Source organism: Streptomyces sp. OfavH-34-F (assembly GCF_022347745.1).
GTDB lineage: Bacteria > Actinomycetota > Actinomycetes > Streptomycetales > Streptomycetaceae > Streptomyces.
The window spans coordinates 1-50,826 of sequence record NZ_JAKRGC010000014.1; the positions used below are offsets into that span (position 1 = coordinate 1).

The 50,826-nt window shown below is 70.9% G+C and carries 39 protein-coding genes and 1 riboswitch; of the genes, 31 read left to right on the forward strand and 8 right to left on the reverse strand.

Going from position 1 to position 50,826, the window contains the following annotated elements; all coding sequences use genetic code 11:
- The 4 genes from MHW47_RS04890 to MHW47_RS04905 form a co-directional block, all read left to right on the forward strand.
- Nucleotides 1-1,647, forward strand: a 1,647-nt coding sequence (locus MHW47_RS04890; protein ID WP_239221373.1) for an IucA/IucC family siderophore biosynthesis protein, incomplete at its 5' end; no start/stop codon positions are given.
- A gap of 81 nt (nucleotides 1,648-1,728) precedes the next feature.
- Nucleotides 1,729-2,307 carry a GNAT family N-acetyltransferase gene (locus tag MHW47_RS04895; RefSeq protein WP_239221374.1) on the forward strand — a complete coding sequence of 193 codons (579 nt, stop codon included), beginning with the start codon at nucleotides 1,729-1,731 and terminating at the stop codon, nucleotides 2,305-2,307.
- 60 nt (nucleotides 2,308-2,367) lie between these two features.
- Nucleotides 2,368-4,215, forward strand: a complete 1,848-nt coding sequence (locus tag MHW47_RS04900; protein WP_239221375.1) for an IucA/IucC family siderophore biosynthesis protein — start codon at nucleotides 2,368-2,370, stop codon at nucleotides 4,213-4,215.
- A 38-nt stretch (nucleotides 4,216-4,253) separates the two neighbouring features.
- Entirely contained in the window at nucleotides 4,254-6,224 is a 1,971-nt protein-coding gene (locus MHW47_RS04905) for an ATP-dependent DNA helicase (protein ID WP_239221376.1), read from the forward strand.
- Between the two features lie 118 nt (nucleotides 6,225-6,342).
- Here the strand turns inward: MHW47_RS04905 and lexA are convergent, their stop codons facing one another.
- Nucleotides 6,343-7,137: a transcriptional repressor LexA gene (gene lexA, locus MHW47_RS04910; protein ID WP_239221377.1), complete on the reverse strand. Its 795-nt coding sequence runs from the start codon at nucleotides 7,135-7,137 to the stop codon at nucleotides 6,343-6,345.
- Nucleotides 7,138-7,642: 505 nt separating this feature from the next.
- Here lexA and nrdR point away from each other — a divergent pair.
- Nucleotides 7,643-8,155, forward strand: a complete 513-nt coding sequence (gene nrdR, locus MHW47_RS04915; RefSeq protein ID WP_239221378.1) for a transcriptional regulator NrdR — start codon at nucleotides 7,643-7,645, stop codon at nucleotides 8,153-8,155.
- 165 nt (nucleotides 8,156-8,320) lie between these two features.
- On the forward strand, nucleotides 8,321-11,227 hold the full coding sequence (locus tag MHW47_RS04920; RefSeq protein WP_239221379.1) for a vitamin B12-dependent ribonucleotide reductase: 2,907 nt from the start codon (nucleotides 8,321-8,323) through the stop codon (nucleotides 11,225-11,227).
- 153 nt (nucleotides 11,228-11,380) lie between these two features.
- Here the strand turns inward: MHW47_RS04920 and MHW47_RS04925 are convergent, their stop codons facing one another.
- On the reverse strand, nucleotides 11,381-11,917 hold the full coding sequence (locus tag MHW47_RS04925; RefSeq protein ID WP_239221380.1) for a TerD family protein: 537 nt from the start codon (nucleotides 11,915-11,917) through the stop codon (nucleotides 11,381-11,383).
- Nucleotides 11,918-12,108: 191 nt separating this feature from the next.
- On the opposite strand from MHW47_RS04925, the gene MHW47_RS04930 reads away from it, so the two are divergent.
- From MHW47_RS04930 to MHW47_RS04945, 4 genes are all read left to right on the forward strand, one after another.
- Nucleotides 12,109-12,714, forward strand: a complete 606-nt coding sequence (locus MHW47_RS04930) for a YdbC family protein (protein ID WP_239221381.1) — start codon at nucleotides 12,109-12,111, stop codon at nucleotides 12,712-12,714.
- 75 nt (nucleotides 12,715-12,789) lie between these two features.
- Nucleotides 12,790-13,449 (forward strand): histidine phosphatase family protein, encoded by a 660-nt coding sequence (locus MHW47_RS04935; protein ID WP_239221382.1) that lies wholly within the window; start codon nucleotides 12,790-12,792, stop codon nucleotides 13,447-13,449.
- 10 nt (nucleotides 13,450-13,459) lie between these two features.
- The gene (locus MHW47_RS04940; protein WP_239221383.1) at nucleotides 13,460-14,356 is read left to right on the forward strand and encodes an ADP-ribosylglycohydrolase family protein; all 897 of its coding nucleotides are present in this window, start codon (nucleotides 13,460-13,462) and stop codon (nucleotides 14,354-14,356) included.
- A 602-nt stretch (nucleotides 14,357-14,958) separates the two neighbouring features.
- Nucleotides 14,959-16,470, forward strand: coding sequence for a DUF4153 domain-containing protein (locus MHW47_RS04945; protein ID WP_239221384.1), 1,512 nt, complete (start codon nucleotides 14,959-14,961; stop codon nucleotides 16,468-16,470).
- A gap of 303 nt (nucleotides 16,471-16,773) precedes the next feature.
- Here the strand turns inward: MHW47_RS04945 and MHW47_RS04950 are convergent, their stop codons facing one another.
- A complete protein-coding gene (locus MHW47_RS04950; RefSeq protein WP_239221385.1) occupies nucleotides 16,774-18,327 on the reverse strand; it encodes an MFS transporter in 1,554 nt (517 codons plus the stop codon).
- Between the two features lie 237 nt (nucleotides 18,328-18,564).
- Between MHW47_RS04950 and MHW47_RS04955 the strand changes: the two genes are divergently transcribed.
- The 3 genes from MHW47_RS04955 (at nucleotide 18,565) to MHW47_RS04965 (ending at nucleotide 20,709) form a co-directional block, all read left to right on the forward strand.
- Nucleotides 18,565-19,191: a TetR/AcrR family transcriptional regulator gene (locus tag MHW47_RS04955; RefSeq protein WP_239221386.1), complete on the forward strand. Its 627-nt coding sequence runs from the start codon at nucleotides 18,565-18,567 to the stop codon at nucleotides 19,189-19,191.
- Nucleotides 19,192-19,320: 129 nt separating this feature from the next.
- Nucleotides 19,321-20,031, forward strand: a complete 711-nt coding sequence (locus tag MHW47_RS04960; protein WP_239221387.1) for a ribonuclease HII — start codon at nucleotides 19,321-19,323, stop codon at nucleotides 20,029-20,031.
- A 60-nt stretch (nucleotides 20,032-20,091) separates the two neighbouring features.
- Nucleotides 20,092-20,709, forward strand: a complete 618-nt coding sequence (locus MHW47_RS04965) for a hypothetical protein (protein WP_239221388.1) — start codon at nucleotides 20,092-20,094, stop codon at nucleotides 20,707-20,709.
- Between the two features lie 107 nt (nucleotides 20,710-20,816).
- Here the strand turns inward: MHW47_RS04965 and MHW47_RS04970 are convergent, their stop codons facing one another.
- The gene (locus MHW47_RS04970) at nucleotides 20,817-21,446 is read right to left on the reverse strand and encodes a hypothetical protein (protein WP_239221389.1); all 630 of its coding nucleotides are present in this window, start codon (nucleotides 21,444-21,446) and stop codon (nucleotides 20,817-20,819) included.
- A 218-nt stretch (nucleotides 21,447-21,664) separates the two neighbouring features.
- On the reverse strand, nucleotides 21,665-23,836 hold the full coding sequence (locus MHW47_RS04975) for a RecQ family ATP-dependent DNA helicase (RefSeq protein WP_239221390.1): 2,172 nt from the start codon (nucleotides 23,834-23,836) through the stop codon (nucleotides 21,665-21,667).
- Nucleotides 23,837-23,946: 110 nt separating this feature from the next.
- Between MHW47_RS04975 and MHW47_RS04980 the strand changes: the two genes are divergently transcribed.
- The 6 genes from MHW47_RS04980 to MHW47_RS05005 all read left to right on the forward strand — a co-directional run bounded on the left by MHW47_RS04980 (nucleotide 23,947) and on the right by MHW47_RS05005 (nucleotide 32,030).
- On the forward strand, nucleotides 23,947-25,251 hold the full coding sequence (locus MHW47_RS04980) for a DUF4192 domain-containing protein (RefSeq protein WP_239221391.1): 1,305 nt from the start codon (nucleotides 23,947-23,949) through the stop codon (nucleotides 25,249-25,251).
- A 150-nt stretch (nucleotides 25,252-25,401) separates the two neighbouring features.
- On the forward strand, nucleotides 25,402-26,166 hold the full coding sequence (locus tag MHW47_RS04985; RefSeq protein ID WP_239221392.1) for an NUDIX domain-containing protein: 765 nt from the start codon (nucleotides 25,402-25,404) through the stop codon (nucleotides 26,164-26,166).
- A 208-nt stretch (nucleotides 26,167-26,374) separates the two neighbouring features.
- Nucleotides 26,375-28,135, forward strand: coding sequence for an ATP-binding cassette domain-containing protein (locus tag MHW47_RS04990; RefSeq protein WP_239221393.1), 1,761 nt, complete (start codon nucleotides 26,375-26,377; stop codon nucleotides 28,133-28,135).
- A gap of 179 nt (nucleotides 28,136-28,314) precedes the next feature.
- Nucleotides 28,315-29,181 (forward strand): FadR/GntR family transcriptional regulator, encoded by an 867-nt coding sequence (locus MHW47_RS04995; RefSeq protein WP_275448867.1) that lies wholly within the window; start codon nucleotides 28,315-28,317, stop codon nucleotides 29,179-29,181.
- A 320-nt stretch (nucleotides 29,182-29,501) separates the two neighbouring features.
- A complete protein-coding gene (locus MHW47_RS05000) occupies nucleotides 29,502-31,049 on the forward strand; it encodes an RNA polymerase sigma factor (protein WP_239221395.1) in 1,548 nt (515 codons plus the stop codon).
- A 150-nt stretch (nucleotides 31,050-31,199) separates the two neighbouring features.
- Nucleotides 31,200-32,030 (forward strand): trypsin-like serine protease, encoded by an 831-nt coding sequence (locus MHW47_RS05005; RefSeq protein WP_239221396.1) that lies wholly within the window; start codon nucleotides 31,200-31,202, stop codon nucleotides 32,028-32,030.
- A gap of 106 nt (nucleotides 32,031-32,136) precedes the next feature.
- On the opposite strand, the gene MHW47_RS05010 is transcribed toward MHW47_RS05005, so the two are convergent.
- Nucleotides 32,137-32,367 (reverse strand): hypothetical protein, encoded by a 231-nt coding sequence (locus MHW47_RS05010; protein ID WP_018105354.1) that lies wholly within the window; start codon nucleotides 32,365-32,367, stop codon nucleotides 32,137-32,139.
- A gap of 434 nt (nucleotides 32,368-32,801) precedes the next feature.
- Between MHW47_RS05010 and MHW47_RS05015 the strand changes: the two genes are divergently transcribed.
- The 6 genes from MHW47_RS05015 to MHW47_RS05040 all read left to right on the forward strand — a co-directional run bounded on the left by MHW47_RS05015 (nucleotide 32,802) and on the right by MHW47_RS05040 (nucleotide 39,590).
- Nucleotides 32,802-34,922: a type IIA DNA topoisomerase subunit B gene (locus MHW47_RS05015; RefSeq protein ID WP_239221397.1), complete on the forward strand. Its 2,121-nt coding sequence runs from the start codon at nucleotides 32,802-32,804 to the stop codon at nucleotides 34,920-34,922.
- 136 nt (nucleotides 34,923-35,058) lie between these two features.
- Complete coding sequence (locus tag MHW47_RS05020; RefSeq protein ID WP_239221398.1) at nucleotides 35,059-35,577, forward strand: DUF1453 domain-containing protein; 519 nt, start codon at nucleotides 35,059-35,061, stop codon at nucleotides 35,575-35,577.
- Nucleotides 35,574-36,740 carry a sensor histidine kinase gene (locus tag MHW47_RS05025; protein ID WP_239221399.1) on the forward strand — a complete coding sequence of 389 codons (1,167 nt, stop codon included), beginning with the start codon at nucleotides 35,574-35,576 and terminating at the stop codon, nucleotides 36,738-36,740. The genes MHW47_RS05020 and MHW47_RS05025 overlap by 4 nt, the downstream gene beginning before the upstream one ends.
- Nucleotides 36,737-37,411 carry a response regulator transcription factor gene (locus MHW47_RS05030; protein ID WP_239221400.1) on the forward strand — a complete coding sequence of 225 codons (675 nt, stop codon included), beginning with the start codon at nucleotides 36,737-36,739 and terminating at the stop codon, nucleotides 37,409-37,411. The genes MHW47_RS05025 and MHW47_RS05030 overlap by 4 nt, the downstream gene beginning before the upstream one ends.
- A 131-nt stretch (nucleotides 37,412-37,542) precedes the next feature.
- Nucleotides 37,543-38,001, forward strand: coding sequence for a DUF485 domain-containing protein (locus MHW47_RS05035; RefSeq protein WP_239221409.1), 459 nt, complete (start codon nucleotides 37,543-37,545; stop codon nucleotides 37,999-38,001).
- Nucleotides 37,998-39,590, forward strand: a complete 1,593-nt coding sequence (locus MHW47_RS05040; protein ID WP_239221401.1) for a cation acetate symporter — start codon at nucleotides 37,998-38,000, stop codon at nucleotides 39,588-39,590. Before MHW47_RS05035 ends, MHW47_RS05040 begins: the two co-directional genes overlap by 4 nt.
- A gap of 13 nt (nucleotides 39,591-39,603) precedes the next feature.
- On the opposite strand, the gene MHW47_RS05045 is transcribed toward MHW47_RS05040, so the two are convergent.
- Entirely contained in the window at nucleotides 39,604-40,899 is a 1,296-nt protein-coding gene (locus MHW47_RS05045; protein WP_239221402.1) for a citrate synthase, read from the reverse strand.
- Nucleotides 40,900-41,032: 133 nt separating this feature from the next.
- Between MHW47_RS05045 and MHW47_RS05050 the strand changes: the two genes are divergently transcribed.
- Both MHW47_RS05050 and MHW47_RS05055 read left to right on the forward strand, forming a co-directional pair.
- The gene (locus MHW47_RS05050; RefSeq protein ID WP_239221403.1) at nucleotides 41,033-42,193 is read left to right on the forward strand and encodes a citrate synthase/methylcitrate synthase; all 1,161 of its coding nucleotides are present in this window, start codon (nucleotides 41,033-41,035) and stop codon (nucleotides 42,191-42,193) included.
- 19 nt (nucleotides 42,194-42,212) lie between these two features.
- Nucleotides 42,213-43,337: a GTP-binding protein gene (locus MHW47_RS05055; RefSeq protein WP_239221404.1), complete on the forward strand. Its 1,125-nt coding sequence runs from the start codon at nucleotides 42,213-42,215 to the stop codon at nucleotides 43,335-43,337.
- A 28-nt stretch (nucleotides 43,338-43,365) separates the two neighbouring features.
- Here the strand turns inward: MHW47_RS05055 and MHW47_RS05060 are convergent, their stop codons facing one another.
- Nucleotides 43,366-45,816, reverse strand: a complete 2,451-nt coding sequence (locus MHW47_RS05060; RefSeq protein ID WP_239221405.1) for a DNA topoisomerase (ATP-hydrolyzing) subunit A — start codon at nucleotides 45,814-45,816, stop codon at nucleotides 43,366-43,368.
- Nucleotides 45,817-46,129: 313 nt separating this feature from the next.
- Between MHW47_RS05060 and MHW47_RS05065 the strand changes: the two genes are divergently transcribed.
- The 4 genes from MHW47_RS05065 to MHW47_RS05080 form a co-directional block, all read left to right on the forward strand.
- Nucleotides 46,130-47,491 carry a pitrilysin family protein gene (locus MHW47_RS05065; protein ID WP_239221406.1) on the forward strand — a complete coding sequence of 454 codons (1,362 nt, stop codon included), beginning with the start codon at nucleotides 46,130-46,132 and terminating at the stop codon, nucleotides 47,489-47,491.
- Nucleotides 47,492-47,517: 26 nt separating this feature from the next.
- Nucleotides 47,518-48,900, forward strand: a complete 1,383-nt coding sequence (locus tag MHW47_RS05070) for a pitrilysin family protein (RefSeq protein WP_239221410.1) — start codon at nucleotides 47,518-47,520, stop codon at nucleotides 48,898-48,900.
- A 260-nt stretch (nucleotides 48,901-49,160) separates the two neighbouring features.
- A riboswitch (cyclic di-AMP (ydaO/yuaA leader) is annotated at nucleotides 49,161-49,329 on the forward strand.
- A gap of 13 nt (nucleotides 49,330-49,342) precedes the next feature.
- Nucleotides 49,343-50,194: a M23 family metallopeptidase gene (locus MHW47_RS05075; protein ID WP_239221407.1), complete on the forward strand. Its 852-nt coding sequence runs from the start codon at nucleotides 49,343-49,345 to the stop codon at nucleotides 50,192-50,194.
- Nucleotides 50,195-50,385: 191 nt separating this feature from the next.
- A partial coding sequence (locus tag MHW47_RS05080) for a GntR family transcriptional regulator (RefSeq protein WP_239221408.1) occupies nucleotides 50,386-50,826 on the forward strand: 441 nt, incomplete at its 3' end.

A 50,826-nucleotide genomic window follows, 5' to 3' on the forward strand; every position in this document is an offset into this window, starting at 1 on the left:
TGGGTCCGCGAAGGCGACCTGCCCCGGCCGGCCGGCGACACCCTGCGCATCCCGCTCCCCGCCAGCGGCACCGCGCTCCTCGTCCCCGTCCTCCACTGGTCCGCCACCGGCTGGCACCGCTTCGGACCGCCCGCCCTGGAGCAGGCACCCGCCACCGCCCCGCCCGCCGACGCCGTCACCGTCGCCGCCCTGCTCGGCCGGGAGGCCGACCACAACGACGGGACCGACATGGCCGGCCGGGTCGCCGACTCCGTACGGCGCACCGCCGCGTTCATCGAGGAGCGCCGACGCCGACCCGGCGCCCCCGCCGACGCCGACCTCTTCCTCACCGCGGAACAGTCCCTCCTGCTGGGCCACCCCCTGCACCCCTCGCCCAAGAGCCGGGAAGGGCTCACCGACGCCGAGTCCCGCCGCTACTCACCCGAACTCCACGGCTCCTTCCCGCTGCACTGGATGGCCGCCGACCGCTCCGTGCTCGCCCACGACTCGGCGTGGACGGACCAGGGCCGCCCGGTGTCCGCCGCCGACCTCGTCGCCCGGCACGCCGAGGGCCTGCCCTTCCCCGCGCACAGCTCGCTCATTCCGCTCCACCCCTGGCAGGCCCGCGAGCTGCGGAGCAGGCCCGAGGTGGCCGCCCTCCTCGACGCCGGACTCCTGCACGACCTCGGACCGTACGGCGCCCCCTGGCACCCCACCTCCTCCGTGCGCACCGTGCACCGGCCGGGCAGCGACCTGATGCTCAAGCTGTCCCTGGGCGTCCGCATCACCAACTCCCGCCGGGAGAACCTCCGCAAGGAACTGCACCGGGGCGTCGAGGTCCACCGGCTGCTCCGCACCGGCCTCGCCCGCGCCTGGCACGCCGCACACCCCGGCTTCGACATCGTGCGCGACCCCGCCTGGCTCGCCGTGGACACCCCGGACGGCACCCCCGTGCACGGCCTGGACGTCATGCTCCGGCACAACCCCTTCGACCGGCACGACGACGCCGTCTGCATCGCCGGACTCACCGCCCCGCGCCCCTGGCAGGGCCGCACCGGGACGCACTCCCGGCTCTCCGACATCGTCCACCGCCTCGCCCGGACCACGGGACGCGCCACGACCGCGGTCGCCGCCGAGTGGTTCCTGCGCTACCTCGAACGCGTCGTGCACCCGGTCCTCTGGCTCGACGCCCACGCGGGTGTCGCGCTCGAAGCCCACCAGCAGAACACCCTCGTCCTGCTCGACGCCGACGGCTGGCCCGCGGGCGGCCGTTACCGTGACAATCAGGGCTACTACTTCCGCTCCTCGCACCGCGCCGCACTCGAACGCAGGCTCCCCGGCATCGGAACGGTCAGCGACACCTTCGTCTCCGACGCCGTCACCGACGAACGCTTCGCCTACTACCTGGGGATCAACAACGTATTCGGACTGATCGGCGCCTTCGGCTCCCAGCGGCTCGCCGACGAGCAACTGCTCATCGACGCGTTCCGGCGCTTCCTGAAATCGGTGAGCGGACTGGGCTCGCCCTTCCCGGCCCATCTGCTGTCCAACCCCCGTCTGCGCTGCAAGGCCAACATGCTGACCCGTCTGCACGGACTCGACGAACTGGTCGGACCCGTGGACACCCAGTCCGTCTACGTCACCATCACCAACCCGCTGCACGGCTGAGACCCCGGGGCGGGGACCGGTCACCGCGCATCCGCGACGGGAAGCCGATCGCCGACAGCCGAGAGAGGAGCACCACCACCCGTGCCTCCCGCCGACGCGCACACCCGCCCCTGGGCCCCCGTGGACACCCCGGTCGGGCCGTTCCAGCTCGTGCCGGTCGACCCGGAGCGCGACCTCGCCACGCTCACCCGCTGGATGAACGATCCCGTCGTCGCCGCCTTCTGGGAACTCGCCGGCGACGAGAGCGTCACGGCCGCACACCTCGCCCCCCAGCTCGCCGACGGCAGCCACAGCACCCCGTGGATCGGGGTGCTGTCGGGCACCCCGGTCAGCTACTGGGAGCTCTACCGCGCCGACCTCGACCCGCTCGCCCGCCACTACCCGGCCCGGCCCCACGACATGGGCATCCACCTCCTCATCGGAGAGGAACGCCACCGGGGCCGCGGCACGGGTACGGCGCTGCTGCGCGCCGTGACCGCCCTGGTGCTCGACCACGTCCCCCGCTGCACCCGCGTGGTGGCCGAGCCCGACGTCCGCAACGCCCCCTCCGTCTCCGCGTTCCGGCGCGCCGGATTCCGCCTCTCCGCCGAACTCGACCTCCCGGAGAAGCGGGCCGCGCTGATGGTCCGCGACCGAACAACCCCCCACCCCCGCCCATGAACGAACCGCCCACCCGTCCGCACCGCTCGAACCCCATCGGTTCCCACCCGAGGAGTCCCCGTGCCCACATACCCAGCGCACCACGACGCGACGGAGCCGCCCGCCCCCCTGAGTACGCCCCCCCTGAACCGGGCGGGCTGGGAACGGGCCGCCTCCCGGATGCTCGCGAAGATGCTCGGTGAATTCGCCTACGAGGAGATCATCGAGCCGGCTCCGCGAACCGCCGGCGGCAGCACGTACACCCTCCCCCTGGACGACGACGGCAGCCTGACCTTCACCGCCCACCGCGGTGTGTACGGGAGCTGGCGCGTGGACCCCGCGTCGATCCGGGCCCAGGGCCCCGACCCCGCCACCGACGGCGCGCCCTTCCACGACCCGCTGGTGTTCCTCACCCGCGCCCGCCGCCTCCTCGACCTCGACGGCACCACGCTCGGCCACCTCATCCGCGAGCTGACCGTGACCCTCGCCGCCGACGCCCGCCTCGACCGCACCGCGCTCACCGCCGCGGAGCTGGCCGACCTCGGCTACGCCGAACTGGAGGGTCACCAGACCGGCCACCCCTGGATCGTCGCCAACAAGGGCCGCCTGGGCTTCTCCGCCACCGACGCCTCCCGCTACGCGCCCGAGGCCCGTGAACCGGTCCGGCTGCCCTGGCTCGCCGTCTCCCACCGCATCGCCGACTACCGCGGCGTCCCCGCGCTGGCCGATCCGGAGCACCTCTACGCGCAGGAGCTCGACCCGGCCGTCCGCGCGGCCTTCGCCGACGTGCTGCGCGCCCGCGGGCTCGACCCGGCCGGCTACCACTACCTGCCCGTCCACCCCTGGCAGTGGGACGAGTGGATCGTGCCGCTGTTCGCGCCGGCCATCGCCGCCGGCGACATCGTGCCGCTGCCGGCCGACCCGGACGTACGGCTGCCGCAGCAGTCGATCCGCACCTTCGCCAACATCACCCGCCCCGACCGGCACATGGTCAAGCTGCCGCTCTCGATCCTCAACACCCTCGTCTGGCGCGGCCTGCCCACCGAACGCACCCTCGCCGCACCCGCCGTCACCGGCTGGGTCCAGGGGCTGCGCGACAACGACCCGTTCCTGCGCGACACCTGCGGCGTGATCCTGCTCGGCGAGGTGGCCTCGGTCACCGTCGAACACCCCCTGTACGACCACCTCCCCGAAGCGCCCTACCAGTTCAAGGAGATCCTGGGGGCGATCTGGCGTGAACCCCTGCCGCCGCGCCTGGCGCCGGGGGAGCGGGCCCGCACCCTCGCCTCCCTCCTCCACACCGACCCGCACGGACGTGCCTTCACCGCCGAGCTGGTCGCCCGCTCCGGACTGACCCCGGCCGTCTGGCTGTCCCGCCTCTTCGCCGCCCTGCTGCCGCCGCTGCTGCACTTCCTCTACCGCTACGGCACCGTCTTCTCGCCGCACGGCGAGAACGCCATCGTGGTCTTCGACGAGAGCGATGTGCCGGTACGCCTCGCCATCAAGGACTTCGTGGACGACGTCAACGTCAGCGCGCAGCCGCTCCCCGAGCACGACACCATGCCGGCGGACGTGCGCCGCGTCCTGCTGACCGAGGAGCCGGCCTTCCTCACCCAGTTCATCCACTCCGGACTGTTCACCGGCGTGTTCCGCTTCCTCTCCCCGCTCTGCGAGGAGCAGCTGGGCGTCCCCGAGGGCGAATTCTGGTCACTCGTCCGGGCGGAGATCCTGCGCCACCAGGCCCGGTTCCCCGAGCTGAAGGAGCGGTTCGAGATGTTCGACATGCTGACCCCGCGCATCGAGCGCCTCTGTCTGAACCGCAACCGGCTGCATCTGGACGGCTATCGCGACCGGCCCGTGCGCCCGCACGCGGCGGTCCACGGCACGGTGGCCAACCCCCTCCACCTCTCGGCGTGGGGCCGGGAGTGACCGCCGATGTCAGTGGCGCCCCGTAGGCTGGTCCGGCTATGACGAAGCCATCCCTCCCCGAACTCCTGCACGCCGCCGTGACCGCCGTCGGCGGTACGGAGAGGCCCGGCCAGGCCGCGATGGCCGAGGCCGTCGCCGAGGCCGTGGACGACCAATCGCACCTGCTCGTCCAGGCCGGCACGGGGACGGGCAAGTCGCTCGGCTACCTGGTGCCGGCCCTGGCCCACGGCGAGCGGGTCGTCGTCGCCACGGCGACCCTGGCCCTCCAGCGCCAGCTCGTCGAGCGCGACCTGCCGCGCACGGTGGACGCGCTGCATCCGCTGCTGCGCCGCCGGCCCCAGTTCGCCATGCTCAAGGGCCGGTCGAACTACCTCTGTCTGCACCGGCTCCACGAGGGCGTCCCGCAGGACGAGGAGGAGGGCCTGTTCGACCAGTTCGAGGCGGCGGCCCCGTCCAGCAAGCTGGGTCAGGACCTGCTGCGCATGCGCGACTGGGCCGACGAGACGGAGACGGGCGACCGGGACGACCTCACGCCCGGCGTCTCGGACCGGGCATGGGCGCAGATCTCGGTCTCCTCGCGGGAGTGCCTGGGCGCGAGCAAGTGCGCGTACGGGGCGGAGTGCTTCGCCGAACAGGCGCGGGAGCGGGCGAAGCTCGCCGACGTGGTGGTCACCAACCACGCCCTCCTGGCGATCGACGCCATCGAGGGCGCCCCGGTCCTCCCGCAGCACGAGGTGCTGATCGTGGACGAGGCGCACGAGCTGGTCTCGCGGGTCACCGGTGTGGCCACCGGCGAGCTGACCCCCGGCCAGGTCAACCGCGCGGTCCGCCGCGCCGCGAAGCTGATCAACGAGAAGGCCGCCGACGCGCTCCAGACCGCGGCCGAGGGCTTCGAACGGGTCATGGAGCTGGCGCTGCCCGGCCGCCTGGAGGAGGTGCCGGAGGACCTGGGCTACGCGCTGCTGGCCCTGCGGGACGCCGCCCGCACGGTGATCTCCGCCATCGGCTCCACCCGCGACAAGTCCGTCCAGGACGAGGACGCGGTCCGCAAGCAGGCGCTGGCCTCCGTCGAGTCGGTGCACGCCGTCGCGGAGCGCATCACGCAGGGGTCCGAGTACGACGTCGTCTGGTACGAGCGCCACGACCGGTTCGGTGCCTCGGTCCGCGTCGCCCCGCTCTCCGTCTCGGGGCTGCTGCGCGAGAAGCTGTTCGCCGAGCGTTCCGTCGTCCTGACGTCGGCCACGCTCAAGCTCGGCGGTGACTTCAACGGCGTGGGCGCCTCCCTGGGGCTCGCCCCGGAGGGCACGGCGGGCGACGACGTGCCGCAGTGGAAGGGCCTGGACGTCGGCTCGCCGTTCGACTACCCGAAGCAGGGCATCCTGTACGTCGCGCGCCATCTGGCGACGCCGGGCCGGGAGGGCTCGCGCACGGACATGCTGGACGAGCTGTCCGAGCTTGTGGAGGCGGCCGGTGGGCGCACGCTGGGGCTGTTCTCCTCGATGCGGGCGGCCAAGGCGGCGGCCGAGGAGCTGCGCGGCCGGCTGGAGAAGCCGATCCTGCTCCAGGGTGAGGAGACCCTGGGCGAGCTGATCAAGAACTTCGCCGCCGATCCGGAGACCTGCCTCTTCGGCACGCTGTCGCTCTGGCAGGGCGTCGATGTGCCGGGGCCCAGCTGCCAGCTGGTGGTCATGGACCGCATCCCGTTCCCGCGCCCCGACGATCCGCTGATGAGCGCGCGCCAGAAGGCGGTCGAGGAGGGCGGGGGCAACGGCTTCATGGCAGTGGCGGCCACGCATGCCGCGCTGCTGATGGCGCAGGGCGCCGGCCGTCTCGTACGGGCCACGGGGGACAAGGGCGTCGTCGCGGTGCTCGACCCGCGCCTGGCCAACGCGCGGTACGGCAGCTATCTGCGCGCTTCGCTGCCCGACTTCTGGTACACCACCGACCGCAACCAGGCCCGCCGCTCGCTCGCCGCGATCGACGCGGCGGCCAAGGCGGACGGACGCTGACCGCTCGGAGCCGTACGCCTTCCGCCGGGCCGGAGCCCCGGACGACGGAAGGGCCCCGATCCCGGCACGAACCGGGATCGGGGCCCTTCCGCTCGGCCAGAGAGCGGGGGGGTGGGTCTCAGACCCTGCGCAGCACCGCGACGACCTTGCCCAGGATGGTCGCCTCGTCTCCGGGGATCGGCTGGTACGCGGCGTTGTGGGGGAGCAGCCAGACATGGCCGTCCTCGCGCTTGAAACGCTTCACCGTGGCCTCGCCGTCCAGCATGGCGGCCACGATGTCGCCGTTCTCCGCGACGGGCTGGCGCCGGACGGTGACCCAGTCGCCGTCACAGATGGCCGCCTCGATCATCGAGTCGCCGACGACCTTGAGCACGAACAGTTCGCCGTCGCCCACCAGCTGGCGGGGGAGCGGGAAGACGTCCTCCACGGACTCCTCGGCGAGGATCGGGCCACCGGCGGCGATCCGGCCCACCAGCGGTACGTACGAGGCGGCGGGCTTGCCCGTGGTGTCGGCGGGCTGGGTGCTCGGCTGGTCGGAGCCGCGGACCTCGTACGCGCGGGGGCGGTGCGGGTCGCGGCGCAGGAACCCCTTGCGCTCCAGGGCCATCAGCTGGTGGGCGACGGACGAGGTGCTGGAGAGGCCCACGGCCTGCCCGATCTCCCGCATCGACGGCGGATAGCCCCGCCGCTGGACGGAATCCCGGATGACCTCGATCACCCGCCGCTGCCGGTCCGTGAGCCCCGAGCTGTCCGCCCGGATGCCGGGAGGTCGTCCGGGGAGCGAACGCGCTGGGCGTCCGGGCTCCGGGCCCTCCGTGTTCGTGACTGAGTCATTCATGGCATGCACCGGCTCGAGTCGGCTCTGGGAGCGGTCCTGGGCAGTGATGATGGCACTGTCTGCGGTGGTGGTCACGTCGGCGGCCCCTCTCGAATGGTCTCCCTGGCTGGCACAACGGTAGTAGCTTTCGAAAGGTTGCGCCAAACACACGTTCGAGTGAAAAACGAATAAAAGGCTTCCCGGGCTTCGGCGCGAGGTGTATGAGGCCGCTTACGGAGCGCGACGCCACGGGGCCGGCGCATGCCGGACGGAAGGGTGTCGACGGTCAGCCGACCGTAACGCGCCGTGTGTGACCGGCCGCGCGCGGGGTACCCGCCCGGTCGTCCGTCGTCCGGGTGCTTCCCGTACCCTCTTGCTCGGCCTTACGCTGCCTTCCGGCCGGCCCCCGGCGCGACACGCGCCCAGGGCCGAATGCGCGGCCGAACCCAAGATCTAGTGGTTGGATTGCTCCGGCCGCCCAGAGGTTGTGGTCCCCGTCCATCGGGGGTGCGGCCATCGCCTATGCTTGAGACCGCTTCGAGGGCCCCGAACCGGGCCTGAAGAGGCTATTCAGTCGTGCTGTGAAGGAGGGTTGGGAGCCATGCACTGCCCCTTCTGCAGGCACCCCGACAGCCGGGTCGTCGACAGTCGCACCACCGACGACGGGACCTCGATCCGCCGGCGCCGCCAGTGCCCCGACTGTTCCCGCCGCTTCACCACGGTGGAGACCTGTTCACTCATGGTGGTCAAGCGGAGCGGCGTGACCGAACCCTTCAGCCGCACGAAGGTCATCTCCGGAGTGCGCAAGGCGTGCCAGGGGCGGCCCGTCACCGAGGACGCCCTCGCCAAGCTCGGCCAGCGGGTCGAGGAGGCGGTGCGTGCGACCGGCAGCGCGGAGCTGACCACCCACGACGTGGGACTGGCCATCCTCGGCCCCCTGCGGGAGCTCGACCTCGTGGCCTACCTTCGGTTCGCGTCCGTCTACCGGGCGTTCGACAGCCTCGAAGACTTCGAGGCCGCCATCGCGGAACTCCGTGAGCGGCGGCCCCTCGCGGAAGCGGGCGGGGGCGGCGAGACCCTTGAGGTCCCCGCGCCCGCCGTCGCCGCCGACTAGCGGCAGCAGCCGGCCGCGCCGATCCGGGGATCGGGCGCGGGGCCGGCACCCGGACCTTGCTCCGGGCGACGTATGACGAATACGGCGCCCGAAGCATCAGACACACACTGTGCTGGGGAAGTTCTCGGCACTTCAGGGCGTTTTTGCCCACATATGGGAGGCGGCATGACAGAGACGGCGAGCGGCCCGGCACGAGGTTCCCGCAGCAACAAGGGGACCAAGTCGACTGCGTCCAAGCAGGGCCTGCGTATCGAGCGCATCCACACCACCCCCGGCGTGCATCCGTACGACGAGGTGTCCTGGGAGCGCCGTGACGTCGTCATGACCAACTGGCGCGACGGCTCGATCAACTTCGAGCAGCGTGGCGTCGAGTTCCCCGACTTCTGGTCGGTGAACGCGGTCAACATCGTCACCAGCAAGTACTTCCGGGGCGCCGTCGGCACCCCGCAGCGCGAGACCGGTCTGCGGCAGCTGATCGACCGCATCGTCAAGACGTACCGGAAGGCCGGCGAGGACTACCAGTACTTCGCCTCCCCCGCCGACGCGGAGATCTTCGAGCACGAGCTGGCGTACGCCCTCCTGCACCAGATCTTCAGCTTCAACTCCCCGGTGTGGTTCAACGTCGGCACGCCCCAGCCGCAGCAGGTCTCCGCCTGCTTCATCCTGGCCGTCGACGACTCCATGGAGTCGATCCTCGACTGGTACAAGGAAGAGGGCATGATCTTCAAGGGCGGCTCCGGTGCCGGCCTGAACCTCTCCCGCATCCGCTCCTCCAAGGAGCTCCTCTCCTCCGGAGGCAACGCCTCCGGTCCCGTCTCCTTCATGCGGGGCGCCGACGCCTCCGCCGGAACGATCAAGTCCGGTGGCGCCACCCGCCGTGCGGCCAAGATGGTCATCCTCGACGTCGACCACCCCGACATCGAGAACTTCATCGAGACCAAGGTGAAGGAGGAGGAGAAGATCCGCGCCCTGCGCGACGCGGGCTTCGACATGGACCTGGGCGGGGACGACATCACCTCCGTCCAGTACCAGAACGCCAACAACTCGGTCCGGGTGAACGACGAGTTCATGAAGGCCGTCGAGTCCGGCGGCAAGTTCGGGCTGCGCGCCCGGATGACCGGTGACGTCATCGAGGAGGTCGAGGCCAAGGCCCTCTTCCGCAAGATGGCCGAGGCCGCCTGGGCCTGCGCCGACCCGGGCATCCAGTACGACGACACGATCAACCACTGGCACACCTGCCCCGAGTCCGGCCGGATCAACGGCTCGAACCCGTGCAGCGAGTACATGCACCTGGACAACACCTCGTGCAACCTCGCCTCGCTGAACCTGATGAAGTTCCTCAAGGACGACGGCAAGGGCAACCAGTCCTTCGAGTCCGAGCGCTTCGCCAAGGTCGTCGAGCTGGTCATCACCGCGATGGACATCTCCATCTGCTTCGCCGACTTCCCGACCGAGAAGATCGGCGAGAACACCCGCGCCTTCCGCCAGCTCGGCATCGGCTACGCCAACCTCGGCGCCCTGCTGATGGCGACCGGCCACGCGTACGACAGCGACGGCGGCCGCGCGCTCGCCGGCGCCATCACCTCGCTGATGACCGGCACCTCGTACAAGCGCTCCGCCGAGCTGGCCGCCGTCGTCGGCCCGTACGACGGCTACGCCCGCAACGCCGAGCCGCACCAGCGCGTCATGAAGCAGCACGCCGACGCCAACGCCGCGGCCGTCCACGCGGACGACCTGGACAACCCGATCTGGGCCGCCGCCACCGAGGCGTGGCAGGACGTGCTCCGGCTCGGCGCGAAGAACGGTTTCCGTAACGCGCAGGCGTCGGTCATCGCGCCCACCGGCACCATCGGTCTCGCGATGTCCTGCGACACCACCGGCCTGGAGCCCGACCTCGCCCTGGTCAAGTTCAAGAAGCTGGTCGGCGGCGGCTCGATGCAGATCGTCAACGGCACCGTCCCGCAGGCCCTGCGCCGCCTGGGCTACCAGGAGGAGCAGATCGAGGCGATCGTCGCCCACATCGCCGAGCACGGCAACGTGATCGACGCCCCCGGCCTCAAGACCGAGCACTACGAGGTCTTCGACTGCGCGATGGGCGAGCGGTCCATCTCCGCCATGGGCCACGTCCGCATGATGGCGGCCATCCAGCCGTGGATCTCCGGCGCCCTCTCCAAGACGGTGAACCTGCCCGAGTCGGCCACCGTCGAGGACGTCGAGGAGGTCTACTTCGAGGCGTGGAAGATGGGCGTCAAGGCGCTCGCGATCTACCGCGACAACTGCAAGGTCGGCCAGCCCCTCTCCGCCAAGACCAAGGAGAAGGAGAAGGAGGCCGTCGCGGCCAAGGCCGAGGACACCATCCGCACCGCGGTCGAGAAGGTCGTCGAGTACCGCCCCGTCCGCAAGCGCCTGCCCAAGGGCCGGCCCGGCATCACCACTTCGTTCACGGTGGGCGGCGCCGAGGGCTACATGACCGCCAACTCCTACCCGGACGACGGCCTGGGCGAGGTCTTCCTCAAGATGTCCAAGCAGGGCTCGACCCTCGCGGGCATGATGGACGCCTTCTCCATCGCGGTCTCGGTCGGCCTGCAGTACGGCGTCCCGCTGGAGACGTACGTCTCGAAGTTCACCAACATGCGCTTCGAGCCGGCCGGCATGACGGACGACCCGGACGTGCGGATGGCGCAGTCGATCGTCGACTACATCTTCCGCCGCCTGGCGCTGGACTTCCTGCCCTTCGAGACCCGCTCCGCCCTCGGCATCCACTCCGCCGAGGAGCGTCAGCGCCACCTCGACACCGGCTCCTACGAGCCCACGTTCGAGGAGGAGCAGCTGGAGGCCGAGACGCTGGCGCAGACGGCCCCCGTCCGCACGGAGCCGCTGAAGGCGGTCACCCCGGTCCAGGAGACCGAGAAGGCCGAGCCGAGGACGGCCCACACGTCGGCGGAGCTCGTCGAGATGCAGCTCGGCATCAGCGCGGACGCGCCGCTCTGCTTCTCCTGCGGCACGAAGATGCAGCGTGCCGGCTCCTGCTACATCTGCGAGGGCTGCGGCTCGACCAGCGGCTGCAGCTGAGCGGTGAGGCCGGCGCCCTGAGGCGCCGAGGCTGACGGCGAGTGCGGGCGGGTCTTCCCCGGAAGACCCGCCCGCACTCCTCTTTTCCCCTGTGCTCGGCCGCGTACGGGCACGAGCCGTGCCCTCCGTACGCGGCCGCGCGGCCGCGGGGTGTTACGCGCCGAACTCGCGGCCGCCCATCGCGGCGGCGAACGCCTCCGGATCGCCGTCGAAGCCCCGGACGACCTCGTGGAAGCGCCATACGCCGGAGGCGTCACGTACGAATTCGGCCACGACGGCCGCGGTCGAGCCGTCCACCGCCGCGAAGTCGTCCTCGGACAGCGTCGTGTAGCCCTCGCGGACCTGAACCCCGGTGTTCTGTATGGCTCCGAACGTCTTGCGGCCGTCGCGCTGCTGGATGGCGACGCCGACGACGACCCGGGTGTAGGACTCGGAGATCCGGTTCAGTTCGAGCGTCATCACCTCGTCGTAGCCGAAGCCCTGACCGGTCCTGCTGTCGCGTTCGAGCGTGATCGTGCCGTCGGGCGCCCGGCTGTCGTGGTGCACCAGGTACACGGGGCTGCCGTACGGGTCGTCCGCCGCGTAGGTCGCCGCGATGATGTCGAGGTCGTTGGGCGCCTCACCGCGGTCGCTGGGATCCCATTTGACCCGCACCTCGACCTTCTCGAAATCCTTGTTGGGCGTGCTCATCGGACTTCCCTCCTGCGCGCGGGACCGGCGCTCCTGGTTCCTCCTGCGATCATCTCGGCAACTCCGGCCGAAACCAACCGGCTTGGGAACGAGCGGCTGAAACGGGCCAGGATCGGGCGCCGGACGGCTGGTTCCCGCGCACTGTGTGGGAGCGTGACCCACGCCACGTCCGGCCGCCGTACCATGGCGCCGTGCTGGTCAAGTGGATTCGCTGCAGTGTGTCGGACCGTCGGGGTTTCGAGCAGGGGCAGCGGAAGTGGGCGGGGCTGCTGGGTGAGCCGGGCTTCAGGGGGCAGGGCGGCGGCTGGAGCCGTGGCCGGCCCGAGGTGGCGCACGTCTTCGCCTTCTGGGAGAACCGGGTCTTCTACGACTCCTTCATGGCGCGCGGGCACGACGCCCTGGCCGCGGCGCAGTCCGGCACGTACCAGGACCTCCAGGTCAAGCTGTTCGAGTACCGCTTCGACGTGAAGACCGGCTTCGAGCCGCGCTTCACGGACGCGGACGTGCTCAGGGTGGCCCACAGCCGGGTCCACGAGGACCGGGTCGAACACTTCGCGCTGATGCAGCAGCGGGTGTGGAACCCGGCGATGGCGGGCTCGCCCGGCATGCTGCGCGGGATCTTCGGCGAGGCCCCGGGCCACGAGTTCCTGGTCCTGTCGATGTGGCAGTCCAGCGCGGAACGCGGAAAGTACCGGCCGGGCAGCATCGACCGGCTCTCGCAGCGCGCGGGCACGGAGGAGGACGTGGCGGCACTCGCCGGAGACGTGGTGCAGCTCGAACCGTCCTGGACGGTCTGATCACCCCCAGTACGCGTGCAGCGACGATTTCCGGACAGGTGCTCGAACCTCGGCGACTCGTTCTAGGGTCGTTGTATGGCACGACCGCAACGCATCGTCCTCGTCCGCCACGGTGAGTCCGAGGGCAACGCCGACGACACCGTGTACGAGCGCGAGCCCGACCACGCGCTGAGGCTCACCGCCGAGGGCCGGCGGCAGGCCCGCGAGACCGGGGCACGGCTGCGTGAGCAGTTCGGTGACGAGCGCGTCAGCGTGTACGTCTCGCCCTACCGGCGCACCCACGAGACCTTCGCCGCCTTCGGCCTGGAGCCCGGCCGGGTCAGGGTGCGCGAGGAGCCGAGGCTGCGCGAGCAGGACTGGGGGAACTGGCAGGACCGCGACGACGTCAGGCTGCAGAAGGCGTACCGGGACGCCTACGGGCACTTCTTCTACCGCTTCGCCCAGGGCGAGTCCGGGGCGGACGTCTACGACCGGGTGGGGGCCTTCCTGGAGAGCCTCCACCGCAGCTTCCTGGCGCCCGACCACCCGCCGAACGTCCTGCTGGTCACCCACGGCCTCACCATGCGCCTCTTCTGCATGCGCTGGTTCCACTGGTCCGTGGCCGAATTCGAGTCGCTCTCCAATCCGGGGAACGGCGAATCGCGCACGCTGCTCCTCGGCGACGACGGACGGTACACGCTCGACCGGCCCTTCGAACGATGGCGAACCCCTGAGCCGTACGGCATCACCGGATAGAGTGGAAACGATGACCGAATCCGCTTCCGACCAGCGCCTCGAACGCGCCCTTGCCAGCCTGCGCGGCCTGTCCGTGGGAGACGCCCTGGGCTCCCAGTTCTTCGTGCCCGCCAACTATCCGCTCCTGAAGGACCGTGCCCTGCCCGCCGGGCCGTGGCAGTGGACCGACGACACGGAGATGGCCTGCTCCGTCGTGGCCGTCCTGCGCGCACAGGGCCGCATCGACCAGGACGTCCTGGCCCACTCGTTCGCCGACCACCACGACTTCGACCGCGGTTACGGCCCCGCCGTGAACCGCATGCTCCGCCTGGTCCGCGAGGGCGGCGACTGGCGCGAACTCGCCTCCTCCCTGTTCAACGGACAGGGCAGCTGGGGCAACGGCTCCTCGATGCGCATCGCCCCGCTCGGCGCCTGGTACGCGGACGACCCCGAGCAGGCCACGCACCAGGCGGAGATCTCCTCCTACACCACGCACCAGCACCGCGAGGCGGTCGTGGGCGCGATGGCCGTCGCCGCTGCCGCCGCGCTCGTCGCCTCGCCGGACGGGCCGCCCACACCGGAAGCCCTGCTGGACGGCGTGGTCGCACTCGTGCCGCGCAGCGCGGTCGGCGCCGGGCTGCGCCGGGCCCGCGACATGCTGGACTACCGGGACGCGGGCACCGTCGCCGCCGTCCTCGGCAACGGCCGGCGCACCAGCGCCCACGACACCGTCCCGTTCGCCCTGTGGTCCGCGGCGCGGAGCCTCGGCGACTTCGAAGAGGCCTTCTGGGTGACGGCCCAGGCAGGCGGTGACGTGGACACCACGTGCGCGATCGTCGGCGGCGTGCTCGCGTCGAGCCCCGCAGGCGCCCCTCCGGCGGACTGGACGGCCCGGACGGAAGCGCTGCCCGACTGGACGACCCGGTAACCGGGCCGGTATTCGGGCCAGCCCGGTCCACTGTCACGGTCCTGCCACAGCGCCCCCGCGCACGGCCGAGCGCCTGCCCACGGGGATACCCTTTCGGCCATGCCGCCCTGGTGATCATGGCCCGAGGCGTGCACCGATGAGAGGCCGGGGAACCACGCGCTGGCTCGAGCACGCGTGAGCGGGCCCCGGTGGGGAGGGGTCTCGTGTCAGAAGCACCATCAGGTACGCCAGGGTCGGAGCCCACGCCGGAACAAGCCGCACCGCCCGAGCCAACGCCCCCGGAGCCCATACCCGGCGCCCCGGCGCCCCGGGCCGAGCAGAGCGCGGACGGCGAGGCGGCGACGAGTTTCCCCGGCGAAACGGCGGCGACCGCCCCCGGGGAGCCGACAGCCACCACAGCCGGGGAGCCGGCGACGGCGCCCGGCGCTGCGTCCGGCCCCGGCACCGGGGCGGAAGGCGCGGCTGCAGCCGCAGGTCAAGTTTCGGCAGGCCCTGGCGCAAGCGGCGGCACTGGCCCCGAGCCTCCGAAAATCCCGGCCTACGCGACGCGGCGGCCGGGCGGACCCCAGCAGCCCGCTCCGTGGGGCAAACCGCAGCCCTCGGTGGTGTCACGGCTCCGGGCCGGAAAGCCGGGCCCCGCCCACCCCGGCACCCTTGTGGCCGTCCTCGCGACGGCACTGCTCAGCATGGGGCTGCTCGGCGACGGCATCGGGCTGAACGTGCTGCTCGTGGCGCTGCCCGCGTCGGTCGGCGCCTACATCGCCGCACGGGCGGCCGGCCGCCGGCTCAGCCCCTGGGCCGTGGTGTGGGGGATCGGCGGACTGGGGCTCCTGGTCGTCCCGGCGCTCCGCGACGCGGGCTGGCCCACGTTCCTCGCGCTGGTGTCGGCCCTGGCACTCGGCTCGCTGGCGTTGCACGGCAGCAGAAGCTGGCTCGGCGTGTTCCTGGGCTCCCTGGGGCTGTTCACCTCCGTGTTCGCATCGCTCGGCTGGGGTGCGCGGGGGGTCCGCGACCGCATGTCCGGCTCGCGTGGCCGGGCCGGTGTCGTCGTCCGCTCCGCAGCGGTGGCCGTCGTCCTGCTCATCGTGTTCGGTGCGCTGTTCGCGAGCGCCGACGCCGCCTTCGCGGACCTGCTGGGCAGCCTGACCCCTGACGTGTCGGTCGGCGACAGTCCGTGGCGGACCTTCCTCGGCCTCCTCGGTCTTGTCGGTGCCCTCGCGGCCGCCTACACCGCCGCCGCCCCGGTCCGCTGGGACGGGGTGAAGGTGCGGCCGGGCAAGGCCCGCGGACGGCTGGAATGGGCCCTCCCACTGATCGTCCTGAACCTCCTCTTCGCGGTCTTCCTCGCCATTCAGCTCACGGTGCTGCTCGGCGGCTACGACAAGGTGATGGCCGAGACGGATCTCAGCTACGCCGAGTACGCTCGCCAGGGCTTCTGGCAGTTGCTGTGGGCCACGGTGCTCACGCTCGGCGTCATCGCGCTCGCCCTGCGCTGGGCCCCGCGCGGCGGCGCCCGCGACCGCACCCTGGTCCGCGGCGTGCTCGGCACTCTCTGCCTCCTGACCCTCGTGGTCGTCGCCTCCGCCCTGCGGCGCATGGACCTCTACGTCGACGCGTACGGCCTCACCAGGCTCCGGATCTCTGTGGCCGCCGTGGAACTCTGGCTCGGCGTGGTCCTCGTACTGATCATGGCGGCTGGCGTCTTCGGCCCTCGCCTGCTCCCCCGTGCCGTCGCGGCGAGCGCGGCCGTCGGCGTCCTGGCCTTCGGCCTGGTCTCGCCCGATGGTCTGATCGCTGAGCAGAACGTCCAGCGCTACCGCAACAACCACTCGATCGACATCGAGTACCTCAAGGGCCTGTCGGCCGACGCCGTACCCGCTCTTGACACCCTGCCGGAACCCCTGCGCTCCTGCGCGTTGCGGGACATCCAGCGGGCCCTGCTCAACTCCGACGAACCCTGGTACGCCACGAGTTGGGGCGAGACACGAGCCCGGGACATCCTCGGCGACTGGAATCCCGGTGTCAGCGCACTCGACTGCCGGAAACTCCGCTCGGGTGACAACGGCGATCAGCGCGGTACGGGCGACGTCTACGACCCGTACGACCCGTACTGACCGATCCGACTCACGACCCCGTGCCCTGTGCGAACCCCGCGATCCAGGGTGATCCAGGGTTTCGCGGGGTCGGCCGAGCCAGGGCGCGGCCGACCCCGCGAAACAGCCCGTACGGGTGTTGCGTGAGCGGTCAGAGCTGCGGATCGCAGCAGGCGCGCAAGCTCTGTCCGGGCCTCCCCCCGGTGGGCCGCGCCTCCAGCGGTTTCCCTTTCGGTGAGCCGCCCCTCCGGCGGTCTTCCCCGGTGGGGCGGCTCACCGATGGAGACGGCCCCGTCGCCACCGTGCTCGCGTGCTACCTGGCGACTACGCCGCCGGCCCTCCGGCCGCCGCCTTGCCGCTCAACGCGTCCAGGTCGCTCTTGCGTACGCGGATGATCAGCATCGCGGTCAGCAGTGCGAGAGCGGCCATGGCCACCGCCGCGAGGAACGCGGTGGATATGCCCTGGGTCAGCACCGCGTGGCCCCAGCTCCCCGGCAGCTCGTGCGTCTTGGCGAACTGGGCCTGCTGTTCCGGGGACGCCTGCGCCAGGAATCGTGGCACCTGCTTCTCGGCTTCATTGCGGCTGGCGGTACCGAACACCGTGACCAGGATCGACAGCCCCAGTGAACCGCCCACCTGCTGACTCGCGTTGAGCAGACTGGAGGCGGCACCCGCTTCGTGCTGTGCGACCCCGGAGACCGCGGTCAGGGTGAGCGTCACGAAGTTCAAGCCCATACCGAAGCTGAACACGAGGATCGGGCCGAGCACCCCGGTCACGTAGGAACTGCCGGGCGTGATGAGCGTGAGCCAGAACAGCCCCGCCCCGGCGAGCGCCGAACCGGTGATCATGAACGGTTTCGGTCCCAGGACCGGCAGGAATCGCTGGGAGAGCCCCGCTCCGATGATGATCGCGACCGTCACGGGCAGGAAGGCCAGACCCGACTCGATCGGGCTGTACCCCAGGACGTTCTGCACGAACAGCACGATGAAGAAGAACATGCCGAACATGGCAGCGGCCAGGCTGAGCATGATCACGTAGGTGCCCGAGCGATTCCGGTCGGCGAACATCCGCAAGGGGGTGATCGGTTCCTTGGCTCTCATCTCGACGAAAACGAACGCGGCGAGCAGCAGCACCGCGGCACCGAACGAGGCGAGGGTGAGCGAATCGCGCCACCCTTCTTCGGAGGCCCGTATGAACCCGTACACCAGCGAGGCCATACCGAGGGTCGAGGTCAGGGCTCCCGAGATGTCGAAGCGCCCCGAGTGCCGGTCGGACTCGTTGATGTACATCGGGGCCAGGACCGCGATCAGCACGCCGATCGGCACGTTGACGAAGAAGACCCACCGCCAGTCCAGCCACTCCGTGAGCATCCCGCCCGCCAGCAGCCCGATGGCGCCGCCACCTGCGGAGACCGCGGCGAAGACACCGAACGCGCGGTTGCGTTCGGGACCTTCGGGGAACGTCGTGGTGATCAGGGCGAGCGAGGTCGGTGAGGCGATCGCCCCACCTATGCCCTGGAGGGCGCGTGCAGCCAGCAACTGCCAGGGCTCCTGGGCGAATCCACCCACAAGCGAGGCAAGGGTGAAGACGAGGATGCCGGCCATGAAGACCCGGCGGCGGCCGAGGATGTCTCCGGCCCGGCCGCCGAGCAGCAGCAGGCCGCCGAAGGTGAGCGTGTAGGCGCTCAGGACCCAGGACAGGTCCGTGGTCGAGAAGCGCAGGGCTTCCTGGATGTGCGGGAGGGCGATGTTGACGATTGTGGAGTCCAGCACAACCATCAACTGACAGGCGGCGATGACGGCCAGGGCGATCCCTGGACGGCCCTGTCTGCGCGCCGCCCCCGGCGTGCTTCGTACGTCTAACTGAGAGGTTGTCACTGGAGGTCCCCCACAAGAGAATTAGTGAACGGCTTCGTTCACTGTGCTTCAACGTTACTGAGTCCCCTCCAGTGAACGCAAGCGTTCACTGGATCTTCGTAACCGCGAGATTCGGAGCCGTTGACTCCGGTCGCAAGGCGCTCGGTCCCGTGCCGTTCGCTCCGGCCTCCGCGCCTACCGGGCCCACCCCGGAAGGGTCGCGGAGGCGATCCGCTTATGTTCGATGGAGAGAAGATCATGGTCACTTCGCGATCGGCCGCCACCGCTCGGCAGCCGGTGGCGTCCCTGCGCCGACGGGGGTCCGTGCTGGAAAGCGCGATCCTCGAAGCGACGCTGGAAGCGCTGAGTACGGTCGGCTGGAACGGCCTGACCATGGAAGGCGTCGCCGCCGGCGCCCAGACGGGCAAGGCCGCGATCTACCGGCGGTGGTCCTCCAAGGAGGAACTGGTCGCCGAGGCGCTGCGCAGCGCCATGCCGGCGGCGGGCCGGGCCCCGGACTCCGGCAACATCCGCGACGATCTCCAGCAGCTGTGCCGGGGCATGCGTGACGCGATGTGGTCCACCCCCGGCTCGGCCCTGCGAGCGGTGCTGCACGAGTGCGACGCGAGTACGGCCGAACGCTTCCAGTCGGTGATCCTCGACGGGGTGATCCGGCCGTCGACCGCGCTCATCAAAGAAGTGGTGAGCCGCGGAGTCGAGCGCGGAGAAGTCCGCCCCGACGCCTTGGGGGAACTGGCCTTCGACGTGATCCCCGCGATGATGATGTACCGCACCAAGGTATGCGGCAGCGAGTGGGACGACGCTGAAATCGAGGCGCTGATCGATCAGGTCGCGGTGCCGTTCTTCCGCTCCGCGCCCCGCTGAAGGCCGGCCCGGACTCGACATCATGGGCGGCAGGGCCGCCCGCCCGGCGGGCGGCCGCCATTCCGAGCACCGGAAGGACACCCCCTGGGGTGTTCCCGCCGCCCCCTTCGGCGTACGCTGGCAGACGCCATGCCGTACGAACCACCCACGCACACCGTCGAGCGCTCGATACGCGCCACCACCGGTGCCAAGATCGTCGCCGGTGTGGACGAGGTCGGACGCGGAGCGTGGGCGGGACCGGTCACCGTGTGCGCCGCGATCACCGGTCTTCGCAAGCCGCCCGCCGGACTCACCGACTCCAAGTTGATCAGCCCCAAGCGCCGGGCGGAACTCGCTCCGGTGCTGGAGCGCTGGGTCACCGCGTACGGCCTCGGTGACGCCTCCCCCCAGGAGATCGACGAACTGGGCATGACCGCGGCGCTCCGGCTCGCCGCCGTGCGCGCTCTGGAAGCGCTCCCGGTCCGCCCGGACGCGGTGATCCTGGACGGCAAGCACGACTACCTGGGCAGTCCCTGGCAGGTCCGTACCGTCATCAAGGGCGACCAGTCATGCATTGCCGTGGCCGCGGCATCGGTCATCGCGAAGGTGCGCCGCGACGCCCTGATGGCTGAACTGGGCGCGCGGAACAGTGAGTACGCGGATTTCGCGTTCGATGCGAACGCCGGCTACCCGTCCCCCGTGCACAGGGCGGCGCTGGAGGAGCGCGGACCCACGGCTCACCACCGCCTGTCGTGGTCCTATCTCGACGCGCTGCCCCGGTGGCAGCACCTGAAGAAGGTCCGTTTCTCCGCAGAGGCGGCCGCACTGGAAAGCGGGGGCCAGCTCGGCTTCGATTTCTGATCGCGCAGATGTGTGCACCCGCCGACGCCGGAGGCGTCGGCATTTGATAGACAACCACCCATGCCTCTCATCCCCGAGGAGCCTCAGATTCACGAGAGCGCCCAGGGTCCTCGCGCCACCCCGGCCACCGGCCGCGCAGCGTCGACCCCTCGTCCCGTACCCGGTCCGCGTTCAGCGGCCACGCCGCGCCCCGGTCGTCCGGTGCCCGGCCCGCGGCCTGCGCCCCCGGCGCAGCGCCAGTCCTCCACTTCCGGCCGACCCCAGGCGGCGCGGCAGGAGAATCGTTCCGCGCCGCAGCTCCAGGTCATTCCCGCATCTGCGGACGGCGCACTCGACGCCGCCGACGAGGCGGTGGACCTGCTGCTCGACTCGGGCCGTGCGCCCGCCGACATCCTGGTCCTGACCACGGGTGACCAGCACCCGTGGGCGACTCACGAGCTGTCCTTCGGTGAGACCGCCTACTGGGCCCACCACGAAGCGGGCGACGACGTCTTCTTCGCCGCAGCCGCGGCAGCGGACCGCGTCAGGCCCCGTCCCGTGGTCATCGTCGCGGTCAACGGTCCGGCCGATGACACGACGGCGCGGGCACTGGCCAAGGCCCGCGAGTCCGCCGGTGCTCTGCTGATCGCTTGCGGCGACCCGCAGACGATCAACGCAGCGCTCGGCGCCAGCGTCTGAGCCGCGCGGGCGCCGCTTCGGCGGCGACCGCGTTCACCGGCTCGGAACGCACCGGTGTCTTCAGGTGACCCGGCTGCCCCACCAGGGCGGCCGGGTCCGGGGCGTACTCAGCGAGCGGCGGAACGGTGCAGTGCCTGCGCTGCTCCGCCGCCGGTGCGTGCAGGCATCGGCTCCGGGTCCAGCGCGGCGTCGGCGAGGGCCGACGGCCGCGACGTGGAGCTCGGCCGGCGTCCGCCCCTGCCTTCGCCCAGCACCTGCCAGCCACTGCGGGTCAGCGTGATGTAGGCGCCACAGCGCAGGCCGTGCAGGGTGCAGGCGTCCCGCAGACCCCACATCCAGGCACCGTCCTCCTCCGTCCAATGCTCGTCCCCCTCGCGGCAGTAGAGAAGAACCGCGGTGCGCACGGGCGTACGGCGGCGCAAATCGTGCGGGATGACGCGGCGCAGGTGCGCCAGCAGCGAGTTCCGGAACTCCCAGCCGTCCGCCGTCACCGACCGTCGGGCGAACGAGGCACTCGCCGTCAGGCGTTCCTCGTGGTCGAGGACGGCGACCACGGCGGTGGCGGGGGTCGGCCGGTGTCTGGCGTGCAGTCCGCTGACCACCTCACGCGGGCTGCGCAGCAGGGGTATGCCGGCCCCTGCCCACTCGGCCGGTTCGAGCATCCGGGCAAGGCGGTTGGCGGAGTCGGCGGTAGCTGACATCGAAGTGGCTGCGGACGAAGCGAATCCGAAGGTCACGGTCCTCCCTTCGCATACGCGCCCACGATGCGGGCAGGGTCGGGTGAGGGCGCGCCGCGGCACAGCCCTCTCGGGCCCGCGAAAGGACCGTGCGGGGAGCGAGTCCAATTCTTCCTGGCGTATCGGCAGGCGGCAACGAGCAATTGACGAGGCTGACGGTAATCAACCGGTATGACACGGATATCCCTGCCCATTCGGGCCCCGGCTGACGCCTCCCGTCACGCCTGAACGGCGAGGACCAGCGGAAACACCGCCTCCGCACCTGCTCGCCGCAGCAACCGCGCCCCCACGGCGAGCGTCCATCCGGTATCGGAGAGATCGTCCACGAGCAGTACGGGCCCTTCGACGGTGCTCAGGGCCTGCGCCAGCTCGGGCCCCACGACCAGCCGCTCGTGCAGTGCCTTGACCCGATGGGCGCTGTTGGTCTGCGACATGGGGACCTCATCGGCGCCCGGAGCCAGGTCCACTCGTCCCAGCAAGGGCATGCGTCCCACCTCGGCAATGTGCCTGCCGAGGGATTCGATCAGCTGGGGCCGGCGACTCGAAGCGACGGTGACGACACCGACCGGCCGGGGTACCGCGTCGGCGGCCCCCTTGGCCCAGCCACCCGGCCCCTTGGCCCAGTCGGCCAGCACGGTCACCACCGCGCGCGCCACATCGTCCGGCACCGGCCCGTCGGGAGCCTGCGCCGCCAATATCGGGCGCAGCCGGTTGCCCCACCCGATGTCCGAGAGCCGGCCGAGCGCCCGGCCCGTGCCGCACAGTTCGGTCGCCGGGATCTTTCCCTTGAGGTCCACACCGACCGAAGCCAGTCCTGTCGGCCACATCCTGCGCGGCTCGACCTCCACTCCGGGCCTGCCGAGTTCGCCCTTGGCAGCGTCAAGAGCGGCGGTGGAGACCTCCTCGTCGAACCGTGCACCGGCGCAGTTGTCGCACCGCCCGCAGGCGGTCGCGTCCTCGTCGTCCAGCTGACGCCGCAAGAACTCCATCCGGCAGCCGTTCGTCGTGGCGTAGTCGCGCATCGCCTGCTGTTCGGCCGCCCGCTGACGCGCCACCCAGGCATAGCGCTCGGCGTCGTAGACCCAGGGCGCTCCCGTCGCCGTCCAGCCGCCCTTCACCCGCCGCACCGCCCCGTCGACGTCGAGCACCTTGAGCATCGTCTCCAGCCGGGCGCGCCGAAGGTCCACCACCGGTTCCAGAGCCGGGAGCGAGAGCGGGCGTCCGGCCTCGGCCAGGGCGTCGATGGTGCGCCGCACCTGTTCCTCCGGCGGGAAGGCGACCGACGCGAAGTACTGCCAGATGGCTTCGTCCTCCTTGCCCGGCAGGAGCAGTACCTCGGCATGTTCGACACCGCGTCCGGCGCGGCCGACCTGCTGGTAGTAGGCGATGGGGGAGGAGGGCGATCCGAAGTGCACCACGAAGCCCAGGTCCGGCTTGTCGAAGCCCATACCGAGCGCGGAAGTCGCTACTAGCGCCTTGACCCGGTTGGCCAGCAGATCGTCCTCGGCCTGCTGCCGTTCCGCGTTCTCCGTGCGGCCCGTGTAGGACGCCACGGTGTGGCCGCACTGGCGGAGGTAGGTGGTCACCTCCTCCGCGGCCGCCACGGTCAACGTGTAGATGATTCCCGAGCCGGGCAGCTCCTTGAGATGGTCACCGAGCCACGCCAGCCGGTGCGCCGCGCTGGGCAGCCTCAGCACTCCCAGGCTCAGGCTCTCGCGGTCCAGTGGCCCGCGCAGCACGAGCGCGTCCGTGCCGACACCCGTGCCCAGCTGTTCCGCCACGTCGGCGGTGACCCGCGCGTTCGCCGTCGCAGTGGTCGCGAGCACCGGGACTCCGGGGGGAAGCTCGGCCAGCATCGTCCGCAGCCGCCGGTAGTCGGGCCGGAAGTCGTGCCCCCAGTCGGAGATGCAGTGCGCCTCGTCGACGACGAGCAGTCCGGTGGCGGCGCACAGCCGGGGCAGGACCTGGTCACGGAAGTCGGGATGGTTGAGCCGCTCGGGACTGACCAGCAGCACGTCGACCTCGCCTGCGGCCACCTCGGTTTGGATGGTCTCCCACTCCTCTGTGTTCGACGAATTGATCGTGCGCGCGCTGATCCCCGCCCGGGCCGCCGCCGCGACCTGGTTCCGCATCAGCGCCAGTAGCGGCGAGACGATGACGGTCGGGCCACCGCCTGCTGCCCGCAGCAGGGCCGTCGCGACGAAGTACACCGCCGACTTCCCCCAGCCGGTGCGCTGGACGACCAGGGCTCGGCGCTTGTCGGCGACGAGCGCCTCGATGGCCCGCCACTGGTCCTCACGCAGCCTGGCGCTGCCGGAGGCGTCCCCGACGAGTCGGGCCAGTACGGAATCGGCCGAAGCCCTGAGCGCTGCGCGGTCTGCGTTGGTCATGCCCCCATGCAACCCGATGGTTCGGACAACCGCGAACAGTCGGTAACTGTCTGTGGATAAGTTATCCACAGGGGGTAGCGAAACCTGGCGGGCTGCGAGACGGTCGTGCCATGAACAAGCAGCCCGAACCCACTGGATTCTCCGAAGAACAGCAGATCACCCTGCGGGGCCCGGCCGACCTGGCCGACGCTCTTCCGTACCTCATGGGCTTCCACCCGAACGACAGCGTGGTCATGGTCGCCCTGCATGGCGGTCGAGGCCGGTTCGGGGGGCGGCTCAGGCTCGGGATTCCGCAGTCCGAGAGCGAGTGGCCCGCGGTGGCGGAGCAACTCGCCGAGTGCCTGATCAAGGGCAGCGAGCGGCGCGGTTCAAGGCCGGACGCCGTGGTCGTCTACCTCTGCCAGGACCCGGCGGACGGCGAGACGGGCAACCGGACCATGGAACGTCTGCGCCCGTTCGCCCAGCGACTGCGCACGGCATGCGGGGCGCTCGACGTGCCCGTCCTCGAGGCGCTGTGCGTCTCGGACAACCGCTACTGGTCCTACGTGTGCCCGGACTCCCGCTGCTGCCCGGCCGAGGGCAAGCCCCTGGCCATGCCCGGCACGTCCGTGATGGCCGCGGCGGCCACGTACGCGGGCATCCAGGTACGCGGATCGCTGCGGGAGATGGAGGCGAGGCTCACGCCGGCCGCCCGCCCGTCGAACGACGCCCAGTTGGGCGCCCTGGACTCGGCGGGCAGTGCGATGGTGCCGCTGCTCTTCGACGAGGAGCGCCGCAAGGAGGTCAGCGACGCCACCCTCGAGCTCGCCGGCCGACTCGTGGAGCGTCTGGGGCGCGCGCCCGCCGCAGGGCCCTCGCTGGCGGACATCAACGACGACCGGTTGATCAGCGACGAGGAGGCCGCCTCGGTCATCCTGGGTCTCCAGGACAGGGAGACCCGCGACAAGGCCGCCGAGTGGATGGAAGGGCCGGAAGCACACTCTGCCCTGCGGCTCTGGCGCGCACTCGCCCGGCGCTGCGTGGGCCCGTACGTGGAACACGCCGCAGCGCCCCTCACGCTGGCCGGGTGGGTTTCCTGGTCGACCGGCGACGAACCGGCCGCGCGCGTCGCGCTGGCGCTCGCCCTGCGCATCGATCCGCATTACACCTTCGCCCAGCTGCTGCACGAAGCATGCAACCAGGGACTCGACCCGGAAACGCTGAGGCGCTGCCTGCGCGGCGAACGCGGAACCCGGGCCCCGCAGCGCGGCCGGGGTACGGAACGGGTCGCGGGGGCCCGTTCCGTACGCGTACGGCCTGCCGGGCGTGGCCGGACACGGCCGGGTTCCACCCGGCCCGGCCACGGTGCCGCGGGGAGGCGTCGGGCCACCCGCCCCGGAGCGCAGGGGCGCCGGGGGAGCGCGACCGGTCGCTGAGCCATGTGCGGCGTCGGCCCGGGCTCGCCCGATTCCGACGCCGCACGCAGCACGGGCGCTTGGCGTTCATGCGAGAACCGGCTGAGGAGCCTTGCGAAGAGTCACCGAGAAGGGAGTGTTTATCGTCAGGCAGACGACTATGATCACGGCATGCCGCCCTACGACCCGTCGACCTTTCCACCGTTCGCCGTCACCGTCGACCTCGTCGTGCTCACGGTGCGACGGCACGCCCTCTGTGCCCTGGTGGTCCGCCGGGGTGAGCCCCCCTTCCAGGGCAGGTGGGCGCTGCCCGGCGGCTTCGTCAAAGCCGACGAGGACCTCGGGGCCGCGGCTGCGCGGGAACTCGTTGAGGAGACCGGCCTGTGCGCGCAGGACCCGGCCGCCCCCGCCGTCGGCAACGGCGCGCACCTGGAGCAGCTCGCCACGTACGGCGATCCGGCACGTGACCCGAGAATGAGGGTGGTCAGCGTCGCCCATCTCGCGCTGGCCCCCGATCTGCCGGCCCCGCGGGCTGGTGGTGACGCGAACAGCGCGCGATGGGCGCCTGTGGAGGACCTACTGGGCCCGGAGGGCGGCTACGGCCCGGACGGGGAGCACCAGGCGCCGCTGGCCTTCGACCACGCCCGGATCCTCGCCGACGGAGTCGAGCGGGCGCGTTCCAAGATCGAGTACTCGTCGCTGGCCACGGCTTTCTGCCCGCCCGCCTTCACGGTCGGCGAGCTGCGTCGGGTGTACGAGGCGGTGTGGGGCGTGGTGCTCGATCCGAGGAACTTCCACCGCAAGGTGACGGGCACTCCGGGCTTCCTGGTGCCCACCGGTGGGACGACGACGCGGCAGGGGGGACGTCCCGCGCAGCTGTTCCGGTCGGGGACGGCGACGGTGCTCAACCCGCCGATGCTGAGGCCCGAGGTCTAGGGCCGGCCTGGAGTCCCTGATCGGGGGCATAAGCGGCCGGGGCGGAACGGCGCGGAGCGGTCTGGAGCGGCGCGGCAGGACTCGGAGCCGTGAACACGACGCGTACCAGCCTGCGTAAAAAGTCCTATATGTCGAGTTATCGTACTGCGGTACTCACTCGCCGCCGGGCGGTTCCGTTGTCGCCGTCCCATGTCCCGCGAGAGAAGCGATGCTCCAGGCCATCGGACTCACCAGCGACCGCCCCCGCGAAAAAGCCCCCACCGTCCACGACCTCACCTTCGACGCGGAGCCGGGCTGCGTCACCGCTCTCCTCGGGGCACCGGGTTCCGGCAAGACCACCGCTCTGCGGTTGATGCTCGAACTCGAGCAGGGGCGAGGCGTCACCTATTTCAGGGGAAGGCCGCTCCATCGGGTGCCGCGTCCGGCCGGCGAGGTGGGAGCGGTCCTCGGCGACGTGCCAGGACACCCGGCGCGCACTGTACGCGGCCAGCTGCGCATGCTCTGCGCCGTGGCGGACGCGCCCGTGTCGAGGGCTGACGAACTGCTCGACGCGGTGGGCCTGGCCGACCTGGCGGACCATCGCATCGGCGCGCTGTCCCTCGGTATGGACCGTCGCCTGGCCCTTGCCTGTGCCCTCCTCGGCGACCCCCACACCCTGCTCCTGGACGACCCCGCGCAAGGGCTCGGCCCGAGGGATGCCGACTGGTTGCGCCGGATGATGCGATCCCACGCCGACCGGGGTGGAACCGTCCTGTTCACCACCAGCGATCCGCGCGAGGCCGCGCGCACGGCAGGGCATGTGGTCACCATCGCCGATGGGCGCCTGGTCGCCGACCAGGACGGTGCGGCCTTCGCCAGGACCCGTATGCGGCCACGCGTGGCTGTCCGTTCCCCCCACGCCATCCGTCTCGCCACCCTCCTCAGCAGGGAAGCGCGCGCCGCCAGGCGGCCCGTCGAAGTCGTCACCGAAGGAGCCGGGCACCGGCTGTCCGTGTACGGCAGCAGTTGCGCGGAGGTCGGCGACGTCGCGTTCAGGCACGGACTTCCCGTCCACCAGCTGGCCGACGAGGTGGCCGACCCGGGCCCTTCGGCCGCAGTCGGCGACCTGGTCGCCTCGACGTCCCCCGCCGATTCCGCCGGACGCGTGCCCCGGCCCGCGGCGCACGACGCGCTGCCGCCCATCAGGCGACGGCCGGCGCGGGGCCCGCTGCGTCCCGTGCGCTACGAACTGCGGCGCCTGTTCGGCGTGCGGACCACGACCGTGATCATGGCCGTCGCTCTGGTCGCTTCCGTGGGCCTGTCCGTGATGTTGGCCCGTGACGGCCGTATCCCACCCGCGCGTGTGGTCGCGGCCTGGCCCTCGTGGCTGCCGCTTCCGCCCGCCGCCCTCGGGGTCGGGCTGCTCGGAGCGCTCTCCTTCGGCGACGAGTTCCGCTACCCCGCACTCGCAGCCGGCCGGGGAACGGTGCCCCGCAGGCTCGGTCTGCTCGCCGCCAAGCTGGCGGTGACCGGAGGTGTGGGCCTTCTTCTGGGGTTGCTCGTCGTACTGGCCTCCGCGGAAACCGTGCGCCTCGTATATGGAGGAGACGTACTCCACGCCCCCGCGGACCTGCCATCCCTCGCGGTGAGCTGGGCGGGCCTGACCGTCGGCTGCGCCTGGGCAGGACTGCTGGGGGCGGGCGTCTTCAGGGTGACGGCCGCAGGCGTGGCCACCCTGCTCTCCGTACCGGTGGTGCTGGTGCCGATCATCGAGCGCCTGCCGAAGGCTTCGGCCACTCGTTCGATCGCCGGGCTTCCCGGACGGTTGCAGGAACTTGCCTGGCTCCAGTGGCCGGGGGAGGCGGACAGGTGGCTGCTGGCCGCGGTCCGGATCGTGACGCAACCAGTGGGTGCCGCTCTGGCCCTGTCGCTGTCCGGTCTCATCTGCGCGTTTCTCTTCACCAGCCTGCGAGGCAGGGTGCGTTGGTGACTTCGGGGCGCAATCGGACAGGTGCGGGGCCTCAGCTCTGACAAGGTGCCCGGTTTATACCAGTAAGGCGTCAATTGAGTGGGCGGAGGCGATCACCCTTTCGTGTGCTTTTCAGCAAAGACCTCAAGGGGTGGCTAGGACCCGCCGACAAAGGATGCGTGAGTACCCTTGCGCACACCATGATGACCACCGCCCGCTCTGCCGATGCCGGCCTCGCCGGCCCGGGCGAACTCGACCGCTACCCCTACCCCGAGACGCAGGCCGGTGAGCGTGCCGCCGCACGCTCCTGGGACGGTTCCGATGCCGAACTCGGCCGGGTGGGCCGACGGGGGTCGGCCAGTCGTGGCCGTGGACTCCACGGCCAGCTTGTTCAGCAATTGGGACAGATGATCGTCTCCGGGGATCTCGGCGCGGACCGTCCGCTGGTTCCGGAGGAGATCGGCCAGCGTTTCGAGGTTTCCAGGACCGTCGTGCGGGAATCGCTTCGCGTGCTGGAGGCGAAGGGGCTGGTCAGTGCCCGCCCCAATGTCGGTACGCGCGTGCGGCCTGTCAGTGACTGGAATCTCCTCGATCCCGACATCATCGAATGGCGCGCCTTCGGCCCGCAGCGCGACGACCAGCGCCGCGAACTGGGTGACCTCAGGTGGACGATCGAGCCACTCGCCGCTCGTCTTGCCGCAGGACATGGGCGCGAGGACCTTCAGCAGCGCCTCGCCGACATGGTCGAGATCATGGGGCACGCCCTGGGCCAGGGCGACATGATCACGTGTGCCCGTGCGGACGCCGAGTTCCACTCCCTGCTCATCCAGGCCGCAGGCAACCGGATGCTGGAGCACCTTTCCGGAATCGTCGCCGCCGCGCTGCAGGTCTCCGGTGGCCCGGCCACCGCGTGCGACCGGCCCAGTGAGACGTCGCTCGCCCTGCACGCGCGCATCGTGGACGCGCTCGCATCCGGTGACTCGGCCGGTTCCGAGGCGGCGATGCGTCAGTTGCTCGTGGGCCATCACGAGCCGGAACGGGTGGTACCGGCGCCGCGCGAGCACTGACCTCGCGCGGTCGGGGTGTACGCGCCACCTGCCGCCGGGTCCGTGCGATCCGGCGGCACAGGGGCGGAGAGATGTCGCCTTGGTCGTGTTCATCGCAAATGGGGTGTGACTCGGGCCACGCGGATCGGACGTAACACTCCTCGAAACAGCGCGATGACTTAAGAGGTGACCGCCGCAGAAGGAATACAGCAGTCGTTCAGGGCGCTGTGCAGTTCTGAGGCATAGCCCGCGCCGTCGTGCATTCCCCGCCCGGCGGTCGTCGGTTCCAGCCCTCACCGGGCCGGGCCGGAAGCCGTTTCCATCGTTCCGAGAGGTTGTTCGTGTCGGCCAGCACATCCCGTACGCTCCCGCCGGAGATCGCCGAGTCCGAATCTGTGATGGCGCTCATTGAGCGGGGAAAGGCTGATGGGCAGATCGCCGGCGACGACGTGCGTCGGGCCTTCGAGGCTGACCAGATTCCGCCAACCCAGTGGAAGAACGTTCTGCGCAGCCTCAACCAGATCCTCGAGGAAGAGGGTGTGACGCTGATGGTCAGTGCCGCGGAGCCGTCGAAGCGCGCCCGCAAGAGCGTCGCAGCGAAGAGCCCGGCCAAGCGCACCGCCACCAAGTCCGTCGCGGCCAAGACGACGGTGACGCGGACGGTCGCGGCGCCCGCGGCCCCGTCCGCCGAGCCCGCGGGCCAGGCGGCGGAGGAAGCCCCCGCCGCGGCTCCCGCGAAGAAGGCCGCTGCCAAGAAGACGGCCGCCAAGAAGACCGCCGTGAAGAAGACGGCTGCCAAGAAGACGGCCTCCAAGAAGGCCGGCAAGCAGGACGAGGAGATTCTCGACGGCGACGACGTCGTCGAGGAGGTCAAGGCCGGCAAGGGCGAGGAAGAGGAGGGCGAGGGCGAGAACAAGGGCTTCGTCCTCTCCGACGACGACGAGGACGACGCGCCCGCGCAGCAGGTCGCCGTCGCCGGCGCCACGGCCGACCCCGTCAAGGACTACCTGAAGCAGATCGGCAAGGTCCCGCTCCTCAACGCGGAGCAGGAGGTCGAACTCGCCAAGCGCATCGAGGCGGGCCTGTTCGCCGAGGACAAGCTGGCGAACTCCGACAAGCTCGCCCCCAAGCTCAAGCGCGAGCTGGAGATCATCGCCGAGGACGGCCGCCGGGCCAAGAACCACCTGCTGGAGGCCAACCTCCGCCTCGTGGTCTCGCTGGCCAAGCGCTACACCGGCCGCGGCATGCTCTTCCTGGACCTGATCCAGGAGGGCAACCTCGGTCTGATCCGCGCCGTGGAGAAGTTCGACTACACCAAGGGCTACAAGTTCTCCACGTACGCCACGTGGTGGATTCGCCAGGCGATCACCCGCGCCATGGCCGACCAGGCCCGCACCATCCGCATCCCGGTGCACATGGTCGAGGTCATCAACAAGCTCGCGCGCGTCCAGCGCCAGATGCTCCAGGACCTGGGCCGCGAGCCCACCCCGGAGGAATTGGCCAAGGAACTCGACATGACCCCCGAGAAGGTCATCGAGGTCCAGAAGTACGGTCGCGAGCCGATCTCCCTCCACACCCCGCTGGGCGAGGACGGAGACAGCGAGTTCGGTGACCTGATCGAGGACTCCGAAGCGGTCGTCCCGGCCGACGCCGTGAGCTTCACGCTCCTCCAGGAGCAGCTGCACTCGGTTCTGGACACCCTGTCCGAGCGCGAGGCCGGTGTCGTCTCGATGCGCTTCGGTCTCACCGACGGCCAGCCGAAGACCCTGGACGAGATCGGCAAGGTCTACGGCGTGACGCGCGAGCGCATCCGTCAGATCGAGTCCAAGACCATGTCGAAGCTGCGTCACCCGTCGCGTTCGCAGGTCCTGCGGGACTACCTCGACTAGGCCGCGACCGGCCCGACACGGAGCGAGGGCCCGGCCCCCACGGGGGAGCCGGGCCCTCGCTCTGCTCGCTTCGAAGACTGCGAAGGTGCGGATCGGCGCCAGCGGAATGACTCTGGGTAGGCATGGTCCATCACAGAGTCAGGAGTACGCATGTCCCGCACCGTCGTCCGTGCCATGACCGGGGCGCTCGCCCTTGCCGCCGCATCGGCCGTGATACCGCTCGCCTCCGCCGCTCCGGCCGTCCCCGACGGCATCATCATCGGGGGGCAGCCCGCTCATGTCGCGGACAGCCCGTGGGTGGTCGCGCTGTCCAGCCGTGACCGGTTCGGTGGTACCCGGGCCGGACAGTTCTGCGGCGGCGTCGTGGTGGAGCCCAAGAAGGTGCTCACGGCGGCGCACTGTCTCAGCCGGGAGGCACTGGGGACCGATGCCGACCAGGTGGGCGATCTGCGGGTCATCTCCGGCCGGGACGAGCTGAACGGTACCGGAGGCAAGGAGATCCCGGTGAGCGGGACCTGGGTCAACCCCTCATTCGACGCCACCACCAACAGCGGGGACCTCGCCGTGCTCACGCTGTCCCAAGCGCTGCCCGAGAGCGACGCGATCCCCATGGCGGAGGCCGGCGACCCGGCGTACCGGGCGGGTACCTCCGCGACCGTCTACGGCTGGGGCGACACCACGGGATACGGCGACTACGCGTCGTCACTCAGGTCCGCAGAGGTGAGCATTCTGCCCGACAGTTCGTGCGAGCAGGCCTACCCGGGCGGCAGGACCGGTACGTACGACGCGTCGTCGATGCTCTGCGCGGGTGAGCCCCAGGGGGGCTACGACGCATGCCAGGGGGACAGCGGAGGGCCCCTGGTGGCCCAGGGGAAGCTCGTGGGCCTGGTGTCGTGGGGGAACGGCTGTGGGGTCGCGGGGAGCCCCGGCGTCTACACGCGGATCTCCGCGGCCCTCGGCTGGCTGCCGGACGCAGGCTGAACCGCACAGCGCTCCACAGGTACGAGAACGGGCGGCATCCCTCCGCAGGGAAGCCGCCCGTCGGCCGGTCCGGGACCGGCCCCTGGCTCGTCGGGGATGCGAGGTGTCAGTGTTCCTCTTCGGCGGCTTGGGCCTGCACGGCCGTCAGTCGGTCCGTCTCATCCTGTATTTCCGCGGCGATCTTCTTGAGTTCCGGCTCGAACTTGCGACCGTGGTGGGCGCAGAAGAGCAGTTCACCGCCACTGATGAGGACGACGCGCAGGTAGGCCTGGGCGCCGCAACGGTCACAGCGGTCTGCTGCGGTCAGCGGGCTCGCGGGGGTCAGAACAGTAGTCACGTCGCCTCTTCTCTAGCTCGACGAGCTGTCGTACCAGGGTCAACATCCAACCAGGCCGAAAACGTTCCCGCTCGTGGCTTTTCTTTGAAACTTCTTCTCGGTATGGCTGTCTGTTGCCGGTTCGCGGCGAATGTGCCGTATTGCGTGGCGCTACGGTTTCGCGTTGCTTGGCTTGGTCAGTCCGGGCCGGCTGGCTTGCCGGTTGTTCATGAGGACGTGCCCGGAGCCTAAATGGTTCATGCCTCGAAGGGAACGTGATGTGCACGTCACCTCGTGGGAGGATCGAACACCCATGCGAGTCTGGTTTAGTCTGAGGCTTCTTCGAGGGTGGCGTTTCACCCGCTCTACCAGGCATCGGTACCCTCACAGCGGCAACCGAAGCCGAGCCAGTGACCCACTGGGCCCCAAAAGAAATTCAGCGAGGAGCGAACCGCGTGACCGCCGATACGTCCGTGCCGTCCACTGCGCTGCTGACCGGAGCAGACCGAGACGGTTCCAACTACACCGCGCGGCACCTGCTCGTACTCGAGGGGCTCGAAGCGGTCCGCAAGCGCCCCGGCATGTACATCGGGTCCACCGACAGCCGCGGCCTGATGCACTGCCTCTGGGAGATCATCGACAACTCCGTCGACGAGGCCCTCGGCGGCTATTGCGACCACATCGAGGTCGTCCTCCACGACGACAACTCCGTGGAGGTCCGTGACAACGGCCGGGGCATCCCGATCGACGTCGAACCCAAGACGGGCCTCTCCGGCGTCGAGGTCGTGATGACCAAGCTGCACGCCGGTGGCAAGTTCGGAGGCGGTTCCTACGCCGCCTCCGGTGGTCTGCACGGCGTGGGCGCCTCCGTGGTCAACGCGCTCTCCGCCCGGCTCGACGTCGAGGTCGACCGCAACAGCGCGACCCACTCGATCAGCTTCCGCCGCGGTGTACCGGGGATCTTCACCGAGCAGGGCCCGGACAGCCCGTTCGACCCCGCCAACGGGCTCCGCAAGGGCAAGCGCGTACCGAAGACCCGCACCGGAACCAGGGTGCGCTACTGGGCCGACCGGCAGATCTTCCTGAAGGATGCCAAGCTCAGCCTGGAAACGCTCCACCAGCGCGCTCGCCAGACCGCCTTCCTCGTCCCCGGCCTGACCATCGTCGTACGCGACGAGCGGGGACTGGACGGCGCGGGCAAGACCGAGGAGACGTTCCGCTTCGACGGGGGCATCAGCGAGTTCTGCGAGTACCTCGCGCAGGACAAGGCCGTCTGCGACGTCCTGCGCCTGTCCGGGCAGGGCACGTTCAAGGAGACGGTGCCGGTCCTGGACGACCGCGGCCACATGACGCCCACCGAGGTGACGCGCGAACTCGGCGTGGACATCGCGCTCCGCTGGGGCACCGGCTACGAGACGAACGTGAAGTCCTTCGTCAACATCATCGCCACACCCAAGGGCGGCACCCATGTGAGCGGCTTCGAACGCTCCGTGACCAAGACCGTCAACGAGGTCCTGCGTTCCGCGAAGCTGCTGCGCGTGGCCGAGGACGACATCGTCAAGGACGACGCGCTGGAAGGTCTCACGGCGGTCGTGACCGTACGCCTGGCGGAGCCGCAGTTCGAGGGCCAGACGAAGGAGGTGCTCGGCACCTCGGCGGCCAACCGGATCGTCGCCAACGTCGTGGCCAAGGAACTGAAGGCGTTCCTGACCTCCACGAAGCGGGACGCGAAGGCCCAGGCCAGGGCCGTCCTCGACAAGGCGGTGGCGGCCGCCCGCACCCGGATCGCGGCCCGCCAGCACAAGGAAGCCCAGCGTCGAAAGACGGCGCTGGAGTCGTCCTCGCTGCCGGCGAAGCTCGCCGACTGCCGCAGCGACGATGTGGAGCGCAGCGAGCTGTTCATCGTCGAGGGCGACTCGGCGCTGGGTACGGCGAAGCTCGCCCGCAACAGCGAGTTCCAGGCCCTGCTGCCGATCCGCGGCAAGATCCTCAACGTTCAGAAGGCGTCGGTTTCCGACATGCTGAAGAACGCCGAGTGCGGTGCGATCATCCAGGTCATAGGAGCGGGCTCCGGACGGACCTTCGACATCGACGCCGCGCGCTACGGGAAGATCGTTCTGCTGGTCGACGCCGACGTCGACGGTGCGCACATCCGCATCCTGCTGCTCACGCTCTTCCAGCGGTACATGCGGCCGATGGTCGAGGCAGGCCGCGTGTTCGCCGCCGTGCCCCCGCTGCACCGTATCGAGCTGGTCCAGCCCAAGAAGGGCCAGGACAAGTACATCTACACCTACTCGGACAACGAGCTGCGCCAGCGCCTGCTGGAGCTCCAGCGCAAGAACATCCGCTACAAGGACTCGATCCAGCGCTACAAGGGTCTGGGCGAGATGGACGCCGACCAGCTCGCGGAGACCACGATGGACCCGCGTCACCGCACGCTGCGGCGGATCAACATCGGCGACCTCGAGTCGTCCGAGAAGGTCTTCGATCTGCTGATGGGCAACGAGGTGGCGCCTCGCAAGGAGTTCATCACCAGCTCGGCGGCCACGCTGGACCGCTCGCGCATCGACGTCTGAGCACCGGCTCCGGGGTCGTCTCCACCCGTGGGTGGAGACGACATCTCCACCCATGATCAACCCTGGAGCCGATCTGCCGAGCAGGGTCCTTCCGTAGCTTCGGAGATGCAGCACTTCTCGCATCTCGGAGGCAGCCATGTCCGGGCTCGACAACGCCCTGGTGATCATCGCGGTCATCGCTCTCGTCGTGGTCCGCCACTTATCGGCGGAGCGCGTCTCGGGCGACCGTCGCTGGTGGGCCCCGCCCGCAGTGCTGCTCTTCATGGCGCTGCGGGAGCCCGAACTGGTCGATCCGGACCACGAGATAGCCTCGGTCGCCCTTCTGTGCGCCGAACTGTTGGTCGGGCTGGCCACGGGCGCGGGATGGGCCTGGACGATGCGCCTCTGGCGTGCCGAGGACGGCTCCGTGTGGAGCAGGGGCACCAAGGCCACCGTCCTGGTCTGGATCGCCGGCCTGGGCCTGCGGGCGGCCCTGTACGGGACCGCGGTCCTGCTTGACGTGGACCAGGGCACCCCCACCCTGATGGCGGCTCTCGCGGCGACTCTGCTGGTGCGGACGGGGCTGCTGGCGCGCCGGGCCGCAGCGATACCCGCGCCGTGTCGGGAGCCCGCCGTCGGCGTCGCGCTGCGGCCGGAGTGGAAGGACCGCCTGTGACAGCCGTGACCTGGACGAGTTGGCCCCTGCGTGAGGCGCTCGCTCGGGACACCACCCGAAGCAGGGCGCGGGGCGTGATCGCCTGGAGCGTACGGGCCGGCCTGCTGACGCTGATGCTGTGGGGGACGTTCACCGGAGGGCTGTTCGGGCCCTGGGAGATCGCCGTCGGTCTGGTCGGGGTGCTCGTGTGCGCACTGGTCGCGGTGGCCTTCTTCCGGACCACGATCGACCACCGGCTGTGGCCATCGCTGGGCCTGCTCGGGGCGCTGATGCTCGCCGCGCTCGGGGCGGAACAGACGGGGGCGACCGTGCCCGCAGTGGTCCTCTGGTGCGGCTGCGCGGTCACCTCCTTGGAGCGGTTGCCCCTGGCGGCGGGAGTCCCGGCCGCAGCGGTGGCGCTCGGCGGTTACGCGCTGGCGGACACTGACGACTGGGCGACCACGGCGGTGACTGCGGCGGGACTGTGCCTCGCCGGGTACGTGCTCCGCCTGGATGCCGAGGCCCGCGGCAGCGCGCAACGGCTGCTCACGCAGGAACGGGCGGCCCGAGCGGTGGAGGCGGAGCGGGCCGCGCTGGACGAGCGGTCCCGCATCGCGCGGGAGATCCACGATGTGCTGGCACACAGCCTCTCCGCGCAACTGGTCCACCTGGAGGCGGCAAGGCTGTTGATCGAACGGGAGCCGGCGGGCGAGTTCCGGGACCAGGTGCTGCAACGGGTGGTCGCGGCCCGGTCCATGGCCCGGGAAGGGCTCTCCGAGACCCGTCAGGCCCTCTCCGCGCTGCGGGGCGAGGTGTCACCCGTGGAGGACTTCCTGAGGCAGTTGGTGACGGCCGAGCCGTTTGAGGTCCGGGTGGAGGGAGAGCGGCGCCCGCTGACCGCGCACGCCTCGCAGGCGGTCCGGCGGGTCGCGCAGGAGGCGCTCACCAACGCCCGCAAGCACGCGACCGGTGCCAGGGTGCTGATACGGCTGGAGTACCGGCCCGACGAAGTCGTGCTGGAGGTCAAGGACTCGGGTGGGCGGGGTCCGCGAGGGGAGTTGGCGGCCAGCGGCTCCGGATACGGTCTGCTCGGGATGCGGGAGCGCGCCGAACTGCTGGGCGGCACGCTGGACGTCGGTCCGGACGAGGAGGGGTTCGTGGTGAGTCTGCGGGTGCCCGCGTGACGGCGCGGGTGGTGGTGGCCGACGATCAGGCGGTGGTGCGGGAAGGCATCGTCATGCTGCTCGGCCTGCTGCCCGGCATCGAGGTGGTCGGATCGGCGAAGGACGGGGAGGAAGCGGTCGCGCAGGTGGCCGAGCACGCGCCGGACGTGGTGCTGATGGATCTGCGGATGCCCCGCTGCGACGGAGTGGAGGCGACCCGGCGCATCCGCGAGCGGTTCCCCGGCACGCAGGTCGTGGTGCTGACGACGTTCGAGGACGACGACTCCCTGTTTCCCGCGCTCAGGGCAGGAGCGCGGGGGTATCTCACCAAGGACGCCGGGGGAGACGAGATCGTGCGGGCCGTGGAGGCCGTGCTCTCGGGGGAGGTGGGGCTCTCGCCGACCGTGCAGCGCCGGCTCCTGGAGCAGGTCACCGCAGGCCCTCTACAGGCCGCGGGCGGTGCCCCGGAGCCGCCGGACGGGATGACTCCCCGGGAGGCCGAGGTGCTGAGCCTGATCGCCGAGGGCATGTCCAACGCGGACATCGCCCGCACCCTCCACATCTCGCAGGCCACGGTGAAGAGCCACATCAACAACCTCTTCGCCAAGGCCGGGCTCCGCGACCGGGCTCAGGCGGTGCGTTACGCGTACATGCGCGGCCTGGTACGTCCGCCCGGGAGAACGTTCACCTGAAGAGGTGAAGTCCGGCGGATGATGCGCCTGCGATCTTCCCGTTCTGCCCATTCTTGGATAAGCGGCCGAAGTGGCCTGTTGACAAGGGGAGTTGTGCGGTGAAGAAGGAAGCAGGGCGCGAACCCGCAGCGGTGCGGCTCGACGACCCCTGGGACGACACACCGCCCTCCCGAGGGGAGGGGCCGGACGGCGCGGACGGTTCCACGGCCGCCGCGGTGCCCGGGCAGGCCGCCCCGTACAACGCCCACAGCGCGGCGGACGTCCGGGCGGCGGACATCTATCTGGAGGTGCAGCGCAGCGAGGCGTTCCAGGTGGTGCGCCGTCGCTACCGGCGCTTCGTCGTCCCCGCCACCGCCGCCTTCCTCGTCTGGTACCTCGCCTATGTCGTCACGGCGGTCACCGCGTCCGACCTGATGGCACGGCCGGTGGCCGGGGCTGTCAATGTGGCCATGGTCGTGGGGGTCGGCCAGTTCCTGACGACGTTCCTGCTCACCGGTGCCTACGCACGGCACGCGCGGCTCCGCAGGGACCGAGCGGCGCTCGATCTGCGCTGGGAGACCCAGGAGATGACTCGGGGGGCCGTGCGTTGAGCGGCGACCACCAGACCCTGGCGCTGCTGCTGTTCAGCGCCTTCATCGCGGTCACCTTGGGCATCACGACCTGGGTGAGCCGCAACCGACAGGGTTCGGCAGAGGAGTTCTACGCCGGCGGCCGGCTGTTCTCGCCGATGGAGAACGGATTCGCCATCGCCGGGGACTACATGTCCGCCGCGTCGTTCCTGGGCATCTCCGGCCTGATCGCCCTCTTCGGCTACGACGGCATGCTCTACTCCGTCGGCTTTCTGGTGGCCTGGCTCGTCGTCCTGCTGCTCGTCGCGGAACTCGTGCGCAACTGCGGCCGGTTCACGCTGGCCGACGTGGTCGCGGCGCGGATGGCGGAGCGCCCGGTCCGCATCGCGGCGGGCGCCTCCTCCGTCACCGTGTCCGTGCTGTACCTGGTCGCGCAGATGGTCGGCGCGGGCAGTCTGGTCGCGTTGCTCCTCGGCGGGACCAGCGGGGCCGCCCGGTCCTGGACCGTCGTCGGTGTCGGGGCGCTGATGGTGGTGTACGTGTCGCTCGGCGGGATGCGGGCCACCACCTGGATCCAGATCGTCAAGGCCGTGCTGCTGATGGCGGGCACCGTGGCCCTCACCGTTCTCGTCCTGGTCCGCTTCCACGGAGACTTCAACGAGTTGCTCACGTCCGCCGCCGACCGCAGCGGGTACGGCAAGGACTTCCTCTCGCCCGGTCTCCGGTACGGCGGAAGCTGGACGGCGCGCGTCGACTTCATCAGCCTCGGCCTCGCCCTGGTGCTGGGCACGGCCGGGTTGCCGCACATCCTGTCCCGCTTCTACACCGTGCCCACGGCCCGGGCGGCGCGCCGGTCCGTCGTCTGGTCCATTGGCCTCATCGGGAGCTTCTACCTGATGACGATCGTGCTCGGGTTCGGGGCGGCCGCGCTGGTCGGTTCGTCCGCCGTGCGGGAGTCCAATCCCGCCGGGAACACGGCCGTTCCGCTGCTGGCCATGGTGCTGGGCGGGGGCGAGGGCTCGACCGGGGGAACGTTCCTCTTCGCCGTGGTCGCCGCCGTCGCCTTCGCGACCATCCTGGCCGTCGTCGCGGGGATCACCCTCGCCTCGTCCGCCTCCGTCGCCCACGACCTCTACGCCTCACTCAAGCGGCCCGGTGGCAGACAGCGCAGCGAGGTGGCGGTGGCCCGCGTGGCGGCGGCCGGTATCGGCGTCGCCGCCATCGGGCTGGGCCTGCTCGCCCAGGACCTCAATGTGGCGTTCCTGGTGGGCCTGGCCTTCGCCGTTGCGGCGTCGGCCAATCTCCCAGTCCTGCTCTACTCACTGTTCTGGCGGAATTTCACCACGCGCGGCGCGGTGTGGTCGGTCTACGGCGGGCTGATCCCGGCCGTGCTGCTCGTGGTGCTCTCGCCGGTCGTCTCCGGCAGCCCTCAGGCGCTGTTCCCCGGGGTCGACTTCCAGGTCTTCCCGTTGGAGAACCCGGGTCTGGTCTCCATCCCGCTCGGCTTCCTGGCCGGCTGGATCGGGACCGTCACCGCGGACGAACCGCCGGATGTCGCCAAGCACGCGGAGATCGAGGTGCGCGCCATGACCGGGGCCGGTGCCGTCTGAGCCCGTCGCGTCGTTACGGCGTCGGTAGCGGCTGGGGCGGCCGGGGGCCGGTGTAGTGCCCGCTGGGGCGCATGCGCAGAGGGCTCTCCCCGTACTCCTCCAGTGCGTGCGCGATCCAGCCCGCCGTACGGGCGATGGCGAAGACCGTTTCTCCCGCCTCCGCCGGCATGCCCGAGGAGACCGAGAGCACGGCGAGTGCCAGGTCCACGTTGGCGTGCAGGGTCGTGTCGCGTGCCACCGTGGCGACCACCTCCCGCGCGGCGCTCAGGGCCGGACCGGCCTGCGGGACGTGTGCGAGCAGGTCGAACAGGGCGCGGGCGCGGGGGTCCTCGCCGGTGTAGAGCCGGTGTCCGAGCCCCGGAACCGGGCGGCCGGCCCGCAGGTGGTCGGCCACCACGGGTGCGGCGCCGCCCCGTTGCAGAACCTCGGCCAGCATCCGGTGGGCGAGCCCGCTCGCCGCGCCGTGCAGGGGGCCCTCCAGGACGCCGAGCCCCGCCGACACCACGGCGTACGGGTGGGCGCGGGCCGAGGCGGCGACTCTCGCGGCCAGCGTGGAAGCGGCGAGATCGTGGTCGATCAGCAGCGCGAGTGCGGTGTCCAGGACGGTGAGTGAGGGCTCATCAGGTCGGCGGGCGGTGAGTTTCGGCCACAGTTGACCGGCGAGGCCGCCGAGCGCGCCGGCCTCACTCACCGCACCCGCTCCACCTGCAGCCTCCGTCCCACCCAGCCCGCCCGCCCCCGGCAACGCCTCGACCAGTGTGGGGATCAGGCTTCGCGCGCCCGCCAGCACCGCGTCGCGCGACAGGTCGAAGCGCAGGGGGTCCGTGGCCGCGGCCGCGACCACCGCCACCCGCAGCCGGTCCGTGGAACCGCAGTGCGCCGGCAGCGCGCCGACCGCCCGCCGGGCCGCCGCCACCGCCTGCGCGGGCGCCGCGAAACGGATGCCCGGGACCAGCGCGCCCGTCCACAGCCACTCCGCGACCTCCTCGTACGTATGGCGCGCCGCAAGCTCCGTCGCGTCCACGCCCCGGAAGTAGTAGCGGTCGCCGTCGATGAGGGTGATGCCGGTACGCACGGCCGGATCACCCGAGGCCGGGGAAGCCTCCCTGCGCCCCGTGCGCCGGGCCAGGGCCTCGACCTCCGCCGCGTCGAAGGTGCTGCCGCGTCCGCCCGGAATGCGGCTGCTGCTCAGCTGGCCCCGGCTGACGTACGCGTACACCGTCTCCGGCTTCACGCCCAGGCGCTCGGCCGTCTCGCGCGTGGTGAGCCGCAGCCCGTCCCGTCCGTCCGCCTCTGCTCGATCCTTCATGCCGCCACCGTATCCATCTGCCGTCGCTGTATCGACAGGTTCATATTGATTCAATCAATATTGACAGTTTCCCAGTCATGCATGGACAGTCGAATCAATATCAAGGGGTCATCGACCTGTCCAGGAGGAAGCAATGACGACCATGACCGGTGGCACACCGCTCGACGTTCCCCGAGGTCTCGCGGGCGTCGTCGTGACCGATACGGCCCTGGGGGACGTCCGGGGACGCGAGGGCTTCTACCACTACCGGCAGTACTCGGCGGTCGAGCTGGCGCAGAGCCGCAGCTTCGAGGACGTCTGGTACCTCATGACCGAGGGCGGGCTGCCCGGCCCGGCCGCCCGGGCCGACTTCGCCGCCCGCACCGCCGCGCTGCGCGTACTGCCCGACGCGGTGCGTGAGGCCCTGCCCGCCATCGCGCGGGCGAGCGCGGTGTCGGGACCGCTGTCCGGGCTGCGTACCGCGCTCTCCCTGCTCGGTGCCTCGGCGGGCTTCCGGCCGGTGTACGACATCGACGCCGGGCGGCGCCGGGACGACGCCCTGGCCGTCTGCGCGGCCGTCCCCACCGTGCTGACCGCCCTGTACCGCCTCGGCCGGGGACTCGACCCCGTCGAACCGCGCACCGACCTCCCGCACGCGGCGAACTACCTCTACATGCTCACCGGCAGTGAGCCGGACGAGACACGGGCCAGGGCCGTCGAGCGGTATCTGATCTCCACCGTGGACCACGGCTTCAACGCCTCGACGTTCACCGGGCGGGTCGTCGCCTCGACCGGCGCGGACGTCGCCGCCTGCCTCGTCGCGGCCGTCGGAGCGCTCTCCGGCCCCCTGCACGGCGGCGCTCCCAGCCGCGCCCTCGACACGCTCGACGCGATCGGCACCCCGGACCGGATCGACGGATGGATTCGCGAACGCGTCCTCGCCGGTGACCGGATCATGGGCTTCGGCCACCCCGTGTACCGCACCGAGGACCCCCGTTCACGCATGCTGCGGTCCATCGCCCAGGACTTCGGCGGCCCCCTCGTGGACTTCGCCGTCGAGGTGGAACGCCAGGTCGAGGCGATCCTCGCCGAGCTGAAACCGGGGCGCGAACTGCACACCAACGTGGAGTTCTACGCCGGAGTGGTCATGGAGCTGTGCGGGCTGCCGCGCGAGATGTTCACGCCGACGTTCTGCGCGGCGCGGGTCGTGGGCTGGAGCGCCAATATCCTGGAACAGGCGGAGGACTCGAAGATCATCCGCCCGGCTGCGCGCTACGTCGGCCCGCCCCCGCCGCAGCCCGTCCCGGCAGTCTGACCCCGCAGGAAGGCCCCCGTTGACCACGCCGCCCCCCAGCCCCCGTATTCCGGTCATCGTCCTCGCGGGCTTCCTCGGTTCGGGCAAGACGACCCTGCTCAACCACCTCCTGCTGCACCGCGCCGGCAACCGGATCGGCGTGATCGTCAACGACTTCGGGGCCATCGAGATCGACGCCATGACCGTCTCCGGGCAGGTCGGGTCCACGGTGTCCCTGGGCGGCGGCTGCCTGTGCTGCGCGGTCGACGTCAGCGAACTCGACGGCTATCTGGAGACGCTCACCCGGCCCTCCGCCCGGCTCGACGTGATCGTCATCGAGGCGAGCGGCCTCGCGGAGCCGCAGGAGCTGGTCCGGATGATCCTCGCCAGCGACAACCCGCACATCGTGTACGGGGGACTGGTCGAGGTAGTCGACGCCGCCGAGTTCGAGGCGACCCGTGAGCGCCATCCGGAGATCGACCGCCATCTCGCGGTGGCCGATCTCGTCGTGCTCAACAAGACCGACCGGGCCGGGGACGAGGAGTGTGCCCGCGTCCGGCAGGCCGTCACGGCGGCCGGCAGCGGGGCGGCGGTCGTGCCCGCCACGTACGGACGCATCGACCCGGAGCTGCTGTTCGACCCGGCGCTGTGGCCGGACCACGAGGAGAAGGCGCGCCAGCTCACCTTCGAGGACCTCTATCTGGAGCAGCGCGCCCAGGAGGAGGGCGACGGTCACGGGAGTCATCTGCACACTGCGTACGAGAGCCTCGACTTCGACTCCGACGTGCCCATGGAGCCCCGCCGGCTGATGCGGTTCCTGGACTCGCGGCCGGAGGGGCTGTACCGCATCAAGGGGTACGTCGACTTCGGCGCGGGCGACCCCGACCACGCCTACGGGGTGCACGCGGTGGGCAGGTTCCTCCGGTTCACCCCCAGGCCCTGGACGCGCGGCGAACCCCGGCGCACCCAGCTCGTCCTGATCGGTTCCGGCATCGACGTACCGGTCCTGCGCAAGGAACTGGAGGCATGCCGCATCCCGGCCGGGCCGGACACGACACCGGACACGAAGCCGGGAACGGACGCGACGGAGCAGGACGCCGCACATGAGCGGGCCATGTGGGGCGTCCTGCGGTACGTGCACCAGCCCGGCGGCGACGACGCGTAACGCGCGACCGCCGCCGGGAGATCCGGCCCTACGCGGGGCCGGCGATCACCGCGACCGGGTTCGGCAGCGGCGTCCCCGAACCGTCGCGCCGCGGGTCCGGCTCGGGCAGCGACGACGGAGCGCCGTTCTTCTGCGCCGCCCTGGCCGGCATCCCGCCCGCCCAGGCGAACACCAGCACGTCCTCACCCTTGAGGAACCGCTGGCAGCGCACCCCACCGGTGGCCCGGCCCTTGCGCGGGTACTGGTCGAACGGGGTGAGCTTGCAGGTCAGAACCGAGTCGTCCAGCGTGCCGTGCGAACCGGCGACCGTGAACACCGCGGCGTCCGCCGCCGGGTCCACCGCCGAGAACGCCAGCACCCGCGCCCCCGCGCCCAGCTTGACGCCCGCCATACCGCCCGCCGGACGGCCCTGCGGGCGCACCTGGGCAGCCGGGTAGCGCAGCAGCTGCGCGTCCGAGGTGATGAAGACCAGGTCCTCCTCGCCCGTCCGCAGCTCCACCGCCCCGACGATCCGGTCGCCGTCCTTGAGGGTGATGACCTCCAGCTCGTCCTTGTTGGCCGGGTAGTCGGGCACCACACGCTTGACGACGCCCTGGAGGGTGCCGAGGGCGAGACCGGGTGACGCCTCGTCGAGCGTGGTGAGGCAGACGACGTCCTCGTCCGCCTCCAGCGTCAGGAACTCCCCGACCGTCGCCCCGCCGGACAGGTTGGGTGCCGCGTGCGTGTCCGGGAGCTGGGGGAGGTCGATCACCGACAGTCGCAGCAGCCGGCCGCTCGACGTCACCACCCCGACGTCACCGCGCGCCGTCGCCGGCACCGCCGAGACGATCACATCGTGCTTGGAGCGCTTTGCGCCCCCGGCGACGACGATCGGCTCGTCGTTCGCCGTACGCGCCAGCAGGCCGGTCGAGGACAGCAGCACCCGGCACGGGTCGTCCGCGACCTCCAGCGGCACCGAGGCGACCTGCGAACCGGCCGACTCCAGCAGCACCGTGCGCCGGGCGGTGCCGAACTTCTTCGCGACCGCGGCCAGTTCCGAGGAGACCAGCTTGCGCAGCTCGGTGTCCGACTCCAGGATCTTCGTCAGCTCGGCGATCTCGGCGTCCAGCCGGTCCCGCTCGCTCTCCAGCTCGATCCGGTCGAACCGGGTCAGCCGCCGCAGCGGCGTGTCGAGGATGTACTGCGTCTGGACCTCGCTCAGAGAGAAGCGCTCCATGAGCCGCTCCTTCGCCTGCGCCGAGTTGTCGCTGGAGCGGATCAGACGGATGACCTCGTCGATGTCGACCAGCGCGACGAGCAGGCCCTCGACCAGATGCAGCCGGTTGCGGCGCTTGGTCCGGCGGAACTCGCTGCGCCGGCGCACCACGTCGAAGCGGTGGTCGAGATAGACCTCCAGAAGCTCCTTGAGGCCCAGGGTGAGCGGCTGCCCGTCGACCAGCGCCACGTTGTTGATGCCGAAGGACTCCTCCATCGGCGTCAGCTTGTAGAGCTGCTCCAGCACCGCCTCCGGCACGAAGCCGTTCTTGATCTCGATGACCAGGCGCAGGCCGTGCGCGCGGTCCGTGAGGTCCTTGACGTCGGCGATGCCCTGGAGCTTCTTCGCCGAGACCAGGTCCTTGATCTTGGAGATGACCTTCTCGGGGCCCACCGTGAAGGGCAGTTCGGTGACGACGAGGCCCTTGCGGCGCGGCGTGACGTTCTCCACGGTGGCCGTGGCGCGGATCTTGAACGAGCCGCGGCCCTTGGCGTAGGCGTCCTTGATGCCGGCCAGGCCCACGATCCGCCCGCCGGTCGGCAGGTCGGGGCCGGGGACGTACCGCATCAGGGTCTCCAGGTCGGCGCCCGGATGCTTGATGAGGTGCCGGGCCGCCGCGACGACCTCGCCCAGGTTGTGCGGCGGCATGTTGGTGGCCATGCCGACCGCGATCCCGGTCGTGCCGTTGACCAGGAGGTTGGGGTAGGCGGCCGGGAGGACGATCGGCTCCCGTTCCTGGCCGTCGTAGTTCGCCTGGAAGTCGACCGTCTCCTCGTCGATGGACTCCGTCATCAGCGAGGTCGCGTCGGCCATCCGGCACTCGGTGTACCGCATGGCGGCCGGCGGGTCGTCGTTGCCCAGGGAACCGAAGTTGCCGTGCCCGTCGACGAGGGGGAGGCGCATGGAGAACGGCTGGGCCATCCGCACCAGCGCGTCGTAGATCGACGCGTCGCCGTGGGGATGCAGCTTGCCCATGACCTCGCCGACGACGCGGGCGCACTTGACGAAGCCGCGGTCCGGACGCAGGCCCATCTCGTTCATCTGGTACACGATGCGGCGGTGCACCGGCTTCATGCCGTCGCGGGCGTCCGGCAGGGCACGGGAGTAGATCACCGAGTACGCGTACTCGAGGAAGGAGCCCTGCATTTCGTCGACGACGTCGATGTCGAGGATCCTCTCCTCGAAGTCGACCGGCGGCGGGGTCTTCGTGCTGCGGCGGGCCATCGCTGCTGCGACTCCTTCACGGATGTCGTGCGGGCAACCTCTCAGGTCCCCTGAAGGTTCTGACGCGCTCCATTGTGGACCGCCGCACTGACAACCCCGACCTCGACCCGTCCCAAACGCCCGTCGCCATCCGTCCCGAGGCGGCGGAAGACCCCCTTCCGGGGAATTTCGCGCGAACCTCCGCCATCCGGGAACTTCGGCAGCCGTCGGTTCGCTTGCATACAGTGGCTGTGTCTCGAAGCAACCTTTCGAAGCAGCTTCCCGCAGCGGCTTCTTCATATGGACATCCAGTAGCGCGATCGAAGGGACCTACATGCCCATGGGTCACACGGCCACAGCCCAGGCCGGCTCCGGCGGCTTGACAGCGACCGAGCACCGTCTGGCCAACGGCCTGCGCGTGGTGCTCTCCGAGGACCATCTGACCCCGGTCGCGGCGGTGTGCCTCTGGTACGACGTCGGCTCGCGCCACGAGGTCAAGGGCCGTACGGGCCTGGCCCACCTCTTCGAGCACCTGATGTTCCAGGGCTCCGGCCAGGTCAAGGGGAACGGACACTTCGAGCTGGTGCAGGGCGCCGGCGGCTCGCTCAACGGCACCACCAGCTTCGAGCGCACCAACTACTTCGAGACCATGCCCACGCACCAGCTGGAGCTGGCCCTGTGGCTCGAGGCCGACCGGATGGGCTCGCTGCTCGCCGCGCTCGACGAGGAGTCCATGGAGAACCAGCGCGACGTCGTCAAGAACGAGCGCCGCCAGCGCTACGACAACGTCCCGTACGGCACCGCGTTCGAGCGGCTGACCGCCCTGGCCTACCCCGAGCCCCACCCGTACCACCACACCCCGATCGGCTCGATGGCCGACCTGGACGCGGCGACCCTGGAGGACGCCCGCGCCTTCTTCCGTACGTACTACGCGCCGAACAACGCGGTGCTGTCGGTCGTCGGGGACATCGACCCCGAGCAGACCCTCGCCTGGATCGAGAAGTACTTCGGCTCCATCCCCTCGCACGACGGCAAGCAGCCGCCGCGCGACGGCTCGCTGCCCCCGGTCATGGGCGGCCAGGTCCGCGAGGAGATCCGCGAGGAGGTCCCGGCCCGCGCCCTGATGGCCGCCTACCGGCTGCCCCACGACGGCACCCGCGAGTGCGACGCGGCGGACCTCGCCCTGACCGTGCTCGGCGGCGGCGAGTCCTCCCGGCTGCACAACCGCCTGGTCCGCCGCGACCGTACGGCGGTGGCCGCCGGATTCGGGCTGCTCCGGCTCGCCGGCGCGCCCTCCCTGGGCTGGCTGGACGTCAAGGCGTCCGGCGGCGTGGAGATCGCCCGGATCGAGGCCGCCGTCGACGAGGAGCTGGCCCGGTTCGCCGAGGAGGGCCCCTCGCCCGAGGAGATGGAGCGCGCCCAGGCGCAGTTGGAGCGCGAATGGCTGGACCGGCTCGGCACGGTCGCGGGCCGCGCCGACGAACTCTGCCGGTACGCCGTGCTGTTCGGTGACCCGCAGCTCGCGCTGACGGCCGTCGACCGGGTTCTCGACGTCACTGCCGAGGAGGTCAAGGCGGCCGCGCAGGCCCAGCTGCGGCCGGACAACAGGGCCGTCCTGGTCTACGAACCGGTCGAGCCCGCCGCAGAGGCGGAGGCCGCTACCGACACCGACGCGCACGAAGGGGCGGACCAGTGACCGACGCTGCCGCGACTGAAGTTTCGATGCAGTACCACCCCCAGCCGACCGCCGGTACGGCCCGGCCCTGGGCCTTCCCCGCGCCCGAGCGTGGCTCCCTGCCCAACGGCATCACGGTGCTGCGCTGCCACCGCCCCGGCCAGCAGGTCGTCGCCGTCGAGATCTCCATCGACGCCCCCCTGGAGGCCGAGCCCGAGGGCCTGGACGGCGTGGCCACGATCATGTCCCGCGCCCTGTCCGAGGGCACCGACAAGCAGAGCGCCGAGGAGTTCGCCGCCGAGCTGGAGCGGTGCGGCGCCACCCTCGACGCCCACGCCGACCACCCCGGCATCCGGGTCTCCCTGGAGGTCCCGGCCTCCCGGCTAGCCAAGGCCCTCGGCCTGGTCGCCGAGGCGCTGCGGGCGCCCGCCTTCACCGACAGCGAGATCGAGCGGCTGGTCCGCAACCGGCTGGACGAGATCCCGCACGAGCAGGCCAACCCGGCCCGCCGCGCCGCCAAGCAGCTCTCCAAGGAGCTGTTCCCGGCCACGGCCCGCATCTCGCGCCCCCGCCTCGGCACCCAGGAGACCCTGGAGCGGATCGACGCCGCGGCCGTGCGCGCCTTCTACGACGCGCACATCCGCCCGTCCGCCGCGACCGCCGTCGTCGTCGGCGACCTGACCGGCATCGACCTGGACGCGCTGCTCGCCGAGACCATCGGCGACTGGACCGGCACCCCCGCCACGCCCCGCCCGGTCCCGCCGATCACGGCCGACGACACGGGCCGGGTGGTCATCGTGGACCGCCCCGGCGCGGTGCAGACGCAGCTGCTGATCGGCCGCATCGGCGCCGACCGCCACGAGAGCGTGTGGCCGGCCCAGGTCCTCGGCACCTACTGCCTCGGTGGCACGCTCACCTCCCGGCTCGACCGGGTGCTGCGCGAGGAGAAGGGCTACACCTACGGGGTGCGGGCCTTCGCCCAGGTGCTCCGCTCCGGCGCGCCCGACCCCGTCACCGGTTCGACGGGCGCCGCGATGCTCGCGATCAGCGGTTCGGTGGACACCGAGTCCACGGGTCCGGCGCTGGAGGACCTGTGGAAGGTCCTGCGGACGCTGGCCGCCGAGGGCCTGACGGACGCCGAGCGCGAGACGGCCGTGCAGAACCTCGTGGGGGTCGCCCCGCTGAAGTTCGAGACGGCGGCCTCCGTCGCGAGCACCCTCGCCGACCAGGTGGAGCAGCACCTTCCGGACGACTACCAGGCGACGCTGTACGCCCGCCTCGCCGAGACCGGCACGGTGGAGGCCACCGCGGCGGTCGTCAGCGCCTTCCCGGTGGACCGGCTGGTCACGGTCCTCGTCGGTGACGCCTCGCGCATCGAGGAGCCGGTCCGCGCCCTCGGGATCGGCGAGGTGTCGGTCGTCACCGGCTGACCGCTTGCCGCGCCCGGCCGAACGGGCGAGGAGACGGACGAGGAACGGAGAGGCCCCGGCGCGCTGTCGCGCCGGGGCTCTCGGCGCAGCGATGATCCCGCGCATCGCCGTGCCCTATTCGCACCTTTTGTCGGTCAATCACGCTGTTTGGGCCTGTGGGATGCGCTACACATCCCCCTGCCCGTTTGGTGGCGTGAAGTCCGGCCGCTTAGCTTCGGTGAGGCTGTCCGCCACCCGTGCACCGCATCCGCGACCGCACCGGACAGCCATCGCCGAGTCCCCGTCAGGCGCGAGCCTGGGGAGCCGGGGACCCACGCAGTCCCTGGGGTGAATCGGACGCCCGCGCCCCCCGTCCGGGGTGCGCCGTCCGTAGGAGACCTTCCTGCTCCGAACCCGTCAGCTAACCCGGTAGGCGAGAAGGAAGGAAAGGATTCGCCACCCCATGGCCTTCACCCGTGCCACCGGGAAGCACCGTGCCCCGAAACGGCTGACGCGTACCGGCGCCAAGGCGCTCGGCGTCGCGACCCTCGCCACCACCGGCGTCATCGGCTCCCTGGCCTCCCCGGCTCTCGCCGCCGACGCGGGCAAGGCCCCCGCGGCCACCGAGACCGGCCTCTCCCAGATCCTCACCATCGAGAACACCCTCGCCGACCGGATCGACGCCCAGGCCGACGTCCAGCAGGAGCAGGCCGACACCGCCGAGAGGGAGGCGGCCGCCGCAGCGGAGGCCAAGAAGGAGGCCGCCGCCAAGAAGAAGGCGGCAGCCCGGAAGGCCGCGGCCAAGGCAGCGGCTGCCAAGGCGAAGGCGGCGGCAGCCAAGAAGGCCGACGCCGCCCGCGACGCCTCCGCGCGCGCCACCCGCTCCACCGCCCGCACCTCCCTCGGCGCGTCCTACCAGCTGCCCGTCGCCGGCTCGTACGTGACCACCGGCTACAAGTCCAGCGGCGCGCTGTGGTCCTCCGGCAGCCACTCCGGCATCGACTTCCACGCCGCGTCCGGCAGCTCCGTCGTCGCCGTGGGCGCCGGCACGGTCGTCGAGGCCGGCTGGGGCGGGGCGTACGGCAACAACGTCGTGCTCCGGATGACGGACGGCACGTACACCCAGTACGGCCACCTCTCCTCCATCGGCGTCTCCGTCGGCCAGAGCGTCGGCGCGGGCCAGCGCATCGGGCTCTCCGGTTCCACCGGGAACTCCACCGGCCCGCACCTCCACTTCGAGGCCCGTACCACCCCGTCCTACGGCTCCGACCTGGACCCGATCGCCTACCTCCGCGCCCACGGCGTCGGAGTCTGAGCGTCCGGCCGTACTTCCCGCGGCGAAGGCCCCGGCACCCCGCCGGGGCCTTCGCCGTACCCGCTCCCCTTCTGTCCTGAACATATTCATGAATTCCGCCCCGGCATCGGAAATGCGGGCGCATTGACATAGAGTCACGGCAGAGATGTCGATCGGCCGCTGTTCGCGGGGATTGAGGCGGAGGTACGGACATGCGTGTTCCGGCGCATTCGGTATGCACGGCAATCCGTGCCGACATCGTTTCCGGTGTCTTCGCACGCGGCAGCCGGCTCACCGAGGAAGTGCTCGCACAGCGTTACGGGGTTTCCCGTGTCCCCGTCCGGGAAGCGCTGCGCACCCTGGAGTCCGAGGGGTTCGTCGTCACCCGCAGACACGCCGGAGCCTGCGTCGCCGAGCCGTCCGACCAGGAGGCAGCCGACCTCCTGGAGGTGCGCATGCTCCTCGAACCCCTGAGCGCCGCCCGCGCTGCCCACCGGCGGACGGAGGCCCACCTCAAGGTGCTGCGCGGCCTGGTCCGGCTCGGCCAGGAACGCGCCAATCAGGGCCAGGGCGAGGACCTGAGGGCCCTGACCGGCTGGTTCCACGAGACGCTGGCACAGGCGTCCGGCAGCCCGGGCCTCATCGCCCTGCTC

Excerpts from the sequence above, each read along its gene's own strand:
- MHW47_RS04905 (WP_239221376.1), top strand. The coding sequence starts at position 4,254 with ATGACGAAGCCATCCCTCCCCGAACTCCTGCACGCCGCCGTGACCGCC.
- nrdR (WP_239221378.1), top strand. The coding sequence starts at position 7,643 with ATGCACTGCCCCTTCTGCAGGCACCCCGACAGCCGGGTCGTCGACAGT.
- MHW47_RS04920 (WP_239221379.1), top strand. The coding sequence starts at position 8,321 with ATGACAGAGACGGCGAGCGGCCCGGCACGAGGTTCCCGCAGCAACAAG.
- MHW47_RS04925 (WP_239221380.1), bottom strand. The coding sequence starts at position 11,917 with ATGAGCACGCCCAACAAGGATTTCGAGAAGGTCGAGGTGCGGGTCAAA.
- MHW47_RS04935 (WP_239221382.1), top strand. The coding sequence starts at position 12,790 with ATGGCACGACCGCAACGCATCGTCCTCGTCCGCCACGGTGAGTCCGAG.
- MHW47_RS04940 (WP_239221383.1), top strand. The coding sequence starts at position 13,460 with ATGACCGAATCCGCTTCCGACCAGCGCCTCGAACGCGCCCTTGCCAGC.
- MHW47_RS04955 (WP_239221386.1), top strand. The coding sequence starts at position 18,565 with ATGGTCACTTCGCGATCGGCCGCCACCGCTCGGCAGCCGGTGGCGTCC.
- MHW47_RS04960 (WP_239221387.1), top strand. The coding sequence starts at position 19,321 with ATGCCGTACGAACCACCCACGCACACCGTCGAGCGCTCGATACGCGCC.
- MHW47_RS04965 (WP_239221388.1), top strand. The coding sequence starts at position 20,092 with ATGCCTCTCATCCCCGAGGAGCCTCAGATTCACGAGAGCGCCCAGGGT.
- MHW47_RS04975 (WP_239221390.1), bottom strand. The coding sequence starts at position 23,836 with ATGACCAACGCAGACCGCGCAGCGCTCAGGGCTTCGGCCGATTCCGTA.
- MHW47_RS04980 (WP_239221391.1), top strand. The coding sequence starts at position 23,947 with ATGAACAAGCAGCCCGAACCCACTGGATTCTCCGAAGAACAGCAGATC.
- MHW47_RS04985 (WP_239221392.1), top strand. The coding sequence starts at position 25,402 with ATGCCGCCCTACGACCCGTCGACCTTTCCACCGTTCGCCGTCACCGTC.
- MHW47_RS04990 (WP_239221393.1), top strand. The coding sequence starts at position 26,375 with ATGCTCCAGGCCATCGGACTCACCAGCGACCGCCCCCGCGAAAAAGCC.
- MHW47_RS04995 (WP_275448867.1), top strand. The coding sequence starts at position 28,315 with ATGATGACCACCGCCCGCTCTGCCGATGCCGGCCTCGCCGGCCCGGGC.
- MHW47_RS05005 (WP_239221396.1), top strand. The coding sequence starts at position 31,200 with ATGTCCCGCACCGTCGTCCGTGCCATGACCGGGGCGCTCGCCCTTGCC.
- MHW47_RS05020 (WP_239221398.1), top strand. The coding sequence starts at position 35,059 with ATGTCCGGGCTCGACAACGCCCTGGTGATCATCGCGGTCATCGCTCTC.
- MHW47_RS05045 (WP_239221402.1), bottom strand. The coding sequence starts at position 40,899 with ATGAAGGATCGAGCAGAGGCGGACGGACGGGACGGGCTGCGGCTCACC.
- MHW47_RS05050 (WP_239221403.1), top strand. The coding sequence starts at position 41,033 with ATGACGACCATGACCGGTGGCACACCGCTCGACGTTCCCCGAGGTCTC.
- MHW47_RS05060 (WP_239221405.1), bottom strand. The coding sequence starts at position 45,816 with ATGGCCCGCCGCAGCACGAAGACCCCGCCGCCGGTCGACTTCGAGGAG.
- MHW47_RS05065 (WP_239221406.1), top strand. The coding sequence starts at position 46,130 with ATGCCCATGGGTCACACGGCCACAGCCCAGGCCGGCTCCGGCGGCTTG.
- MHW47_RS05070 (WP_239221410.1), top strand. The coding sequence starts at position 47,518 with ATGCAGTACCACCCCCAGCCGACCGCCGGTACGGCCCGGCCCTGGGCC.
- MHW47_RS05075 (WP_239221407.1), top strand. The coding sequence starts at position 49,343 with ATGGCCTTCACCCGTGCCACCGGGAAGCACCGTGCCCCGAAACGGCTG.